Source organism: Nocardia pseudovaccinii, from assembly GCF_050942345.1.
GTDB classification, from domain to species: Bacteria; Actinomycetota; Actinomycetes; order Mycobacteriales; family Mycobacteriaceae; genus Nocardia; species Nocardia pseudovaccinii.
In genome coordinates this window covers 8248960-8304858 of the sequence record NZ_CP192074.1, presented here as the reverse complement: position 1 = coordinate 8304858, position 55899 = coordinate 8248960, and the positions used below count along the sequence as shown (strand labels likewise).

Annotated in this window: 57 protein-coding genes (2 of these 57 cut by a window edge); 28 read left to right on the top strand and 29 right to left on the bottom strand. The window is 65.0% G+C overall.

The window, feature by feature from the left end; all coding sequences use genetic code 11:
* The 5 genes from ACQPZ2_RS37655 to ACQPZ2_RS37635 all read left to right on the top strand — a co-directional run.
* On the top strand, positions 1 to 368 hold the final stretch of the coding sequence (locus tag ACQPZ2_RS37655; protein WP_433522759.1) for an IS1380 family transposase. It extends 1036 nt beyond the left edge of the window; 368 of the gene's 1404 nt are visible here — the last part of the coding sequence; its start codon lies beyond the left edge, outside the window; it ends in the stop codon at positions 366 to 368.
* 151 nt (positions 369 to 519) lie between these two features.
* Positions 520 to 1920, top strand: a complete 1401-nt coding sequence (locus ACQPZ2_RS37650; protein WP_433522758.1) for a wax ester/triacylglycerol synthase family O-acyltransferase — start codon at positions 520 to 522, stop codon at positions 1918 to 1920.
* A 5-nt stretch (positions 1921 to 1925) separates the two neighbouring features.
* Positions 1926 to 3392, top strand: a complete 1467-nt coding sequence (locus ACQPZ2_RS37645; protein WP_433522757.1) for a flavin-containing monooxygenase — start codon at positions 1926 to 1928, stop codon at positions 3390 to 3392.
* Between the two features lie 229 nt (positions 3393 to 3621).
* The gene (locus ACQPZ2_RS37640; RefSeq protein WP_433522756.1) at positions 3622 to 4821 is read left to right on the top strand and encodes an RNA-guided endonuclease InsQ/TnpB family protein; all 1200 of its coding nucleotides are present in this window, start codon (positions 3622 to 3624) and stop codon (positions 4819 to 4821) included.
* A 238-nt stretch (positions 4822 to 5059) separates the two neighbouring features.
* Complete coding sequence (locus tag ACQPZ2_RS37635) at positions 5060 to 7090, top strand: CocE/NonD family hydrolase (RefSeq protein WP_433522755.1); 2031 nt, start codon at positions 5060 to 5062, stop codon at positions 7088 to 7090.
* A 1-nt stretch (position 7091) separates the two neighbouring features.
* Here the strand turns inward: ACQPZ2_RS37635 and ACQPZ2_RS37630 are convergent, their stop codons facing one another.
* From ACQPZ2_RS37630 to ACQPZ2_RS37620, 3 genes are all read right to left on the bottom strand, one after another.
* The gene (locus ACQPZ2_RS37630; RefSeq protein WP_433522754.1) at positions 7092 to 7676 is read right to left on the bottom strand and encodes a TetR/AcrR family transcriptional regulator; all 585 of its coding nucleotides are present in this window, start codon (positions 7674 to 7676) and stop codon (positions 7092 to 7094) included.
* Positions 7677 to 7811: 135 nt separating this feature from the next.
* Positions 7812 to 9026 carry a L,D-transpeptidase gene (locus ACQPZ2_RS37625; RefSeq protein WP_433522753.1) on the bottom strand — a complete coding sequence of 405 codons (1215 nt, stop codon included), beginning with the start codon at positions 9024 to 9026 and terminating at the stop codon, positions 7812 to 7814.
* Between the two features lie 125 nt (positions 9027 to 9151).
* Positions 9152 to 10705 (bottom strand): LCP family protein, encoded by a 1554-nt coding sequence (locus ACQPZ2_RS37620; protein ID WP_433522752.1) that lies wholly within the window; start codon positions 10703 to 10705, stop codon positions 9152 to 9154.
* 230 nt (positions 10706 to 10935) lie between these two features.
* Here ACQPZ2_RS37620 and ACQPZ2_RS37615 point away from each other — a divergent pair, with 230 nt between their 5' ends.
* Both ACQPZ2_RS37615 and ACQPZ2_RS37610 read left to right on the top strand, forming a co-directional pair.
* Positions 10936 to 11589, top strand: a complete 654-nt coding sequence (locus tag ACQPZ2_RS37615; RefSeq protein ID WP_433522751.1) for an SDR family NAD(P)-dependent oxidoreductase — start codon at positions 10936 to 10938, stop codon at positions 11587 to 11589.
* 60 nt (positions 11590 to 11649) lie between these two features.
* Positions 11650 to 12777, top strand: a complete 1128-nt coding sequence (locus tag ACQPZ2_RS37610; protein ID WP_433522750.1) for a serine hydrolase domain-containing protein — start codon at positions 11650 to 11652, stop codon at positions 12775 to 12777.
* Positions 12778 to 12796: 19 nt separating this feature from the next.
* Here ACQPZ2_RS37610 and ACQPZ2_RS37605 read toward each other — a convergent pair whose 3' ends face one another.
* On the bottom strand, positions 12797 to 13570 hold the full coding sequence (locus ACQPZ2_RS37605) for a hypothetical protein (protein ID WP_433522749.1): 774 nt from the start codon (positions 13568 to 13570) through the stop codon (positions 12797 to 12799).
* A 180-nt stretch (positions 13571 to 13750) separates the two neighbouring features.
* Positions 13751 to 15208, bottom strand: coding sequence for an MFS transporter (locus ACQPZ2_RS37600; protein ID WP_433522748.1), 1458 nt, complete (start codon positions 15206 to 15208; stop codon positions 13751 to 13753).
* A 53-nt stretch (positions 15209 to 15261) separates the two neighbouring features.
* Between ACQPZ2_RS37600 and ACQPZ2_RS37595 the strand changes: the two genes are divergently transcribed.
* The 4 genes from ACQPZ2_RS37595 to ACQPZ2_RS37580 all read left to right on the top strand — a co-directional run bounded on the left by ACQPZ2_RS37595 (position 15262) and on the right by ACQPZ2_RS37580 (position 18739).
* Positions 15262 to 15963 (top strand): TetR/AcrR family transcriptional regulator C-terminal domain-containing protein, encoded by a 702-nt coding sequence (locus tag ACQPZ2_RS37595; protein WP_433522747.1) that lies wholly within the window; start codon positions 15262 to 15264, stop codon positions 15961 to 15963.
* Between the two features lie 82 nt (positions 15964 to 16045).
* Complete coding sequence (locus tag ACQPZ2_RS37590) at positions 16046 to 17146, top strand: LLM class flavin-dependent oxidoreductase (RefSeq protein WP_433522746.1); 1101 nt, start codon at positions 16046 to 16048, stop codon at positions 17144 to 17146.
* Between the two features lie 128 nt (positions 17147 to 17274).
* Positions 17275 to 17823: a YceI family protein gene (locus tag ACQPZ2_RS37585; protein ID WP_433522745.1), complete on the top strand. Its 549-nt coding sequence runs from the start codon at positions 17275 to 17277 to the stop codon at positions 17821 to 17823.
* Positions 17824 to 17887: 64 nt separating this feature from the next.
* Positions 17888 to 18739, top strand: coding sequence for an NAD-dependent protein deacetylase (locus ACQPZ2_RS37580; protein ID WP_433522744.1), 852 nt, complete (start codon positions 17888 to 17890; stop codon positions 18737 to 18739).
* Between the two features lie 5 nt (positions 18740 to 18744).
* Here ACQPZ2_RS37580 and ACQPZ2_RS37575 read toward each other — a convergent pair whose 3' ends face one another.
* Positions 18745 to 19056, bottom strand: a complete 312-nt coding sequence (locus ACQPZ2_RS37575) for a pyrimidine/purine nucleoside phosphorylase (protein ID WP_433522743.1) — start codon at positions 19054 to 19056, stop codon at positions 18745 to 18747.
* Between the two features lie 66 nt (positions 19057 to 19122).
* Here ACQPZ2_RS37575 and ACQPZ2_RS37570 point away from each other — a divergent pair, with 66 nt between their 5' ends.
* The 3 genes from ACQPZ2_RS37570 (at position 19123) to ACQPZ2_RS37560 (ending at position 21390) form a co-directional block, all read left to right on the top strand.
* The gene (locus ACQPZ2_RS37570) at positions 19123 to 19962 is read left to right on the top strand and encodes a DUF72 domain-containing protein (protein ID WP_433522742.1); all 840 of its coding nucleotides are present in this window, start codon (positions 19123 to 19125) and stop codon (positions 19960 to 19962) included.
* An 88-nt stretch (positions 19963 to 20050) separates the two neighbouring features.
* Entirely contained in the window at positions 20051 to 20893 is an 843-nt protein-coding gene (locus ACQPZ2_RS37565) for an alpha/beta fold hydrolase (protein ID WP_433522741.1), read from the top strand.
* A gap of 38 nt (positions 20894 to 20931) precedes the next feature.
* A complete protein-coding gene (locus ACQPZ2_RS37560; RefSeq protein ID WP_433522740.1) occupies positions 20932 to 21390 on the top strand; it encodes an SRPBCC family protein in 459 nt (152 codons plus the stop codon).
* 76 nt (positions 21391 to 21466) lie between these two features.
* Here ACQPZ2_RS37560 and ACQPZ2_RS37555 read toward each other — a convergent pair whose 3' ends face one another.
* The 5 genes from ACQPZ2_RS37555 to ACQPZ2_RS37535 form a co-directional block, all read right to left on the bottom strand.
* Entirely contained in the window at positions 21467 to 22093 is a 627-nt protein-coding gene (locus ACQPZ2_RS37555; RefSeq protein WP_433522739.1) for an MBL fold metallo-hydrolase, read from the bottom strand.
* Positions 22090 to 23175: an S-(hydroxymethyl)mycothiol dehydrogenase gene (locus ACQPZ2_RS37550; RefSeq protein ID WP_433522738.1), complete on the bottom strand. Its 1086-nt coding sequence runs from the start codon at positions 23173 to 23175 to the stop codon at positions 22090 to 22092. Before ACQPZ2_RS37550 ends, ACQPZ2_RS37555 begins: the two co-directional genes overlap by 4 nt.
* Before the next feature lie 131 nt (positions 23176 to 23306).
* Positions 23307 to 24332 (bottom strand): alpha/beta hydrolase, encoded by a 1026-nt coding sequence (locus ACQPZ2_RS37545; protein ID WP_433522737.1) that lies wholly within the window; start codon positions 24330 to 24332, stop codon positions 23307 to 23309.
* Between the two features lie 86 nt (positions 24333 to 24418).
* The gene (locus ACQPZ2_RS37540) at positions 24419 to 24850 is read right to left on the bottom strand and encodes an SRPBCC family protein (protein ID WP_433522736.1); all 432 of its coding nucleotides are present in this window, start codon (positions 24848 to 24850) and stop codon (positions 24419 to 24421) included.
* Positions 24851 to 24862: 12 nt separating this feature from the next.
* On the bottom strand, positions 24863 to 26248 hold the full coding sequence (locus ACQPZ2_RS37535; RefSeq protein ID WP_433522735.1) for a metallophosphoesterase family protein: 1386 nt from the start codon (positions 26246 to 26248) through the stop codon (positions 24863 to 24865).
* A gap of 153 nt (positions 26249 to 26401) precedes the next feature.
* On the opposite strand from ACQPZ2_RS37535, the gene ACQPZ2_RS37530 reads away from it, so the two are divergent.
* From ACQPZ2_RS37530 to ACQPZ2_RS37505, 6 genes are all read left to right on the top strand, one after another.
* The gene (locus tag ACQPZ2_RS37530; protein ID WP_433522734.1) at positions 26402 to 27700 is read left to right on the top strand and encodes an MFS transporter; all 1299 of its coding nucleotides are present in this window, start codon (positions 26402 to 26404) and stop codon (positions 27698 to 27700) included.
* A 71-nt stretch (positions 27701 to 27771) separates the two neighbouring features.
* Positions 27772 to 28173: a nuclear transport factor 2 family protein gene (locus tag ACQPZ2_RS37525; protein ID WP_433522733.1), complete on the top strand. Its 402-nt coding sequence runs from the start codon at positions 27772 to 27774 to the stop codon at positions 28171 to 28173.
* Between the two features lie 39 nt (positions 28174 to 28212).
* Positions 28213 to 29253, top strand: a complete 1041-nt coding sequence (add, locus tag ACQPZ2_RS37520; protein ID WP_433522732.1) for an adenosine deaminase — start codon at positions 28213 to 28215, stop codon at positions 29251 to 29253.
* Positions 29254 to 29587: 334 nt separating this feature from the next.
* Positions 29588 to 31177, top strand: coding sequence for a hypothetical protein (locus tag ACQPZ2_RS37515; RefSeq protein ID WP_433522731.1), 1590 nt, complete (start codon positions 29588 to 29590; stop codon positions 31175 to 31177).
* A 197-nt stretch (positions 31178 to 31374) separates the two neighbouring features.
* A complete protein-coding gene (locus ACQPZ2_RS37510) occupies positions 31375 to 32676 on the top strand; it encodes a glycosyltransferase 87 family protein (protein ID WP_433522730.1) in 1302 nt (433 codons plus the stop codon).
* A gap of 329 nt (positions 32677 to 33005) precedes the next feature.
* Positions 33006 to 33305 (top strand): hypothetical protein, encoded by a 300-nt coding sequence (locus tag ACQPZ2_RS37505; protein ID WP_063043051.1) that lies wholly within the window; start codon positions 33006 to 33008, stop codon positions 33303 to 33305.
* A gap of 15 nt (positions 33306 to 33320) precedes the next feature.
* Here ACQPZ2_RS37505 and ACQPZ2_RS37500 read toward each other — a convergent pair whose 3' ends face one another.
* Together ACQPZ2_RS37500 and ACQPZ2_RS37495 are read right to left on the bottom strand one after the other, a co-directional pair.
* Entirely contained in the window at positions 33321 to 35597 is a 2277-nt protein-coding gene (locus ACQPZ2_RS37500) for an Rv1355c family protein (RefSeq protein WP_433522729.1), read from the bottom strand.
* A 141-nt stretch (positions 35598 to 35738) separates the two neighbouring features.
* Positions 35739 to 37196, bottom strand: coding sequence for a purine-cytosine permease family protein (locus tag ACQPZ2_RS37495; protein WP_433522728.1), 1458 nt, complete (start codon positions 37194 to 37196; stop codon positions 35739 to 35741).
* A 114-nt stretch (positions 37197 to 37310) separates the two neighbouring features.
* On the opposite strand from ACQPZ2_RS37495, the gene hutC reads away from it, so the two are divergent.
* Entirely contained in the window at positions 37311 to 38066 is a 756-nt protein-coding gene (gene hutC, locus ACQPZ2_RS37490; RefSeq protein ID WP_433522727.1) for a histidine utilization repressor, read from the top strand.
* A gap of 212 nt (positions 38067 to 38278) precedes the next feature.
* Here hutC and ACQPZ2_RS37485 read toward each other — a convergent pair whose 3' ends face one another.
* The 7 genes from ACQPZ2_RS37485 to ACQPZ2_RS37455 form a co-directional block, all read right to left on the bottom strand.
* Positions 38279 to 38998 (bottom strand): Mut7-C RNAse domain-containing protein, encoded by a 720-nt coding sequence (locus ACQPZ2_RS37485; RefSeq protein WP_433522726.1) that lies wholly within the window; start codon positions 38996 to 38998, stop codon positions 38279 to 38281.
* A gap of 43 nt (positions 38999 to 39041) precedes the next feature.
* On the bottom strand, positions 39042 to 39650 hold the full coding sequence (locus ACQPZ2_RS37480) for a hypothetical protein (RefSeq protein WP_063043054.1): 609 nt from the start codon (positions 39648 to 39650) through the stop codon (positions 39042 to 39044).
* A gap of 3 nt (positions 39651 to 39653) precedes the next feature.
* Positions 39654 to 40157, bottom strand: a complete 504-nt coding sequence (locus ACQPZ2_RS37475; protein WP_063043055.1) for a F0F1 ATP synthase subunit B — start codon at positions 40155 to 40157, stop codon at positions 39654 to 39656.
* A gap of 6 nt (positions 40158 to 40163) precedes the next feature.
* Positions 40164 to 40421, bottom strand: a complete 258-nt coding sequence (locus ACQPZ2_RS37470; RefSeq protein ID WP_040687366.1) for a F0F1 ATP synthase subunit C — start codon at positions 40419 to 40421, stop codon at positions 40164 to 40166.
* Between the two features lie 81 nt (positions 40422 to 40502).
* Positions 40503 to 41174 carry a F0F1 ATP synthase subunit A gene (gene atpB / locus ACQPZ2_RS37465; protein ID WP_433527627.1) on the bottom strand — a complete coding sequence of 224 codons (672 nt, stop codon included), beginning with the start codon at positions 41172 to 41174 and terminating at the stop codon, positions 40503 to 40505.
* Positions 41175 to 41287: 113 nt separating this feature from the next.
* Complete coding sequence (locus ACQPZ2_RS37460; protein WP_433522725.1) at positions 41288 to 41692, bottom strand: hypothetical protein; 405 nt, start codon at positions 41690 to 41692, stop codon at positions 41288 to 41290.
* Between the two features lie 409 nt (positions 41693 to 42101).
* Positions 42102 to 43592, bottom strand: a complete 1491-nt coding sequence (locus tag ACQPZ2_RS37455; RefSeq protein WP_433522724.1) for an FAD-dependent monooxygenase — start codon at positions 43590 to 43592, stop codon at positions 42102 to 42104.
* 93 nt (positions 43593 to 43685) lie between these two features.
* Here ACQPZ2_RS37455 and ACQPZ2_RS37450 point away from each other — a divergent pair, with 93 nt between their 5' ends.
* The gene (locus tag ACQPZ2_RS37450; protein ID WP_433522723.1) at positions 43686 to 44327 is read left to right on the top strand and encodes a TetR/AcrR family transcriptional regulator C-terminal domain-containing protein; all 642 of its coding nucleotides are present in this window, start codon (positions 43686 to 43688) and stop codon (positions 44325 to 44327) included.
* A gap of 4 nt (positions 44328 to 44331) precedes the next feature.
* Here ACQPZ2_RS37450 and ACQPZ2_RS37445 read toward each other — a convergent pair whose 3' ends face one another.
* From ACQPZ2_RS37445 to ACQPZ2_RS37425, 5 genes are all read right to left on the bottom strand, one after another.
* Positions 44332 to 44784: a hypothetical protein gene (locus ACQPZ2_RS37445; protein WP_433522722.1), complete on the bottom strand. Its 453-nt coding sequence runs from the start codon at positions 44782 to 44784 to the stop codon at positions 44332 to 44334.
* A 12-nt stretch (positions 44785 to 44796) separates the two neighbouring features.
* Positions 44797 to 45519, bottom strand: coding sequence for a metallophosphoesterase family protein (locus ACQPZ2_RS37440; RefSeq protein WP_063043058.1), 723 nt, complete (start codon positions 45517 to 45519; stop codon positions 44797 to 44799).
* Positions 45520 to 45537: 18 nt separating this feature from the next.
* The gene (locus tag ACQPZ2_RS37435) at positions 45538 to 45789 is read right to left on the bottom strand and encodes a BON domain-containing protein (protein WP_063043059.1); all 252 of its coding nucleotides are present in this window, start codon (positions 45787 to 45789) and stop codon (positions 45538 to 45540) included.
* The gene (locus ACQPZ2_RS37430; RefSeq protein ID WP_433522721.1) at positions 45790 to 46353 is read right to left on the bottom strand and encodes a nucleotidyltransferase family protein; all 564 of its coding nucleotides are present in this window, start codon (positions 46351 to 46353) and stop codon (positions 45790 to 45792) included.
* A 65-nt stretch (positions 46354 to 46418) separates the two neighbouring features.
* A complete protein-coding gene (locus ACQPZ2_RS37425; protein WP_433522720.1) occupies positions 46419 to 46748 on the bottom strand; it encodes a plasmid stabilization protein in 330 nt (109 codons plus the stop codon).
* 95 nt (positions 46749 to 46843) lie between these two features.
* Between ACQPZ2_RS37425 and ACQPZ2_RS37420 the strand changes: the two genes are divergently transcribed.
* On the top strand, positions 46844 to 48100 hold the full coding sequence (locus ACQPZ2_RS37420) for a serine hydrolase domain-containing protein (RefSeq protein ID WP_433522719.1): 1257 nt from the start codon (positions 46844 to 46846) through the stop codon (positions 48098 to 48100).
* Between the two features lies 1 nt (position 48101).
* Here the strand turns inward: ACQPZ2_RS37420 and ACQPZ2_RS37415 are convergent, their stop codons facing one another.
* The gene (locus ACQPZ2_RS37415; RefSeq protein WP_433522718.1) at positions 48102 to 49139 is read right to left on the bottom strand and encodes a (Fe-S)-binding protein; all 1038 of its coding nucleotides are present in this window, start codon (positions 49137 to 49139) and stop codon (positions 48102 to 48104) included.
* Positions 49140 to 49266: 127 nt separating this feature from the next.
* Here ACQPZ2_RS37415 and ACQPZ2_RS37410 point away from each other — a divergent pair, with 127 nt between their 5' ends.
* The 4 genes from ACQPZ2_RS37410 (at position 49267) to ACQPZ2_RS37395 (ending at position 52754) form a co-directional block, all read left to right on the top strand.
* Entirely contained in the window at positions 49267 to 51063 is a 1797-nt protein-coding gene (locus ACQPZ2_RS37410; RefSeq protein WP_433522717.1) for a thiamine pyrophosphate-requiring protein, read from the top strand.
* Between the two features lie 147 nt (positions 51064 to 51210).
* On the top strand, positions 51211 to 51486 hold the full coding sequence (locus ACQPZ2_RS37405; RefSeq protein WP_433522716.1) for a DUF2277 domain-containing protein: 276 nt from the start codon (positions 51211 to 51213) through the stop codon (positions 51484 to 51486).
* Positions 51487 to 51558: 72 nt separating this feature from the next.
* The gene (locus ACQPZ2_RS37400; protein WP_433522715.1) at positions 51559 to 52164 is read left to right on the top strand and encodes a ClpP family protease; all 606 of its coding nucleotides are present in this window, start codon (positions 51559 to 51561) and stop codon (positions 52162 to 52164) included.
* Complete coding sequence (locus ACQPZ2_RS37395) at positions 52161 to 52754, top strand: ClpP family protease (protein WP_433522714.1); 594 nt, start codon at positions 52161 to 52163, stop codon at positions 52752 to 52754. The genes ACQPZ2_RS37400 and ACQPZ2_RS37395 overlap by 4 nt, the downstream gene beginning before the upstream one ends.
* Here the strand turns inward: ACQPZ2_RS37395 and ACQPZ2_RS37390 are convergent, their stop codons facing one another.
* Positions 52755 to 53117, bottom strand: coding sequence for a helix-turn-helix domain-containing protein (locus tag ACQPZ2_RS37390; RefSeq protein WP_433522713.1), 363 nt, complete (start codon positions 53115 to 53117; stop codon positions 52755 to 52757).
* Between the two features lie 112 nt (positions 53118 to 53229).
* Positions 53230 to 53472 (bottom strand): hypothetical protein, encoded by a 243-nt coding sequence (locus ACQPZ2_RS37385; RefSeq protein WP_063043078.1) that lies wholly within the window; start codon positions 53470 to 53472, stop codon positions 53230 to 53232.
* Positions 53473 to 53759: 287 nt separating this feature from the next.
* Between ACQPZ2_RS37385 and ACQPZ2_RS37380 the strand changes: the two genes are divergently transcribed.
* Positions 53760 to 54608: a 3-hydroxyacyl-CoA dehydrogenase gene (locus ACQPZ2_RS37380; protein ID WP_433522712.1), complete on the top strand. Its 849-nt coding sequence runs from the start codon at positions 53760 to 53762 to the stop codon at positions 54606 to 54608.
* 168 nt (positions 54609 to 54776) lie between these two features.
* Here the strand turns inward: ACQPZ2_RS37380 and ACQPZ2_RS37375 are convergent, their stop codons facing one another.
* Positions 54777 to 55899, bottom strand: partial view of an AI-2E family transporter gene (locus tag ACQPZ2_RS37375; RefSeq protein ID WP_063043080.1) — the 3' portion only. 20 nt of this gene lie beyond the right edge of the window; only the last 1123 of its 1143 coding nucleotides appear in the window; the start codon falls outside the window, past its right edge — the gene reads right to left on this strand; its stop codon occupies positions 54777 to 54779.

Genomic DNA, 55899 nt, shown 5'->3' with positions numbered 1-55899 from the left:
AGCCGGTTGCCGATGCCGACATCACCCACCGCAAACACGCCGTCATCGAGACCGTTTTCGCCGACCTCATCGACGGTCCCCTGGCCCATATGCCGTCCGGGAAATTCGGTGCCAACTCCGCCTGGGTGATCTGCGCTGGGATCGCCCATAACCTGCTGCGCGCTGCCGGAACCCTCGCCGGCGGCAACCACCGCCGCGCCCGCGCAGCTACCTTGCGCCGCAAAATCGTCAACATCCCCGCCCGACTGGCCCGCCCGCAACGTCGGCCGATTCTGCATCTGCCCACCCACTGGCCCTGGGTCGAGCCATGGCTCATGTTGTGGCACAACACGATCGGCTACACACCGCCACAACCCGTCACTACCTGACCACCCGGCCAGAACCGGCCCGAACCGAGATCCACGTGGAAATGCTGGGCAGACCAGCGGCTACCTCATACCCGAAACCCGCTGGTCTGCGCGCCTCCGGCGCGCAGACCAGCCCGAAACCCGAGTCCATGGATCGAGGCTAAGGATGTAGATGTCGTTGCATCGATTGACCGCGACCGACGGTGTCTGGCTGTCGCTCGAATCCCCCGATATGCCGATGCATATCGCCTTCCTGCTGGAATTCACCGCACCCGAGGGCGGGGCGTCCCAATTCCTGCGGCAGTGGCGCGCCGGACTGGACGCACCGGCGAGCCTGCCGCAACCGTGGAACTTCCGCCCGCTGAAGTTCCCGCCGCCCGGTGTTGCGGCCATGGTGCGTGAGGTCGACGATATCGACCTGAGCGAGCACATCCGGGAGTGGACGCTGCCGGAGCCGGGCAGCCAGGACCAGTTGACCGAACTCGTGTCGTCGATCCATCGGAAGCAGCTCGATATGAGCCGTCCGCCATGGGAATTGCACGTCATCGAAGGACTCGCGCAGGACCGTTTCGCGCTCCTGCTCAAGGTGCACCACAGCCTGCTCGACGGCGCATCGGCCATGCGGTTGTTCACCGATACGTTCACCGAGGATGCCGCCGCCCGCGATGTGCCGGACCTGTTCACCGTGCGCCCGGCCGCCGAATCGGCGGAAGCCGGTACGGCGAATCCGTTCCGTGCCCTGCTCACCGCATTGACCGGTGTGCTGGCCTTGTTGCGCGGTGTCGGATCCGCCGCCCGCGATGCCTTCCGGCGTGCACGCGGCGACAAGACGATGGCGCAGAAGGCATATCAGCAGCCGCAGACCATTCTCGACGGCACCATCACCGGCGCGCGCGATCTGTCCAGGCGTCGCTACGACCTCGCGCTGTTCAAGCGATTGGCGAAGGCGGGTGACTGCACGATCAACGACATCGTGCTGTACCTCGTCAGCACGGCGCTGCGCGGCTACCTGACCGATCACGCCACATTGCCCGAAGAGTCGTTGACCGCGGGCGTGCCCACCGATCTGCGTGAGGAGGACGACGCTCGCGCCGGCACCCGCGCTGGCATGATGTTCACCGCGCTGGCCACCGATATCGCCGATCCGCGCGACCGGTTGAGCGCGGTCAAGTACTACATCCGCGCCGCGAAGCAGCATATGGGTGAGATGGCCCCGAACGAGGTCATCGGCTACGGGCTCGCGGTCACCCTGCCGTGGATCCTCGGGCTCAGCTTCGGCTTCACCAACACCGCCTCCTCCCACCCGATGGGCATCTCCAATGTGCCGGGACCGCGAAACCCGCTGTACTGGAACGGTGCTCGGCTCGAGACGATCTATCCGATCTCGCTGCTCATGCATGGCAATTCGCTGAACTTCACCTGCATCGGCTACTCGGGCGGGCTGCACTTCGGCGTGCTCGGTGTCCAGGACAAGCTGCCGCCGATGTCGTATCTCACCGGGGCCATGGATGCCGCGCTCGATGAGCTCACCGAACTGCTCCTGCCGGACCACACACAACTAGCCGCTGGATGACATCCATGTCGAATTACGAAGTGGCGATTATCGGCTCGGGCTTCAGCGGGCTCGGCGTCGCGGTGAACCTGCGACGCCTCGGCAATGACAACTTCGTCATCCTGGAACGTGCCGACGCCATCGGCGGCACTTGGCGCGATAACGTCTATCCCGGCTGCGCGGTTGACGTGCCATCGGTGCTGTACTCGTATTCCTTTGCACCGAACGCGGATTGGACGCGCGTGTACGCGACCCAGCCCGAATTGCGTGCCTACACCGAGCAGGTCGTCGACACCTTCGATCTGCGGCGGCATGTGCGGCTGAACAGTGACGTGGCCGAGGCCGATTTCGACGACGAGGCCGAACAGTGGGTGCTGCGGCTGAGCGACGGCGGACTGGTCCGGGCCCGCGCCGTCGTCATGGGTTACTTCTCCCTGCACGCCGAGGCTGTTCCGGATATCCCCGGCCGCTCCGGTTTCGCTGGGCCGCAGATGCATTCGAGCAAGTGGGACCCGTCATTCGAACCGACGGGCAAGCGGGTCGCGGTGGTCGGGGCCGGGGCGAGCGCGGTGCAGATCGTGCCCGCGCTGGCGAAGTCGGCGGGTGAGCTCATCTCGTTCCAGCGCACTCCGGCCTGGGTGATTCCGCGTCTGGACCGGCCGATTCCGCCGACGGTGCGCAAGATACTGCGCACCGTGCCGCCGATTCGGTTGGCGGCACGCGGATTCGTCTTCCTGTTCCTGGAGGCCATGCACTTCGCCGAATTCCATCCGCGGTTGGTTTCGGTCTACGAGTGGGTCGTCCGCAAGGTGCTGGCCGAGCAGGTGCCCGATCCCGAGTTGCGGCGAAAACTCACGCCCGATTACGCATTCGGCTGCAAGCGACCGATGGTCTCCGACGAGTACTACAGCTCGTTCACCCGCCCGAATGTGCGGCTGAGCACCGAGAAGATCACCGAGATCACCGCGACCGGCCTGCGCACCGCCGACGGGGAGTTGCACGAGGTCGACGCGATCGTGTGGGCCACCGGATTCCGCGTCCAGGATTCCATCGCGCATTTCCCGGAGTTCCGCACCGCGACGACCTCTACGCGAAAGAAGTTCCAGCGCGATGGTTTTCGCGCGTATCGCGGCATCGCTTTCGCGGGGCTGCCGAATCTGTTCGCGGTCACCGGACCGAATACCGCACTGCCGCACACCTCGCAGTTCCTCGCCATCGAACCCACCACGAAGCTGATCGCCAAGACGATCGAGCACATGCGCGCCAAGGGGATTCGCCGCTACAGTCCGTCCGAGCGGGCCGAGCGCGAATGGGTCACGCGGGCACGGAAACTGCTCGGCACCCGGGTGTGGTCGACCGGCGGATGCACCAGCTACTTCGTGGATGGTAACGGTACCAACACCCTGACTTGGCCGGGCGGAACGTTTAGTATCCGGCTAGACCGGCGTCGAATCCGCCCGCAGGACTGGGACACTGGAGTGTTCATTACATAACTTAGATCCGAATTTTCCGGGGGTGCCGTCATGCACCGAACACGTTTCGGGCGGCCCGTGCCGGCATGCGGGCTAATGCCCCGACCTTCAGGCGGAGGTGAAGGCCCATGCCTGAGGCACATAAGGCTCGAGCGCGCCTTATGCCCGATTCGATGTTTCAACATCGAGAACGGCGCGTCACCGTCCGAGCCCGCCTGATGCTGGCCCGGCAAGTTGTAGTGTGTGATATGTGCAGTTGCGGTACACCTTTCGCGCCTACCCGACACCGAGACAGCAGCAAGCCCTGTCGCGGGCATTCGGGTGCGCGCGCGTGGTGTTCAATGACGCACTACGCGCGCGACAGGAGGCGCGAGCTGCCGGTGAGCCCTATCTGAGTGACGCAACTCTGTCGCGAGCTCTAACCGCTGCGAAGAAGACTCCGGGGCGGGCATGGCTGGGCGAAGTGTCGGCGGTTGTGTTGCAGCAGGCGCTGGCAGACGTGAACACCGCCTACCGCAACTTCTTCGCCTCGGTCAGCGGGAAACGCAAGGGGCGCAAGGTTTCCCCGCCCCGATACCGCTCCCGTAAAGATCATCGGCAGAGCATCCGATTCACGGCTAATGCCCGTTTCGTGGTCACTGAAGGCGGCAAGCTGCGGTTACCGAAGATCGGTGATGTCGCGGTGCAGTGGTCGCGGGAGCTGCCGTCGACCCCGTCGTCGGTCACGATCATCTGTGATGCCTCCGGGCGGTATTTTGCGTCGTTCGTCGTGCGGGCAGACAGCGAGCCGCTACCTGAAATCGATGCAGAGGTGGGTATTGATCTGGGGTTGACCACCTTCGCTGTCATGTCTGACGGCAAGGTGATCGAGTCCCCGAAGTTCTTCCGCCGTGCCGAACGCAGACTCCGTAAGGCCCAACAGGCCTTGTCGTGGAAGCGGAAAGGCAGCCAGAACAGAGCGAAGGCACGTCTGCGGGTAGCGCGGGCGCACGCGAAAGTCGCTGACACACGCCGGGATTGGGTGCACAAGCACTCCACGACGATCATCCGTGATAACCAAGCGGTGTATGTCGAGGACTTGTGCACTCAGGGTTTGGCGCGTACCCGGTTGGCGAAGTCGGTGCACGATGCGGGGTGGGGCATGTTCACCCGGTTCCTGGAGGAGAAAGCAGCTCGATACGGGCGGTACTTTGCCCGGGTCGGCCGGTATTTCCCGTCATCGCAGCTGTGCTCGATGTGCGGAGTGATCGACGGGCCGAAGCCGCTGTCGGTCCGAACCTGGATATGCCGATGCGGTGCCGTCCACGACCGGGACCGCAACGCCGCTGACAACATTCTCGCCGCCGGGCAGGCGGAGAGACTAAACGCCTGTGGAGTGCAGGTAAGACCGGAACCCGTTCCGGCACCGCACGATGAAGCAGGAACCCACCGACAGGCTGTAACGGTCTAGCAGGAATCGCCTCCGTACACGGAGACGAGGATGTCAACGCACCAATGTGTTCGTTTTTTGCTGTTGCACAGCCGTTTCGGGAGAATGCCTGGCAACTTAACTGCGGTCCACGGTCCGAGGTGTGCTGCACAGAGCGTTGTAGTGAGTCGTGGTTGCGCACCAACGGTGATGCACGTTACTGTACCCACTCGTTGATGGGAACGGGGTAGTTCCTCATTGCCGGGAGGGTTTGGCAAGCATGATCCGACGTCGACGTCCGATTAAGGCAGTGGCTGCTGCGATAGCCACCTTCGCCGTGTTTGCCGGAGTGGTGGTCGCCGCCGCACCGACCCAGGCCACGCTCGGTCTCGATGCGCAATTGACCGCGACTCATGCGGGGCCGCAACAGTATCCGAACGTCTACATCGACTGGGACATCCCGATCACCATGAGTGACGGCACGGTGCTGAAGGCGAATGTGTACCACCCGGCCGACGCCTCGGGCCAGCCGATCGTCGAGCCGACGCCGACCATCGTGAACCTCACGCCCTACACCAAGCTGGTGGCGAATATCGCCGACTCCGTGCTGGCCATCCCCGGCCTGGCCGAGCCGCTGATGCAGGCGCTGCACGGCTTCGATCTCTCGGCCTACGGCCTGAGCGGGATCAGCGATCTGGCACAAGCATTGGCGGGCGGCACCGCGCGCACCTTCGCGGTGGATCGCAAACTGGTGCAGAGCGGCTACACCCAGGTGGTCGTCGACGTGCGCGGCACCGGCTTCTCCGAGGGCACCTGGCAGGTGTTCGGCGATCGCGAGCAGCAGGACGGCGTCGAGGTCGTCGACTGGGCCGCGGCGCAGCCGTGGTCCAACGGCAAGATCGGCATGAGCGGCATCTCCTATTCGGCCATCAACCAGCTGCAGACCGCGGAGCGCAGACCCGCTGCGCTGCAGGCGATCTTCCCGATCGTGCCGGGTAGCGATCTGATCCGTGACGTGGCCGCACCCGGTGGCGCACTCGGCATCGGGTTCATCCCGGAATGGCTGCTCGCCGTCGACGGTACGAAGCTGATTCCCGATGTGGTGTCCATGCTGGCGGGCAAGTTCGACTGGACCTGGCTGGCGGATCGCGTCCGTGACCCGTTCACCTTCTTCAATATGATCATCATGGCGCTGGGCACCCAGAGCATGGATCAGATTCCGCCCGAAATGTATTCGGTGCTCGACGATCAAAGCCCGTTGCGCACGGCCTGGATCGGACATCCCGATCGCATCGATGTGCCCACCTTCGTCTACGGCGGCTGGCAGGACATCTTCGCCTACTCCTCGCCGCGGGTCTACAACGCGATCAATGTGCCCGACAGCCAGAAGAAGCTGGTGATGGACAACAACTATCACATCACCACCGGCTCGGGCATGGGTGACGCCGACGGACCGGCGGCCCTGGATGTATTGCAGCGCGCATGGTTCGACAAGTGGCTCAAGGGCATCGACAACGGCATCGATGACTACGACCAGGTCACCCTGTGGCAGCAGGGCGGCGGCTGGACCCACACCTCGGCCTTCCCGCGGCCCGATATGGATTACCGCCGTATGTATTTGAACGCGACGGCCTCGGGCACCGCGCCGGGCAGCGCCTACGACGGCAGCCTCACCGGGGAGCCGGGCGGACCCGCGCGGGTTTCGATCGCACCCGGCTTGACCACGCTCTGCTCACGCGACGGTGCGCAGGGGACGGCTGGCATCCTGCCGCTGCCGGATATCTGCACGAAGGATTCGCGGATCGCCGAGACCAATGGTCTGACCTTCACCAGCTCGCCGGTCGCCGTGCCGACGCAGATCTCCGGCCCGATCGCGATACACCTCGATACCGTCTTGGACGCCACCGACGGCTACTGGACCGTGACCCTGAACGACGTTGCGCCGGACGGACGTTCGACCCAGTGGACACACGGCCAGCGCACGGCATCCCTGCGCGCCGTCGACGAGAGCAAGGCCACCCGCTCGGCCAACGGCGACTACACCGACCCCTACCCCTATCTGACCCTGGACACCCGCGAACCGATCGTGCCCGGTCAGCCGACGGTCATCGATATCGGAATGTTCGCCACCGACGGCGTGCTGCAACCGGGGCACCGGCTGCGCGTCGACATCTTCGCCGGAAACTTCCCGAGCAGTCTTCCGTTGCGCCCCTTGCTCAATGAGAGTGGGTTGAAGCCGCAGCACATCGAGCTGGACCCGAATCAGCCGAGCTGGGTGAACATTCCGGTCGACGGCGAGCCGGGCTGGTGAATCAGGCCGGGCCGGAGCCGAGCAAGACCAGTGCGGCGCGAGTCAGTGTGGGCGCCAAGGCCGGTAGCTCCTGCGGCCCGGATTCGATCAGGGTGGCCCTGACTCGATCGTCGATGCCACCGAGCAGCACATCGATCAGCCCCGGATCGGGTTCGGCGCGAACTTCGCCCGCGCGCACACCGATTCGGGCCGCGGCCACCATCCGATAGCCGAACATACGGTGCGTGCGGGCCCGGCGGGCGATGAGTCCCGGTCCGGCGGCGAGGGTTTCGATATGCAGCGCGCGTGCGGCGCCCGGCTCGGCGGCCAGGAACTCCAGATACGTTTCCAGCGTCGTGCGCACCAGCTCGACGAAGGTGTCCGCACCCGATTCCGTGACCACCCGGTCGAGTTCACGGGTGATGACGTCGACCGCGAAATCGAAAGCGGCGGTAAAGCATTCCTCTTTGCTCTCGAACAACCCGTAGAACGTGCGCCGGGCCACCCGGGCCCGGCCGACGATATCGGTGATCGTGGTCGGGCCGTAACCGAGTTCGGCGACTGCCTCCAATGCGGCGATATATAGCCGCTCGCGCTGTGACGTCACGACTTCGTCCCGGGTCAAGCGATGCGGCCCCCGGGGCAATCGGTCCGGAGAAGCGCTGGTCAAGACGGTCATAATGCCGACGATTCTGCCACACCTGGAACTTTCGCCCGGAAATTCTGTCCGGGCGGCAAAGACTCAGTGCAGCGCGCTGCCCTGGACCCACTCGTCCCAGGGCACGCCCCAGTCACCGTTCTGCCAGACCTCGAGCGGTGCGCCGCCGGTATTGCGGACCTCGACCACATCGCCCGGAATCGCAAAATTGTAGAACCACTGGGCATTCGCGAGGCTCAGGTTCAGACAGCCGTGCGAGAGGTTCTGGCTGCCCTGCGCCCAGACCGTGGAATCGAGCTGGTGCAGATAGATGCCGTCGGTGCTGATGCGGGTGGCCCAGCCGATGGCCTCCTTGTAGCCGAGCCGGGAATTGACCGGCAGGCCGTAGGTGGAGGAGTCCATGATCACCGGATTGCCCTTGTCCATCACGGTGTAGATGCCCGGCTGGGTCCAGAAGGTCAGCGTCTTCCCCCCGATGACCTCGCTGCCGCCCCTTCCCATCGAGGTGGGCATGGTGCGGATCAGATTGCCGTTCTCGAAGACCTGCACCTGTTTGGTGTTGTCATCGGCGATGGAGACATGCGACGGGCCGATGGTGAAGGTGGTCTTGGTGTCCTCCTGGCCGTAGAGGCCGCCGCCGAGGTCCGCGCCGTAGATGTTGGCGGCGGCGGTCACCTTGGTGCCCGGTGCGAAGTACTGCTGCGGCCGCCAGTGCGCGTTGCGCTTGTCGAGCCAGTACCAGGAACCCTCGACCGGCGGGTTGGTCGTCACCGAGAGCCGCTTCTCCGCAACGGCCTTGTCCGGGACGTCCTCGTCGAAATGCGCGACCACGACGGTGCCGACACCGAAGGTGCCGCCGTCGGTCAGCGGTGTACCGCCGGTGGTGGTCATATAGACCTTGGTCTGGTTGTTCGGCGCCAGCGTGCTGAAGGTCGAGGTGGTCGGCCCGACGCGGCCGGTAATGGTGAGGCTTTCGGCGCTGACCGTGTAGGTGTGCCCATAGCCGAGTGGATCGACGGGCTTCCATGCGGTCTTGTCCGGGGTGTAGATGCCCTCGATGGAACGGCCCGCCTCATTGGTGAGCTTCACCGAGGTGAGCATGCCGTCGTTCGCGGTCACCACGACCGGCGCGAGCGGATCGACATTGTTGCCACCGCCGGGCGTTATGACGATCGGGGGCGGCGGCGGTCCGGCCTGAGTGGTCGGCGCTTCCGACTTCGATGAACATCCGGCGACGAGCAACATCATCACCAATGCAAAACCCGCAGCTGCTCTCCACCGGAAGCGGCGACTCGACATGACTCTCCTGTGTTTCGCCGTGCGTTCCCTGCGGCGCACCTACGACATACTGGCCCGTGCCGTAGTTTACCGGCCATTTCGGGCGAGGTTCGCCGCCGCGGGTGTGACCTGCGCGAACATCCGCATCAATTGACGCAGGGCACGCTGCTGCCGATTGTGGTCGCGACCGGCTTGCCCGCATCGGGTGCGGGTGTGGCGGAGGTGGTGGTCGCGGACGCGCTGGTGGTCGGCACGAGTTCGGTGGGCATGGTGAAATCGGTGCCGACGACCACGCTGATGTGGCCGGGTTCGACATTCGGCGATACGGTCGCGGTGAGGCCGAGGATGTCGCCGAGCTGCGCGGCATCGGTCTCGGCGCCGGTCCCGTAGGTGATGGTGGAGGTGGCGCGGGTGGTGCCGTTGTCCACCGTGCCCGCCGGATAGCCGCGCTTGGTGAGAGCGGTGGAGAGTTGAGCGGCCCGGCCGGTGTATCCGCTCGCATTGCGGACATCGACGATGCTGGTCGGGGTACGCGTCGAGGTGGTCGGCGTGGTTTCGATACCGAAGGCGGCGCGCACTTCCTTCTTGATGGCCGCCGGATCGACGATATTGACGTCCTGTCCGTCGATATTGTCGTAGCGCAGCACCGGCAGCGTCCGGAATTCGACCGAGATCGAGCCCGCCGAACCGAGGTCGCGGGCGAAGTCGAGCAGGTTCCAGCCGTCGGACAGCACGATATCGCGGTGCGCCACATCCATGAGACCGGAGAGTTTGCTGATGTTGGTCAGCGTGCCGGCGTCCTTCAGCGATTTGGCGACCGAGGTGAGGAAGGCCTGTTGGCGGTGGGTACGGTCGAGGTCGCCGTTCTCCAATCCGTGGCGTTGGCGCACGAAGGACAGCGCATTGGCGGCATCGAGATGCTGCGGCCCCGCGGGGAAGACGGCGCCGGAGTAGTAGCTGTCGTCGACCGCGTGGTTGAGGCAGACATCGACGCCGCCGAGCTTGTCGGCCAGATCGTAGAAGCCGACGAGCGAGATTTCGGCGAAGCGGTCGATGGGGACGCCGACCAGATTGCGCACCGTCTGCACGATCGATGCCCGCCCCGCCTCGCGGCCCGCGCGTTCCAGGGCCACCTTGTCCTTCATGCCCGAATTTTCCAGCTTGGTCTCGGTGGCGGCCTTCTTCAGCCCGTAGGCCTCCTTGATTTTGGCGTGGTCGTAGCCCGGAATGCCGGAGACCGCGACATAGTCGTCGCGCGGAATGGAGAAGGCGACGATCTTGTGCATATCCGCGGGAATATGCAGCAGGATCAGTGAATTCGCGTTGTAGCCGCCGTTGTCGCCGTCGCCGGCGTGCAACTGGTCCAGGATCGCCTTCGGCAAGTCGTTGCCGTCGAGGTCCTTGCGGGTATCCAGGCCGATCAGCAGGATATTCAGATCGCCGCCGAGTGAGCGTGGTGCATCCTTGCCGATCGCGTCGGTGTGGGTGAAGCCGCTATCGAATTCGTTCTTGGCCGACCAGGCGAATCCGGTGCCGGACACAACGGCGAGAGCGGCGATCGATGTCAGGACGCGCATTGCGATCTTTGCCGCTTTGCGGGCGCGATGCGGTTTCGGTTCCGCTCGTCGGTGCGCTGCTCGCCGGTGCCCGGTGCGGTGAGTCTCGGTGATTTTGGGAAGCTCGACGGTGTCGTCATCCATGGCGGCGGCCTAGTTCCCGGGTCATTCTTGCCGCCTCAGCTTTCGTCTCGGGTCACGACACCAGCGCATGTCCGGGTCATACCCGCTAACGACTTGTTGCACCCGTTAGTGACTGCTTGCAGGTCACTCGAAAGGGCCTGCTCAACCTTCCCAGTGTTACCGACAGCGTTCGGGGCAGGCAAGAACCGGACATTGTGACCTGCACAGATTGACGATCTAGTCTCGTATGCATGGCTGCTCCCGTGTTGCTCGTCCTCGGTGCCGGTCCCGGCGTCGGGCTGTCCGTCGGCCGTCTTTTCGCACGCGACCGGTATGTAGTGGTGCTGGCCTGTCGGCTCGGCGCGGAGGCCGAGCCGTTGGCGAAGGAATTGCTGGGCGAAGGTTTCGATGCCGAAGGTGTCGGTGTGGATCTGGCCGATCCCGACGATGTCACTCGAGTTGTGACCGAGGTGGGCGAGCGGCACGGGCGCATCGACGTGCTGCACTTCAACCCGAGCATCTTCCGGCAGGCGGATCCGCTGCGGTTGACGGTCGCGGAGTTGATCGAGGACTTCACGATCGGCGCCGCGGCGCTGCTGCCCGCAGTGCAGGCCGCGCGGCCGTTCTTCGCCCCCGGTGCGCGCGTGCTCGTCACGGGGAGCGCCGCGGCGGATAAGCCGTGGCATGAGGCGGCATCGCTCGGTGTGCAGAAGGCGGCGGTGCGGAATCTCGTCACCAGCCTGGACACCACCATGGCGCCCGACGGTTTCCGCGCCGTCGCGGTGCAGATCAATGGTGTGCTCGGTGAAGGTGCGTTTACCCGGGATCGGGTCGCCGCGGCATTGCACGCCGCCGCCGTCCGCCCCCTCGACGACTGGACACCGCATGTGTCCTATAACGGCTGATCCGACAAGACATTCCGACCAACGACGCGCGGCCGAGCGGGTCGCGACGAAGGAGGATGGATGCGGTGGTTCAATGTAGCGACGGTTTTGGTTGCCGCACTCATGATTTCGCTGCCGCATCTCGCGGCGTCCTCGGCCCAACCGGCCGCGGTGCACCCCCAGGTGCTGCAAGCCAGGTTGGATGACCTGGTCCGTTCGGCTTTCGTGCCAGGGGGGCAACTGGTCGTGACGGCCGACGGCGACGCGACTCAGATCAATAGCGGTGTCGGCGATCTCGCGACGGGCGCTCCGTTCCCGGATGACGCACAGATTCGGATCGCCAGCAATACCAAGACATTCGTGGCGACCGTGGTGCTGCAATTGGTGGGGGAGGGGCGAGTCGAGCTGGACGCTCCGATCGAGCGTTATCTGCCCGGTGTGGTGCGCGGCCCGGGCGGCGACGGGAATCTGATCACCGTCCGAAATCTGTTGCAGCACACCAGTGGTATTCCGGACTATCTCCTTCGATTGGACTGGGGGTCCGTCGAGGCATTGCAGCGGTACCAAACCGCGGATCAGCTGATCCGACTCGGTTTGGATATGCCCGCGCTGTTCGCGCCCGGTTCGCGTTTCAGCTACTCCAATACCAATTACCTGCTGGCCGGAAAGCTGATCGAGCAGGTCACGGGACGGCCGCTGGGCGTCGAGGTGACCTCCCGGATCCTGATCCCGCTGGATCTCCAAGACACCTATTGGCCCGCATTCCCGCAGGAGAACGTGATTCGCGGTCCGCACCCGCGCGCGTATCAGATCTTCAACGGCGCCCAGGTCGACATCACCGATATCGACCCGGGCTGGGGCCTGGCTGATGGCGCGCTCGTCTCCACCGATGCCGACCTGAACCGCTTCTTCACCGCCCTCCTCTCCGGAAAACTGCTTCGCCCAACCGAACTCGCCGAAATGCAGCACACCATCCACGGCGGTGACCCAGCCCTTCCCGAAGATGTCGGCCTCGGCCTGTTCCACCGCACCAATGCCTGCGGCATCGATATCTGGAGCCACGGCGGCGCCATGGACGGCTTCTTCGTCTTCGGCGGCTACACCCCCACCCGCGCGATAACCGTCAGCCTCAACCAAGTCCCGCCCTTGTTCGGCCTCGGCTACAAGGGCGCGATGGACAGCCTGGTAGACGGCGCCTTCTGCGGGTGAGGAAGTCGGTTCTGCGGAACTACTTCGGTGCGGGTTGGGGCGTCGTCTTGTCCGCGAACCGGGTGGTGCCGTCCGGAGCCATCATCGTGTTGACATAATCCACGCCGGAGGCGATCAGCACCGGTCCGCCTATGACGATCGTGCCGAGGATCCCGCCGAGGGCGGCGCCGGTGGTCAAGCCGAGGATGCAGCCCGCGGCAATGGTGGCGACACATCCGACGACCGCGCCGATGGCGGTGCCGACGAAGCCGCCGACCGCCGTGGCCAGACCGAACTGCGTGGCGAATTCATTGCGGGCGGCGTTGTTTTCGGTCATCGATGCGACCGGCTTGATGGCCAGTGGCTGCGAGATGTCGAGCCCGGCGGGCTTCTGCGCTGCCAGTTCCAGTACCGTGCCGTCCTTTTCGACCACCGGCGTGACCGGTATGTCGGTATCGGCGACCCGGAACCGTAGCGGCAGCGTCAGGACGACGTGACCATCGGTATCGGCCAGATCGACGACATCGACCACATCGGCGATATCGGCGGCCTTGCCGTCTTTATCGACCAGCGTGCCGTCCTTGTCGACCAGCCGCCCGTCGCCGCCGGCCGCGAGCTCGCTTTCGGCCGCCTTGGACAGGGTGAAGGTGCCGTTGCGCACGCTGGCCACCACTGTCTTGTCGACTAGTTTGACCGAGTACGTGATGTCCTGCCGCGGGGGCGCGGCGACCGGCTCGGCATGCGAAACTCCGGCGCCCAAGGTCACGGCACCGATGACAAGGATCGCCGCCGCAGTGCTATCGCAAAGCTTCATTCGGGTATTCCGTTCAGTCATCAGATTATTCGCTCTTCGCAACGCCCCGTGCAGGCTCGACTCTCCTGCTCGAGAAACTCCCCGTGCAATGTACTCGTATGCGCGGCAAGGAGGTCGAGGGGAGCCTAGCCGAGCCTGCGGCGCGAAGCGACCTTATTCGGAGCGAAAAATCGATGCCAGCTATGACACGGTTACTTCCTCCGGCGTGTCGACCTGCGGCGCGGGCCGTGTCCGCAGCAGTAGCAACCCGAGTAGTGCCGCGGCGATGCTGAAGCCCGCGCTGATCCAGGCGCCGGTCGACATGGCATCGGTGAACGCTTCCTTGGCCGGTTCGATATATCCGAGTTGGAATGCGGCGCCGATGGATTCACGTGCGGCGGCGGGTGCGTCATCGGGCATATGCGACGTGAACACACCGGCCAGTACGCTTCCCAGGATCGCGATGCTGATCGCCATGCCGACCTGCTGCAGCGTGTCGTTCATGGCCGAGCCGACGCCCGCATGCTCGAGCGGAATGGCGCTCATGATCGCGGCATACGCGGCCGGACCTGCCAGACCGCCGCCGATCCCCATGACCAGCATGCTGGCCAGCACCGCGAAGTATCCGGAACCGACGGCCAGGATCGCGAACGCCCCGCCCATGACGAGCAGACCGGCGACGATGAGCGTCTTATTGCTCAACTTCTTGCCCAGCGTCGCGCCGAGACCGTTGCACACCGCGGCGGCCACCGCATACGGCAGCAGCGCCAGTCCCGCCTTCATCGGCCCGTAGCCGAGCACGAATTGCAGGTACTGGGTGAGCATCAGCATGATCGCGCCCATACCGAACACCATCAGCAGCAGCGTGCAGCAGGTGCCGGTGAAATCGCGATTGCGGAACACCGCCAGCGGCAGCATCGGGTGCGCCGACCGGCTCTCCCAGACCACGAACGCCAACCCGGTGACCACGGCGAGTCCGATCATCGGAATGTTCCACTCGCGCTCGATGATCACGTAGACCGTCGAGGTGAGCGCGACGATGGACAGCAGCACGCCGATCAGGTCGACCGGCCGCTGCTCACCGGTGGATTCCGGCATCAGCACCAGCGCGGCGACAATCGCGAGCGCCGCGACCGGGATATTCAGCAGGAACACCGAACCCCACCAATAATGCTGCAGCAGAAAGCCGCCCAGAGTCGGCCCGAGCACGATGCCGACCATCGATACGGTGGACCAGGCCGCCATCGCCTTGCGCCGCTCGTCCTCGGCGAAGGTGGTCATCAGGATGGACAGGGTCGACGGCATGAGCAGCGATCCGCCGACGCCCATCAGGGCGCGCGCCCCGACCACCTGCCACGGCTCGGTCGCCAACACTGCCGCGAGCGACGCCGCGCCGAACAGTGCCAACCCGATCACCAGCATGCGCCGCCGGCCGAACCGATCGGACAGGCTGCCCGCGGTGAGCAACAGTCCAGCGAAGACGAGGACGTAGGCGTCGAGGATCCACTGGACATCAGACGGTGTCGCGTCGAGTTCCCGGATCAAAGACGGAATGGCGATATTGAGCACAGTGCCATCGATCATCAGCACCAGCAGAGATAGACAGAGGACCCCCAGAATCCACCAACGGCGAGGATCTCGTACAACGTTCGATTCCACTCGAACACCGTACGATAGAATCGCACAATGTGCGAGAGAATTATGCTGACCCCGTGACAAAGCAGCAGTTCTCCTCGGTGTGGACCCGTGAGCCGCGCCAGCCGAAGGCGGCCGGACTGCGCCGCGACCAGATCGTCGCCGCCGCAATCGAGGTATTGGACGCGGACGGACTCGGCGCGCTGAGCATGCGAAAGCTCGGCGCGAAGCTCGATGCGGGTGCGACCAGCCTCTACTGGCATGTCGCGAACAAGGATGAACTGCTCGAACTCGTGCTCGACGAGATCTGGGGTCTGATCCGAATTCCGGATCCGGACCAGGCCTCGTGGCGTGAGGTCGTCACGACCTACGCCTACAACTTCCGGCTCACCATGCTCGACCACACCTGGGTGACCGCCCTGATCGGCTCCCTGCCGAGCGTGGGCCCCAAGGCCTTCGAGCTCAGTGATCGACTGCGCCGCACCTTTATCGACGCCGGATTCACCGGCGTCGATATCTACCTCGCGAGTGGCACCGTGACGAGTTATGTACTCGGGCAGGTCATCCCGGAGATCACTGCAGCGAAGGCATTCGGCGACAAGGGTTTCGACAAGGAGATGGTGCTCGACGTCATGGATGAGCTCGCCTCCGACTATCCGGAGATGCTCGACGACTATCGGAAGATGCAACCCGCCGACTATCAGACCGCCCGCGCGATGGCCTTCGATTTCGGTCTGCTCTGCGTCATGGACGGTCTGGAGTCGCGGCTGCGCAAGTGACCCCTCGGGAATAGATGGCGATGCCGCCCTGTTGGTTGCCATATCCACCAAATAGGTGTCAGACTTTCCGAGAGGAGGCGTGGTGCAGTTCGGAATCTTCACGGTGGGCGATGTGACGGTCGACCCGACGACGGGTCGGGCCCCGACCGAGCATGAGCGCATCAAGGCGATGGTCGCGATCGCGCGCAAGGCCGAAGAGGTCGGCCTTGACGTATTCGCCACCGGCGAGCATCACAACCCGCCGTTCGTGCCGTCGTCGCCGACCACGATGCTCGGCTATATCGCGGCGCAGACCGAGCGGTTGCAACTGTCGACGGCGACGACGCTCATCACCACCAATGATCCGGTGAAGATCGCCGAGGACTTCGCCATGCTGCAGCATCTGGCCGACGGCCGCGTCGATCTGATGCTCGGCCGCGGCAATACCGGTCCGGTCTACCCGTGGTTCGGCAAGGACATTCGCGATGGCATTCCGCTGGCGATCGAGAACTACCATCTGCTGCATCGGCTTTGGCGCGAGGATGTAGTCGACTGGGAGGGCCGATTCCGTACTCCGTTGCAGGCGTTCACCGCAACGCCGCGACCGCTGGACGGCGTGCCGCCGTTCGTGTGGCACGGGTCGATCCGCAGTCCCGAAATCGCCGAGCAGGCCGCCTACTACGGCGACGGCTTCTTCGCGAACAATATCTTCTGGCCCAAGGAGCACTTCCAGCGCTTGATCGAGCTGTATCGGCGTCGCTTCGAGCATTACGGCCACGGCTCCGCCGACCAGGCCATTGTCGACCTCGGCGGACAAGTGTTCATGCGCAGGAGCTCTCAGGACGCGGTGCGTGAATTCCGGCCCTACTTCGACAACGCGCCGGTCTACGGCCACGGCCCGTCGCTCGAGGAGTTCACCGACCAGACGCCGCTGACCGTCGGCAGTCCACAGCAGGTGATCGAAAAGACCATGACGTTCCGGGAAAGCTTCGGCGACTATCAGCGACAGCTGTTCCTGATGGACCATGCGGGTCTACCGTTGAAAACGGTGCTGGAGCAACTCGATCTACTCGGCGCGGAGGTAGTTCCGGTGCTGCGCAAGGAGTTCGACGCACTGCGTCCGGCACATGTCCCGGATGCGCCGACTCATGCGTCATTGGTCGCGGCTCGTGCCCAGGGCAGCGCCGTGGAAGTCGCGCAGTGACCTGATCCGGAATTCGCCGACCCGACCTGATCCCTCGGTGCAACGGCGCACCGGTCCTGAAATGCCAGAACTGAATACTCGTTCGATGTACAAGTAATTGAAAAATCAACCATATGAGGAGACCGACAATGTCGACCACCACCGTCAAGGATCTGACCGCGGGCACCTGGGTCATCGATCCCGCCCACTCCACCCTCGGCTTCAGTGTGCGTCACCTGATGGTCAGCAAGGTCCGCGGCCGCTTCGCCGACTTCTCCGGCAAGCTGGTCATCAATGAGGACGGCACCGCCTCGGCCGAGGCGGAGATCCTGGTCGAGTCGGTGACCACCGACAACGAGCAGCGCGACGCGCACCTGCGCACCGCCGACTTCTTCCATGCCGCCGACTTCCCGGTGGCCACCTTCAAGTCGACCGGATTCCGCGTCGATGGCGAGGATTTCGTCGTCGACGGTGAGTTCACCATCCGCGGCACCACCCGCCCGGTCTCCCTCGATGTCGAATTCCTCGGCGTCAACCCCGGTATGGGCCATGGCCCGGTCGCCGGTTTCGAAGCCAAGACCGTCATCAACCGTCGCGACTTCGGCATCACCATCGATATGCCGCTGCCCGACGGCGGTGCGGTGATCGGCGACAAGATCACCCTCACGCTGGAGATCGAGCTCGGCCTGCAGGCCTGATCACGTAGTGCCTTCGCAGCCGCCCGGGGTCACCGACCGGGCGGCTGCGCTTACTCTGAATTCCATGTCCAGATTCGACGCATCCGCTGTCGAGCGGTTGTGCGGGCTGCTAGCGGCGCGGCGGGTCGCGGTGCTGACGGGGGCCGGGGTGTCGACCGACAGCGGGATTCCGGATTATCGGGGGCCAGGGTCGCCGGTGCGGACTCCGATGACGTATCAGCAGTTCGTGGGGGATGCGGCGTTTCGGCAGCGGTATTGGGCGCGCAACCATATCGGGTGGCGGGCCATGGACGGGTCGCGGCCGAATGCGGCGCATCGGGCGTTGGCGCGGTTGGAGCGCGCGGGCGTCGTCACCGGGTTGATTACGCAGAATGTCGATCTGCTGCATACGAAGGCGGGTCATCGGCGGGTTATCGATCTGCACGGGACCTATGCGCGGGTGCGGTGCCTCGGCTGTGCGGCGCTGATTTCGCGGATGACTTTGGCCGAGCGGTTGGAGGCGGCGAATCCGGGTTTCGCGGCGTCGGCGACGGCCACCGGGGTGGAGGTGGCCCCCGATGCCGATGCGGTGGTCGCCGATACCGCGAATTTCCGGATGGTGGACTGCGCGCGCTGCGGCGGCATGCTCAAGCCGGACATCGTGTACTTCGGGGAGAACGTCCCCAAGGAGCGCGTCGCCACCGCATTCGAAATGGTCGAGGCGGCGGACGCGCTGCTGGTGGCGGGATCGTCATTGACGGTGATGTCCGGGCTGCGGTTCGTGCGATATGCGGCGAAACAGGGCAAGCCGGTCGCCATCGTGAACCGCGGCCCGACCCGAGGTGATGAACTCGCCACACTCACCGTCGATGCCGGGTGCGCGGATGTGCTGACCGCGCTGGCGGATTCACTGGGTGCCGAGCGCGTCGGCGTCTGACCGGCTCAGCCGAAGTGGCAGACGTAGTGCAGCGTCGTGAGCGCCTCGATCTCGAATGAGCTGTTGCTCGGCACCGAGAACGATTCGCCACCGCGGTAGGTCACGGCTTCGGTCTCGCCGGCGAGGGTGACTTTGCACTCGCCCTGGATCAACTCCATGATCTCCGGCTCGACCGTATTGAACGTCAGGGTGGACGGCAGGATGACGCCCACCGACTTCGCGGTGCCATCGGCCAGCTCGATGCTGTGACTGATGCACTTGCCGTCGAAGTACACATTGGCCTTCTTGGCCACACCGACATTCTCGAACCGCGTCATGATCTCTTTCCCGAGGTGCTGGAGGTGGAGCCGTCAGCGTACGTGACGTGCGTTAGCGTCCCTGTCATGCGGCTTCACGTGGGATGTGCGATGTGGACGCACGCGGCATGGCAGGAATATCAACCGGTTCCGGCCGAGCGGTTGCGGCACTACGCCTCGTGGTGCACCGCGGTGGAAGGCAATACGACGTTCTATGCGACGCCGACGCGCAACACGGTGCGGTCATGGGCGAAGCAGACCGATCCCGACTTCCGCTTCGTCGTCAAACTGCCCAAGCCGATCACGCACGAGCGCAGGCTGCACGGTGCCGAAGCCGACCTGCGCACCTTCTTGGATGCGATGGAACCGCTCGGCCCGCGCATCCATGCGCTGTGGGTGCAGTTGCCGGGATCGTTCGGTCCGACTGATCTCGGGACGCTGGCCGGATTCCTGCGCACGCTGCCCGGCTCGTACCGATCCGCCGTCGAGGTCCGTCATCCCGCATTCTTCGAAAATGAAAGCGCCGCACGGCAATTGGAGCAGGTGCTCGGGCGCGTAGGCGCCGAATGGGTGCCCTTCGACACCACTTTGCTTTTCGAAGGACCCGCCGAGAGCGCCGCGGAGGCCGAGGCGCGGGCGAAGAAGCCGCGGGTGCCGCGCCGCACGCGAGCGCTCACCGAGTTCCCGATCGTCCGCTATCACGGCCGCGATTCGGCCGAGCGCACAGTTGCCGGCTGGCAGCCGTGGCTCGACATCGTCATCGCTTGGCTGCGCGAGGGCCGCTCACCAACGGTTTTCATCCATACTCCCGACAACGCCTCCTCCCTGCACCTCGCCCGCCGCTTCCACGACGAGGTCCGCGCCCGCCTGCCCGAACTCGAGCCGCAGCCCGAACCGATTCCGACCGAGCCGATGACTTTGTTCTGAATATCTCGAATAAGTAACGATTCCGAATGTCTGCTCGGATAGACTGGACGGTGTTGCCGCACTAGTGCCGAGCACGATGGAGGAACCGATGAGCCACGCCACCGCGCAGTCCACATCCTTCACCCTGCGCGGCGCGGCGGGCGCGCTGGCTGCCTGGGAATCCGTACCGCCGCATGACGTCGAGATGCGCGGCACGGTGCTGCTGGTCCCCGGCTTCACCGGCTCCAAAGAGGACTTCGAGGCCATGGTGCCCATTCTGTCGGCAGCCGGATTCCGTTGTGTCGCTTACGATCAGCGCGGGCAGTGGCAGTCGGACGGTCCCGATGAGGCATCGGGATACACGATGGCGGATTTCGCCGACGATCTGATCCTCGTCGCCGACCAGATCTCGGACGACACTCCGATTCACCTGGTGGGTCACTCATTCGGCGGCTACGTCGCGCGTGCCGCGCTTGCCGCCCATCCGGACCGCTTCCGCAGCCTCGGCCTGCTCGCCTCCGGCCCGTCCTCGACCTCCGATATCAACTTCGCGCCACCGCAATTGGTCGCCCAACTCATCGAAAGCGGTGGCCAGCGGGCACTGTGGGAGCAGATGAGTCAGGCCATGGCGGCCCTGGTTCCACCCGCGAAGCTCGAATTCCTGCGCGACCGCATCTTCACGACGAAGAAGGCGAATCTGATCGGCATCATGCGGGCCATGGAGGGTCCGACCGATTGCACCGCGGCCCTGCGCGCCACCGGTCTCCCGATCCTCATCGCCTACGGCAACTCCGGCGATCTCTGGCCGCCGAGCGTCCACGAACGCTATGCCGAGGAAATAGGCGCGCGCACCGCGGTTTACGACGGTGTGGGCCACCTACCGAACGAGGAGCGCCCCGCCCGCGTGTGCGCCGATCTGGTCGCCTTCTGGACCGGCATCGATCCGCACTGAGCGGACCTGTCTGAGAAGGTGCCTGCTAGCGTGCAGGTATGCACGATAGCGTGACGGTTCGAATGGCGGCACCCGCAGACAAGATCTGGGCCTTGGTCAGCGATATAACCAATACCGGGAAGTACTCGCCGGAGACCTTCGCCACCGAATGGCTCGGTGGTGCAACGGCTCCCGCAGTGGGCGTCAAATTCCGCGGCCACGTCAACCGTAATGGCTGGGGGCTGAAGTATTGGACGGTCTGCCGGATCGTCGCGTGCGAGCCCGGACGTGAGTTCGCATTCACCGTGCTCGGACCGCGCGGGATGGCGATCAATACCTGGCGCTACCGTTTCGAACCGGTCGAGGGCGGTACCGACGTAACCGAATCGTTCCAGCTCAACGAAAACAACCTCCCCCTGCGCCTCTACTGGCTCGTAGCCGGCCGCGCCCGCACCAAAACCAACCGCGACGGCATGCGCCAAACCCTCGAGCGCATCAAAGCCGACGCCGAACAGTAATCAAGATCAGGTGGAATCCATGGCGGCATCGGCCCGAGAAGCCGCCGCCACCAGTTCCACCTGATCTTGATTCTCGTTAGTGGCCGCGGGCGACCCAGTCGGATAGGGCGGGTTTTTCGGTGCCGATGGTGGTGGTTTTGCCGTGGCCGGTGTGGACCGTGGTTTCGTCGGGGAGGGTCAGCAGGCGGTGGCGGATGGAATCGATGATGGTGCCGAAGTCGGAGAACGAGCGGCCGGTGGCGCCGGGGCCGCCGTTGAACAGGGTGTCGCCCGTGAACAGGGCGGTGGCCTCGGGCAGGTGCAGGGAGACCGAGCCGGGGGAGTGGCCCGGGGTGTGCAGGACTTCGATATCGGTGCCCGCCACGGTGATTCGCTGGGTATCGGCCAGTGATTCGTAGTCGACGTCGGGGTGGGTCATGCGCCAGAGCGGATCGTCGCCCGGATGCAGCAGGATCGGGGCGTCGAGGCGTTTCGCGAGTTCCGGTGCGACGGTGACGTGGTCGTTGTGACCGTGGGTGCAGACGACCGCGCGGACATTGCGGTTGCCGGCGGCCGCGATGATCGCGTCCGCGTCATGCGCCGCGTCGACGATCACCACCTCGGCATCGTCGCCGATCAACCACACATTGTTGTCGACATCCCAGGTGCCGCCGTCGAGTGAGAAGGTGCCGGAGGTGACGACCCGATCGATGCGCAGGCTCACCAGACCACCACCGAACGCAGCACTTCACCGGCATGCATTGCGGAGAAGGCCTTTTCGACCTGGTCCAGGGCGATGCGCTCGGTGACGAAGCGCTCCAACGGAAGTCGGCCCTGCAGATACAGATCGACGAGCATCGGGAAATCGCGTTCTGGCAGGCTGTCGCCGTACCAGGAGGATTTCAGTGCGCCGCCGTGGGAGAACAGGTCGATCAGCGGCATATCGATGGTCATATCCGGCGTCGGGACGCCGACCAGCACGACGGTGCCCGCCAAGTCGCGTCCGTAGAAGGCCTGCTTCCAGGTTTCCGGGCGCCCGACCGCGTCGATGACCACATCCGCGCCGAAACCGTCGGTGTACTCCTGGATCTGCTCGACGACATCGGTTTTTGTCGCATCGATCGTGTGAGTTGCACCGAATTCCGTTGCCCAGCTGAGCTTCTGGGGGTCGCGGTCGATCGCGATAATGGTCCGCGCACCGGCCAGTCGCGCACCCGCGATGGCGGCATCGCCGACACCGCCGCAGCCGATGACCGCGACCGTATCGCCACGCGACACATTGCCGGTATTCATCGCCGCGCCGAGACCCGCCATGACGCCGCAGCCGAGCAGTCCGGCGACGGCCGGGTCGGCATTCGGGTCGACCTTGGTGCACTGACCTTCGTGCACCAGCGTCTTGTCCGCGAATGCGCCGATGCCGAGGGCGGGGCTGAGTTCGGTGCCGTCGGTGAGCGTCATCTTCGTGCTGGCATTGTGGCTGGCGAAGCAGTACCACGGGCGGCCGCGCTTACACGCGCGACATTCACCGCAGACCGCGCGCCAGTTCAGGATGACGAAATCGCCCGCGACGACATGGGTGACCGCATCCCCGACGGTCTCCACGATGCCCGCGGCCTCGTGCCCGAGCAGGAACGGGAATTCGTCGTTGATCCCGCCCTCGCGGTAGTGCAGATCGGTATGGCACACCCCGCAGGACTGGATGCGCACCACCACATCGTGCGGCCCGGGATCCGGGATCACGATATCGACGAGTTCGACCGGTGCGCCCTTGCTACGGGCAACCACGCCACGCACGGTTTCGGACACGATTCCTCCTAGATGTCGCCGAGTGCTCGAGACACATGCCGTTCCACTCGTACCAAAGCCTAGGAGAGTGACCGTGGACTATTTCGACTTCGGGGAATACTCGCGTCTGGTGAAGGCGAGGTCGGCGGGGCTCAGGCGCCCAGTCCGTTGGCGAGAACCGGCCAGGATTCCTTCAGTGCGCGCTCCCAGTAACCCCACGAGTGGGTACCGGTGGGTTCGAGGTCGTAGGTGGCCGGAATGCCGAGCTGATTCAGCCGGGCTCGCATGTTGCGGGTGCACCAGGCGGTCGATGCTTCGATCGCGCCGCCCATCGTCACCTGCAGGGGCAAGCCACCCTCTGCCCAAGTCTGGGTATGCGGATCGGTGGGATTGTCGTACGGCCCGGGTAGTCCGCTCCCCGCCGACAGGTACAAATTCAAGCCGCGCAAGCCTTCGGCGTTGACATACGGATCATGCGCCGCCCACATCGGATCCTGCGGCGGCCCATACATATTCACCGGATCGCCGCCGCCCTTGCGCACTGACAGCCCGACGAACGCCTGCCCGACCGGATCACTGATCTGCGCGCAACCACTGAACGCGCCGACGGACCGGTACAACCCCGGACTCGAAATCGCCAGCGAAAGCACCGACGTACCGGAGGTGGAGATCCCGGCAATCGCATTGCGCCCATTGGTGCCCAACGCGGCATCGATCAGCGGCGGCAATTCCCGTGTCAGATACGTCTGCCACTTGTTGACCCCCAACGCCGGATCCGCCGCCCGCCAATCGGCGTAATAGCTGTACGCCCCACCGAGTGGCTGCACCACATTGACGTTCTTATCCCCGAAAAACCCCATGACATCGGTCTTCGACCCCCAGGTCGCCCCATCGACCCCACCATCCACCCCGGCCAACAGGTACAACGTCGGCCGCGGCACTCCGGTATCCGCGGGCCGCTGCACCTCCACCGATAACTCCCGCGCCATCGCACCCGAGTACACCGTCAACGTGAGATGCCGATCATCCCGAACCCGAATCCCGGAAATCCGTGATCCATCCGCGGTCACCACCGAGCCCGGTTCGTCCGGCGCCGCGTACGAACGAGGTCCGGCCACAACGGATCCGAGCACGACGGCGGCGACAACCGATGCCAATCGAAGACCACCAACGCTCATCAGCTACCAACCTCTCCCGGCTCGGCTTCCCGAAGTTTCCCGCCTGTCTGCGACAGTAGCCGGGTCGCCGGTAGGGCGGTGCCGCGTCAGCCGGTGAGTTCGCGCTCGGCCGTCCGCAGCACCGTGCGGAAACCGAAGGCGACTGCGGGTGCGAATGCCCTGGTCAATGCGTCACTCAACACAGTAGTCCGGACCTCGAAGGTCGAGACCCAGGTGACTTCGGTACCGTCCGCGGTCTCCCGCAGCCGCATGCTCCCGCTCTCGTGCCGCAGTGGCGGAATCGAGGACCGGATCAGATAGTCCATTCGCACCGGGCGCTCGTACCCGACGATCTCTTCCGTGAGCTTCAATGCGGCCGTGGTGACTTCGCGAATGGTGCCGACGCCGTCGGTGCCGACCCGCGTGACCTCGGCCCGGAGCACGCCCGACACCTGACGGTAGTTCGCCGCATCGGTGATCCAATCGAAAACCCGCTCGATCGGCGCCGCGATGGTGCGCCGCACGGTCACTGTCCGCATGACCGACTGTAACTACAACCCGGAGAAATCGCGCTGGACAACGTGGTTGCGGTCGGCGCAGCTGCCGAGGGCGTGATCTGGATGCATGCCGAGGTATTGGCGGCGGGTGCGGGTGCTCCAGCAGCGGGCCGACTCGGTGCGGGTTTTGTAGAAGTTGACCGTGTAGCCGCCCTCGTAGACGCGCAGCAGGCTGTAGCCGCCCGGATATTCCTTGGTGGCGGCGACTTCCAGGAACTCCACGTCGACACCGGAGTCAGGGCGGTTGCGCCGGTTGCGGTGGGTGTGGCCGCAGTGGTGCAGGAATACGCCGGGAGCGTCGCGATAGAGCGTGCCGAGCGCGGCGGCATTCGTGCGATCGAGAACGAACCCCGGGCCACCCGGATTGCTCACCGCCGCATGGGAAGTCACCGGATGGTGCCCGAAAACAAGGGTGGGCTGATCCGGATCAGCCGCCAGGAGTTCGCGCAGATGCGCTATTTGCGGTGCGACGATTGTGCCACCGGATCCACGCAGCCGGGTGGTGTCGAGGCCGATCATGCGCAGCTCACCGACGCGATATTCGACCAGGCGCTGACGTGCGTGAAATACCGTGCCCCAGTGGTCGATACGGTTTTCGTCGGGCTTGTCGTGGTTACCGCGGCAGACGAAGTAGTCGCGGCCGAGCACGCCCCACTCGTCCAGCCGCGCCCGCACGCCGAGGCTCTGTTCGAGGGTACCGGTATCGGTGAGGTCACCCGCGACGATCAGTTGATCGGCCGCGCGGTCCGGTCGGCGCAGATCGTCGAGCAACGCGGTCAGCATGAACTCCGGATAGTGCTCGGTCTCGTGGCGCAGGCCGGTGGGAAGCCCGGCCACGATCAGGCCGCTGCTGTGCTCGCCGAAGTGCACGTCATTGGCGAGTGCGATGGTGTGCAGCAGTCGTCCCGGCGGCGGCTCGGCGGTGGTGAATGTGCCGGTGGATTCCGGTGTTCCGGAGCGGCGGGTCACCAGGGTGCGGGCAGGGACGGCGCGGTGGCCGTCCGAGTAGGCCTCGAATCGGTGGGTGCGGCCGGGTTCGAGGCCGTCGAGTTCCGCATAGTGGTAGGCGGTCGGCCGGGAGTCCAGGTAGCGCGGTCGCGCCGCCGAGCGGCCGTCGACCGGTGCGATACGGACCTCGGTATCGGCCGGGACCGGGCGGGTGCGGCCATAGCGGTCGCGGGTGCACGTGGTCCAGGTCAGGATGACCGAACGGTCGGTCACCGTGACGACCTCGAGGTCCGTGGCCAGCATCGAATCCCGTTGCACGCGAACGGAATGGGTGGATCCGGGGCGGGCGTAGAGTGGGGTGCGCACGGTCACAGCGGCCGCGCCCGCGGCCACATTCGCCAGCCATAGGGTTCGAAGTCGCGGCTCGAGCATGGGAATCTCCGTTCGCTTCTGGCTCGAACAGTACGGTTGCCGGTTGAACGCTCGGGTCCCCGCACATGACGTGTCGGCTGTCCGGTGTCGAACATTGGTATCGCCGGGTCTGGGAATTTGACTGCGGGACGGATGCGGGTCGAGAGTTCGCGAATGGACGGAACGCCCGAGGTGTCCCGCGCGACGTTGCGCAAGGTCACGATTCGACTGGTGCCCTATCTCGGGCTGCTGTATTTCATCAACTACCTGGACCGGGTCAATATCGGATTCGCCGGGCCCAGCGGTATGAAAACGGAGCTGGGGCTGACCGAGACGGCCTTCGGTTTCGCCTCCGGCATCTTCTTCATCGGCTATCTCGTACTCGAGGTGCCGAGCAATCTGGCGCTGCACCGGTTCGGTGCGCGCCGCTGGATAGCCAGAATCATGGTGAGTTGGGGTGTGGTCGCCACCGCCATGGCATTCGTGCCCAATGAAACCTGGCTCTATATCTTGCGATTCACCCTCGGCGTGGTGGAGGCCGGTTTCTTTCCCGGCATCCTGCTGTATCTCACCTACTGGTTTCCGCAGACCCAGCGCGCGAAGATCGTCGCGCTGTTCATGACGGCGGTGCCGATTTCGACCGCCTTGGGCTCGACGGTATCGAGCCTGATCATCCAGTACGGCGACGGTGTCTTCGGCCTCAGCGGTTGGCGATTCATGTTCCTGGTCGAGGGCGTGCCCGCGATCGCCCTCGCGGTGGTCACCTGGTTCTTCCTCACCGACCGGCCCACGCAGGCCAGGTGGCTGACCGAGACCGAAAGGGACTGGCTCACCTCGGAACTCGAGAAAGAGCAGGCCGCCCGGGTCGAACACTGGACGGTGCGCAAGGCGCTCACCCATCCACGCGTGCTCGGCCTCGCCTTCATCTACGGCGGCATCGTCTACGGCCTGTATGCGCTCGGATTCTTCCTGCCCACGATCATCAACGGCTTCCAGCAGCAGTACGGCACCCACTATTCGGTAGTGCAGCGCGGACTCATCAATGCGGTGCCCTATGTGATCGGCGCCGTCGTGATGGTGCTGTGGAGCAGGCACGGTGACCGAACCGGTGAGCGGGCGTGGCATGTCGCGCTGCCCGCGCTGGTTGGCGGACTCGCGATTCCGGTGGCGCTGTATCTGGGCAACCCCTTCGCCGCCATGGTCGCGGTCACCGTCTGTGCCGTCGGAGTACTCGCCGCGCTGCCCACCTTCTGGGCGCTGCCGAGCACCTTCCTGTCCGGTGCGGCCGCGGCGGGCGGAATCGCCCTGATCAACTCCATCGGCAATGTCAGCGGGTTCGTCGCGCCGTATCTCACCGGCGCACTGAAGGACCTCACCGGCACCCAGCGAGCCGGACTGTGGGTCGTCGGCCTGGCGATGATCGGCTCGGCCGCGGGCGTTCTCGCACTGCGATCCCGAATCCGCACCACTTAGTGAGTGGCTGTGCCGGGTATCACCGGACGCTCCCGCTGGTTGATGTAGAACGATCCCTCTAATATGAGGATATGAGTAACCGAGACGTAGTCGAAAAGTTCTACAAAGCAACGCAGTCCGGGGACGCGGCGGCCATCCTCGCTGCGCTGCATCCACGCTTCCAGGGCTGGGTGGCTCCCGGCATGCCCAGTGTGACGGTCACGCAGGCGCAGAGCCCGGAGGCGGCGCTCGCGGGTATCTGGCAGCCGGTGTTCCGCGAATACGAGATCGCGCCCTTCGCCGAGCAATGGTTCGACGCCTATCCGGACACCGTCATCGTCACCGGCCATTACCGCGGCACCGCGCGTGCCACCGGCAAGCATGTGGCCGCCGAATTCGCTCACATCTGGCATATCGCCGACGAAAAGCTGTTCGCCCTGCACCAATACACCGACACCTGGCACTGGCACGAGGCACTGTCGGACGCCGCCTGAACCCACCCGAGGGCGGCCGTCCAGGGGGATGATGGCTGCATGTCAACGGATCTCGCCGCATTCGTTCGCGGCCTGCCCAAGGCCGAATTGCATCTGCATCTGGAGGGGACGCTGGAGCCGGATTTGAAGTTCCGGCTGGCGCAACGCAATGGGATCGAACTGACCGAGCGGACGGTCGAGGAGGTGAAGCAGACCTATAAGTTCCACGATCTGACCTCGTTCCTGCAGGTGTACTACCCGGCCATGCGGGTGCTGCAGCAGTCGCAGGACTTCGACGATCTGGCCTTCGCCTATCTGACAAGGGCGCACGCCGACGGCATCCGACATGTCGAGATGTTCTTCGACCCGCAGGCGCATACCGGGCGCGGTGTCGAATTCGGCACCGTGATCGGCGGGTATCGCTCGGCGATCGTGCGGGCCCGCCGGGAGTTCGGCATCTCCGCCGAGCTGATCATGTGCTTCCTGCGTGACTATTCGGCCGAGTTCGCGATGGCGACGCTGCTCGAGGCGCTGCCGTACAAGGATTGGATCATCGGCGTCGGACTGGATTCGGACGAACGAGGCAATCCGCCAAGTAAATTCGCGGCCGTCTTCGAGCGGGCCCGCCGCGAGGGCTTCCTGCTCACCATGCACTGCGATATCGATCAGGACGGCTCGATCGAACACATCAGGCAGGCGCTGGAGGATATCGGCGTCGACCGCATCGACCACGGCACCAATATCGTCGAGGACGAGCGCCTGGTCGAACTCGCCGAGACCAAGGGCATCGGATTCACCTGCTGTCCGGTCTCGAATTCCTTTGTGACCGAACAGATGAAGTCGACCGAGATCGTGACGCTGCTCGATCGCGGCCTCGCGGTCACCGTCAACAGTGACGATCCGGCCTACTTCGGCGCCTATGCGGCCGACAACTATCTGTCTCTCGCCGCCAACGCGAACCTCGATCTCGACCGTATCGTCGAACTCGCCAAGAACTCGTTCCGCGCCTCCTGGCTGACGCCGGGCCGCTTGGACGGCTTCCTGCGCGAGATCGATGACTATGTCGCGGCGCACCGGCCCAGCGGATCCGAAATCGCCTGACCTATCGACCAGTTGGCGGCGACACGCCCGAATGTGTCGACACCCCTTTAATGAACCGACTGGTTGGCTGTTTGCTGGTCGCAAGCAGTCGCACCGCAGCGAATCCGGGCCGGTGAACCGGATGTTCATTGCGCGGCGGGCGGCGTTCACGAGTGCCGAATCGTCGTTAAATCGAAACTTCGCATGCGTGTGTCGCGCGCGGCACGCCGCAAGACGACCCACCGGCGGCAAATTGACAGTTTCGCTGGCAACGGTGAATCGACTATGAATGTCTGGTGCCGTTCCCACGCGTGATCACTTGTCTGCCGTCGAATCTCTCCCGCTGGGAGTCGAATTGACCATCGAGCATCATCCCATCGAGGACGAGGTCGGACAGCTCGCGAGGAGGGTCGAGCGGGCCAGGGGCCGACTGGCCTACCAGTTCGATCCCGCGCTGACCGAGGCGCTCTCCGAGGACGAACTGATCGCCGAGCGTGAGCTCGCGGAGAAGATTCGCGGCGAGGATCGCGCACAGCGATGGAAACAGGTTCAGGCCGCGGCCTCCGCGGCCGACCGCGCCCGGCAGACCACTGAAGCAATCGAGAAGGCCGACATCAGAGATCTATTGGTAGCCCGCAAGGCAATTGCGGCACAGCGGCGGGAATCCAGCCCGCACGCCAAATTGGCGTCGCTGTACCGGCACCGGGGATGGTCACTGCGCGCACTGGCCGGCGTGGTGGCGGCGGGCATGCTGTGGTCCGCCGTCAATGTGCAGCACAACATCGCGCCCGGCGGGCCTTCCGATCCGCTGTACTGGTTCAGCTACCTCATCGAGGCGATGATCAGCGTCTGCTTGATCATCATCATGGTCGGCACCAACAAGGTCGCCGAATGGGGCGTGATCGACAACCGCCGACAGGTCGCCGCGGCCGAAATCGCCCTGCTGTCACTGACTGTCACCCTCAACACCTACCCCTATCTGCGTGACGGGGAGTGGTACGAGACCGGTGTGCACGCGGTCGCGCCGGTGATGATCGGTGTCGCCCTGCTCATTCACGACGCGGCCAGCGCGCGTTACGGCCTGGCCATCTACCGGGCCACCGAGCAGGTCCGCGAGCTGCCCGATCCGGCCGAACAACTCAAGCAGACGATGCCATCGATCGCGTCCTACCGCGCGAACACCCAGGCGGCCCTGGTGGCGCCGGGGGCGGAGCGGGAGTCCGCGGAGCATGCGGCACTGACGGGTGCCGAAGGTGCGGAACAGGACGCCGAGCTGGCAGTCGACGAGATCGTGGAGGCCGAAGCGGTCGAGGTCGAGGAGTCGCCGGAAGGGGAAAGCCCTGCCGCGCAGGAGGGTTCGGAAGCACCCGAGAAGCGTCGCGCGCCGACCAACGGCCAGGCGCCGGACAATGCGGAGCCCCAGGCGGCGGAGCAGCGGCCCGCTCCCGCGAAGGCCGCGAACCGCCCCGCGGTCGTCAAGGAGCCGACCGCGCCGGTGGCCGCGAAGCCGGTGGTCGCGAAGAACAACCCCTTCGCACCGGCCACACCCGAGCCGGTCGCTACGGCCGAGACCCAGCCCGTCGCGAAGGTAGAGACCCCGCCGCCCCCGGCCAAGGCGCCCGCGCGGAAGGCCGCCCCGGTGAGCCAGGAGAAGCCCGCCGCGGAGAACAAGCCGTCGGTCGTGTCGGCACTGCGCAGGGGCAACGGTTCGGCCGCGGCGACGGCGCGCAAGCCCAGTTCACTCGAGGGCAGGAAGGACAGCAGGACGACCGAGAACGCGCGCGGCAAGGGCAGCGCACCCGCCGAGCCGGATTCGCACCTCCAGGTGGTTCGCACGCCCGATATCCACGACACCGGGCAGTTCCGCATCGCCGAGATGCTCGAACAAGAACTTGCCGAACTCCAGGCGGAGCGCAGGCGGGCCAGGGCCAGCAGGCAACGGTGATCCCGCGGCTTGCTTGCCCCGGCGCTTCGGGGCATGATGCAGGCGCGGGTCATTAGGTACGTTAAAAACTGGTTATCGCCGTAGTGCAGCAGGTGCGGGACGAAGGGATGGATCGGTCGACGTGATGAGGTCTTATCACCCAACAGGATCCTGTACTTCGAATCCTGCGACGGTGTTGCCTCGGTCATAGCGGATCGGTGCGAGACACCCGGAAGCTGGAGTTTCCGCGTACGGGACCAGCGATATACCTGCTCGCCGGGAGCGCCCTGCTGTCGGTGATCCTGCTCTTCACCACCATCGATCCCTTCCTGGACAAGGGCGGGTTTCTGGTCGGTGGCCTCGACGTGCACATCTATCGGGACGGTGCGTGGCGCATCGTGCACGATATGCCGTTGTACACCGAGCCGACCATGCGCGGGCTGCTCTACACCTACACGCCGTTCTCCACCATCGCGTTCGTGCCGATCTACCTGGTGCCGTGGGGGTACGTGACGAACACCTGGTTGGCGGTCAACCTCTCCGTGCTCATCGCCTGTGTGCTGCTCAGCTGGCGGCTGCTGGGCTATCGGATCACGACTCGGCTGGTGGTGGTCAGCGTGCTGATCGCGGCCAGCTGCGTATTCATCGAGCCGGTGCGCCAAACGCTCTACTTCGGGCAGATCAACCTGGTGCTGATGCTGCTGGTGCTGTTGGACGCGCTGCGCGGGGACCGAAGCAAACTGCGTGGCGTCGGCGTCGGACTCGCGGCGGGCATCAAACTCACCCCGATCTACTTCGTCGCCTATTTCGTGGCCCTGCGGCAGTGGCGCGCGGCGGTTACCGCATTCGCCACCTTCGTGGCATCGGTCGCCTTCGCCTGGGTCGCCCTGCCCGCCGATTCCCGGCAGTACTGGACCTCGACGTTCTTTCAATCCAACCGGATCGCGCCGGACAACCATCCGTCCAACCAGTCCATTCGCGGTGTCATCGCGCATCTGCTCGACGGGCCCGCACCGGTGTGGTTGTGGTTGCTCATCGCGGGCTCGGTCACGATCGCCAGCATGATGGTCACGACGGCGCTGTATCAGCGAGGTGAGCGGCTGCTGTCGATCACTCTGGCCGGTCTCACCGCCTGCGCGGTGTCGCCGTTCTCCTGGGGACACCACTGGGTGTGGTTCGTGCCGCTGTTCGTCTTCCTCGTGCACAAGGGGCTGGACAACTGGCGCTGGTGGGTTGGGGCGGCGCTGCTGTTCACGGTGACCGCCTCGTGGACCTATCACTGGAGCAAGACCTGGGTGTCGATCGGAGTGTTCCTGCTGCCGCCGTGGTGGCCGATCACCAAGGTCTTGATCAACGGCTACGTCATCGAATTCCTGATCGTTCTGATCGCGGCCTGGATACACCTGCGCCGGGACGGCCGGTCCGCCCTGAGCGAGCGTTCGGCCGAGCGTTCGATCCGATTCCCGCTCCCGCGGCGCCGCGATCCGGAGTCTCCTTCGTGCCCAACCCCTTCCCCATGACCGATCCCGGAATCCGGTAGGGCAGGCCAGGTTCCGGCCGAGGGGTTGCTGTGGCCCAGATCATGCGGGCGCTCAACGCGGCGGCATGGGCGGCAGCGGCGCCGTACCGGCAATTGGCCTAGGGCCTTTGCGATCTCTTTACCTGCGGATTCCCTTCGGTTTCCACCCGAAATCGATCTCTTGCCGGGTAGGTCGGCCGGGGTTACGGTTGCTTCCTGCGTCGCGAAGCAATCGGTCACCGCCAGGTTGCTGGACCTCCCGCTCGCCGGGAGGTATTACTTCGGTGTCGCACGAATATTTCGCTCGACAGGGCCGGAGGTTTTCCCGCTATGACGAAGAAGAAGGCTCAGCCCAACCCGATGTTCGCGGTGACCATGGTCAATGCCATCCATCAGGATGTCGATGGCTACGGGGACAGATGGGTAGCCACCGTCGATCACGGGAATATGCGCGCCGACTGGATCGCGGCCGCCGTTGCCAAGGACGCGCGTACGGTCCGGATCTGGTGCGACGACTGCGGGAACAGCGTCCATCTGTGTGCGGAGATCCGGGACTACCTGCCCTCGGATGTGCGCAAGGCACTGGCCGACGCCTGGGAGCACTACCACCCGACGCACCACGCCTCGTAGTCGGCGGTTCGCGAGTCAGACGAGATCGAGGACCTGAACCAACGGGCGGCGCAGCGAACGCGCCGTCGGAGGTCCCGCGTACGCGAGTCGGAACAGCAGCACCTCGGCATGGTCCGCATCGGTCTCGAACACCCGTCGATAGCGCTCGCGCAGCTCGCGGAGTTCGGCCTGCTCGCGTTTACAGAGGCCGTGGCCACCGCCGCGTTCGAGGCGGGCGAAAAGGTAGGGCAGTGCGGTCATCGGTTGCAGTGCAATGCCTTTCGCCGTCGCGGTGAGCCACATCCGCTGCATGGTGCGCCCGCCGCGCAGATAGCTTTCGCGTGACACACCCGGCATCGTCAGCAGCCCGACCGCGGCGGCGCCTGCCACCGCGCGCCGCGAAAGGTCTTCCAGCGCACGGCCGCCGCCGATCTCGGCCAGACATTCCGCGACCCGCCACTGGCTGAGCAGTCGCAGCGCTCCGCGTTCGGCCGCGGTGAGTTCGGCGGTGGCGATATCGAGACCGTAGGGTTCGGCTCGCACTTCCTCGGGTGTCCACCGGTAGCCGCTCATCGCTTCGCGGTGCATCGCCCGGTTCAGCAGACCGATGCGATCGCTCGCGCCGATCAGCGCGCCGAGCTCCGCCAATTCCGTTCTCTCGCAGGACAGCTGCAATCGTCCGCCGAATTCGCCACAGGCGGTAACCAGCGATTGCGCCGTCTCCGCATCGAGCGGTCGCCGCAACTCGCGCCGCCGGTTGGTGACCCGGGTCGGGATATGCGCGACGAGCGGTGACGCCGCCGATTCCGGTGCGCCGGACAGTTCGACCGTGGCGACGAGGTCGGCTCTGGGCCACGTCCGGATCTGCGTGCGCAATCCGAGTTGCCCGGCCGCGAGCTCGATATTCTCCAGCAGCGCTCCGAACGCGACCCACGTTGCGCCGTGCGCGAAGTCGAGGCTGGGCAGGTCGCGTCTCGGGTCGTGACGGCACTCCAGGACCGCCTTATCGCGCCGCCAGGTCAGCGCCCACGGCTGCGCATTGTGTGCGGAGGGTGCCAGTGTGCCCATGGCCGCGATCCACCGCACGGCATCGTCGGATGCCGTTGCGCGCTCCGATGGTTGCGGTGGCAGCGGCGGATCCCTTCGGGCCTCGTCGGCGATCGCGAATAATGCTGCGGGCGCGGCAGGTTCGCGATAGATGCAGTGCTTCGCGTCGATCAACTCGCCGGGATCGACGTAGTAGCGCCCGGATCCGACCGGTTCGCCGAGCAGCAGTCGCCGCGCCGCATCCGCGACGATCGCGCCGCCGAGCGCCACACCGGAGGCGAGCTGAGGCCAGCTGCCGATCGTCCGTCCGACCTCGGGCAGCGAGGCCGCCGCGCGAGTGCTGAGCCGGGCCGCGTCGAGGATTTCGAGGACGTACGGGATCTTCTCCGGTGTCGTGGCATCGCGCAGATCCGCGGCCCGTACCGAACCGAGCAGACCGTGGAAGATCGGCCGATCCGGTTCGATATCGAAGCGCTCGATATCGAGGAGGCCGCGATCGCTGGTCTGCATGAGCACCGGAATGCCGTGGACGCGTGCCCGCTCTCGGAGCAGCACCTTGGTGTGCAGATCGTCGCACCCCTCGACCAGCAGATCGAGACCACCGCCGCCGAGCAGGAAGTCGTCGACGGCCTCTGGTCGAATCCCCTTCGGGCACCGCTCGATTCGAAGATATGGATCGATCTCGAACATCTGTCGCGCCGCGATGACCGACTTCTCGATGCCGAGGTCAGCGACGCGGGCGCGGATGCGATTCAGATTCGACAGGCCGAGCCGGTCGAGGTCCGCGATCTTGAACGAACCGCCGATTCCTTCGAGTGCGAGGGTGAGCGCGGCCGCACTGCCGACCGAGAGCCCGACCACGCCGATCCGCATCCGCGCCAGCCGCTGCTGTTCGTCCCGGGTGATCCGGTAGCGGTTGCGGTCCGTGCGGACTTCCCGAAATTCTGTCTCGGGCAACACATGTACGAGATCGGCCGACCACGGGTACCACACCCACCTGCCGTATTCGGCGGGATCCGTGCCGTGCAGCTGCCCTATGCGTTCGTCCAACTCGGTATGGGGACAAGCGGGTTCGCGTGCGAGCACGAGTTGTCGCAATTGCGCGGGAAGCGTGTCGTGTACCCGCACGTCCGTTGTCGCCAGTAGTTCGGATAATGCCGACCGGTCCCTATCGATGGCCAGATCGAAATGAATTGGCCGCCATTCGGGAAGGTCATCGTTCTTGTCGGCGCGCTCCCGTAGATCCCGGCCCAAATCGATGCGCAAAACCCCTCCCGGCGTGTGCGTGCGGATCGCTCTACCAAGGTCTACACCCGACCAGCCGGTAACTAGTTATGATTGAGCAAGCCGGTGGAGATCGTCGAAATCGACCCGCGCGTCAGTGGGTTCGCGGCAGGGCGGCGCGTGCTATTCGGCTGGAACGTGGGTCGCCGCGACCGCGTCCGCGGGGTAGATCATCCGGTCCGGCGGGTTGCTCGTGCGATGTGCCAGCGGATAGTAGATGGCCGCTGTGAAGACGATGCCGACGATCCAGGAGATATCCGCGCCGCCGAGCAGATCGGTGATCGGGCCGGTGTAGAGCTTCTGTGCGAGGAACGGGATCTGGGCGAGAATGCCGAGGGTATAGCAGGCCAGCGCGGCGAAGTTCCAGCGTCCGTAGCGGCCGTCCGGATCGTAGAGCGCCGGGATATCGATGCGCTCGCGCGAGATCAGGTAGTAGTCGATCAGGTTGATCGCACTCCACGGGGTGAAGACCATGAGCAGGACGAGTACGAAATTCTTGAAGTTGTCGAGGAAGTCGGCGCTGGCACCGATGGCGATCAGCATCGACACCACGGTGAAGCCGACGATATAGGCCGCCCGCGCGGCTTGGGTGGTGTGCGACCGACCGTTGAATGCGGTCACCGAGGTCAGGATGGACATGAACCCGCCGTAGGCATTGAGACAGTTCACCGTCAGCTTGCCGACCACGATGACCAGGTAGATCAGCAGCGCGATCGCGGACGGTCCGGCGAGGTCGCCGATGAAGCCGACTTGATTGCCCAGGAACGCTTTTCCGGCGACCGCGGCCACCAGCGCGCCGAGCGTCATCGCCCACTGCGAGCCGAGCACGCTGCCCGCGAAGGTGGACCAGAAGGTGGTCCGGGCACTGGTCGTGCGGGGCAGATAGCGCGAATAGTCCGCGACGTACGGTCCGAAGGTCAGCTGCCATCCCGCACCGAGGGAGATCGCGAGGACGAAGGTCGCGATGTCGAAGGATTCGGTACCGACGTAGGCGCTGACGTCATATTCGGCGAACAGCCGGATGGTCAGGTACGTGAAACCGATGATGCCGACCACGGTCGCGATTCGCCCGATCACGTGGATCAGCCGATAGCCGGTCACCGCGACCACTGCCGTGAGCGCACCGAAGACGAGTATGCCGACGGTCGAATTGTCCACGTGCAGGATCTTGTTCACCGCCTGACCGGCCAATACCGTACCGGTCGCGGCGAAACCGAGATACATCACGATCACCAGTAACAGCGGCACTACCGCACCGAGGACGCCGAATTGCGCTCTGCTGGAGATCATTTGCGGCAATCCGAGCCGCGGACCCTGCGCCGAATGCAGTGCCATCACGATGCCGCCGAGAATATTGCCGAGCAGCAATCCGATAATCGCCCACAGCGCGTCGGCGCCGAATACCACCGCCAACGCACCGTCGACGATCGCGGTGATCTGCATATTCGCCCCGAACCAGAGGGTGAATTGATTGCGCGGCGTGCCGTGGCGTTCGGCATCGGGAATTACTTCGATGGTGCGGCGCTCGATCGGCAGTCCGGCGTCGATTTCGTCGTGGTGCGGCATGGATCCGCCTTCCATCAGGAGAAGGGGAGCAGCTGGGACAGCCTGCCCAGATGCATAGTCCTGTATATACAAGTGACTGTCAACCGGAACGGCTAGGGTTGCGGCCAGGCGACGTGAGAGGTGGTAGCGATGGCCCGCCCGGTGGGCGATGCAGACCTGGCGGTCTTGTTCGCGGCGTCCGGACCCGATGCGGCACCGGCGTACGAGCGGATCAAGACCCTTATCCGCACGCAGATCGGTGCCGGACGCTGGGTCGCGGGGGATCAGCTGCCCTCGGAGCATCAGCTGGTCGACGCGCTCGGAATCTCCCGCATGACGGTCAACCGGGCACTGCGTGAGCTGGCCGCGGCCGGGGTGGTCGTTCGGATGATGGGGGTCGGCACCTTCGTCGCACCCGCGAAGGTGGCCTCGCCGCTGTTCGAGGTGCGCAATATCGCCGATGAGATCCAGCAGCGCGGTCACCTGCACCGCACCGAGGTCATCTTTCTGCGCAGCGAACCTCTCGACACCGCCAACCCACTGCTCGACGATTGGCCGAGCGATTCGGTATTCCATTCGCTGCTGGTGCATTTCGACGACGAGGTGCCGATCCAGGTGGAGGACCGCTACGTCAACCCCGCGGCCGCACCCGGCTATCTCGACCAGAATTTCGCCGGGATCACCCCGAACCGGTACCTCAGCGAGGTGGCCCCGCTGGTGCGCGGTGAGCACGTCGTCGAGGCGGTACAGGGCAGCCAGGAGGACTGCAGGCTACTGCGTATCCGCCGCACCGAACCGTGCCTCCAGATCCGCCGTCGCACTTGGTCCGCGAGTGCCTTGGTGAGCGTGGCGCGCCTGGTCCACCCCGGCTCCCGCAGTCGCCTCGAAGGTGCGTTCGGCGCCTGATCCGGCTGGGCGGGAACATCTCGCGCGCATCGATCCGCGCGCCACACCCATTTTCGCCACGATTTCGTGCGTGTTGCTGCGGATCGTGTGTGTTGCTGCGGATCGTGTGTGTTGCCGTGGATCGTGTGTGTTGCCGTGGATCGTGTGTGTTGCCGTGGATCGTGCGTTGCCGCGAAACATGCGCGTTGCGCAGAAGGTGCGCGGCGTCGCGGTCAGGTGCCGAATTGCATGGCGTGGGTGACGATCGCGTCGAGACGCGCGTGATGTGCACCCTTCCAATAGGTTCGGCCGCAGTCGACGCACTGTGCGAACGCGTCGTAGGTGCGCTCGGTCTCGTCCGGGAGCTGGCCGCGCAGGGTCTGCTTATCGGTTATCCGCAGCGGGCCGTTGCAGGCGGTGCAGCGGGTCCATGGCGCAAGGTGCGGTGCGAAACGCGATAGCACGTCGTCGAGTTGCTCGACGGGACGGTGACTGTAAATGTATGCGCCAGCAAATATTTCGCGTCGACGCAGCAGTCCGCGATCGCGGGAGAGCAGGATGCGATGTTCGGTTGCCGAGCGCGTGGCGAGTGCGGCGTCGCCGATATCCGGATTTTCGTAGGCGGTGTCGACGCCGAGCAGGCGCAGCCGCCGCGCCAGGGTGCCGAGGTGGATATCCAGCAGGAAACGCATCGGTTCGTCGAATCGCTGCGGGCGCGCCACGGCGCGCACCGACACCGACTCGCCGTCGATGGGCAGATACGACGGGTCCACGGACCGACCATCGACCAGCAGTTCGCCCACCTCGGTGAGCGGCACGCCGAGCGATTCCACGATATGTCCGAGCGTCGACACGGTGTCGATCCGCACGGGGGAGCTACCGTCCCGCTGTGCGGCCGCGACGAACAGCCGCAATTCGGGCGCGAAATCAATCGTGATCTGCGCGGTGCTCACGCGGCCAGCATGCCAGGGCATGCGGTCCGGCGACCACCCGGTTTTACAAAGTCCAGGGCTCGGCGCGGCGGCGGACCGGTGGCTCGGCGTTGGCCATCGCCTCGAGGTCCTCGAGGAATTTGTCGATACTGTCGGCCGCCACGTGTGTGGAGCCGATCTCGTAGCGGACCTTTTCCTCGGTGCTGTCCATGACCGTGGTGATGAGCTCGTCCTTCAGATCGCGGATGAGCTGGGTGCGCATCTGGGCGATCTGGTCGCGGCCCTGGCTGCGGACCCGGGCGACCTCGGCGTCGGCGAATTCGCGCATCTTGGCGATGATGCGTTCGGCGTCGGCGCGCGCGTCCTCGCGGATGTGCTCGAGTTCGGCCTGGGCGTCGGTCACCGCGTTGTCGTAGGCGCGTTTGGCCTCGACGAGGCGGTCGGCCGCCTGCTGGTTCTCCTCGAGCTGTTTCTGAATATTGTTCTGCGCCTTGGCCATCAGCCGCTTGACCGGCGGCGCCACCCATTTGACGATGACGAAGATGATGACCGCGAAACCGAAGAGCTGGCTGAAGAAGATCGGCCAGTCGAAGGTGATGTGGAAAATGCCCGAGTCCTCGGACCCGGCTGCGCGGATAGCCCCTTCGGCAAGGATGCCGCTGTTGAGGTTCATTGGCTACGCTCGTTCTGATTTGTGGCCGGCGCTGGTGCCGGCGTGCCGATCCTTGATGCCGAGCACTCGATCGGCCAATGTCTCGGCGAGCGGTTCGACAGCCTCACGCAGCTCCGCGGCCACTTGGTCCGCCTGGGCCCGCAGTTCCGTCGCGGATTCCGCGACGATCCTGTCGGCCTCGTCCTGCGCTTCACTTCGCAACTGCTCGAGGATAATTCGGCCCTCGTGCCTCGCCTGGTTCCTGATCTCGACCGCTTCACTGCGCGCCTGCGCGACGGCGGCCTGGTATTTCGCTTCGGCGTCGGCGAACAAGGACTTGGCTTCCTTGTTGTCGACCGCGGTTTCGGCGACTCTCGCCTCGCGTTCCGCCAATACCTTGCGTATCGGCGGAACGACGAAGAACCACATGACCCCGAGCACGATCAGGAAGATCAAAAGCTCGGCGAAGAATGTGCCGTTGGGGATCAGGAAGTTCCCCTCGGCAACAACATCCGTTCGCGGAGTCATACTGAATTACTTACCTGGAGTAGCGAATACGAAAAGCGCCATGAACGCTAGATTGATGAAGTACGCCGCCTCGACCAGACCGACGGTCAGGAAGAAGTTACCGCGGAGGCGACCCTCGGCTTCCGGCTGACGGGCAACGCCGTTGATCAACGCGGCGCCGGCGAGTCCGTCACCGATACCCGCGCCGATGGCGCCACCGCCCATAATGATGCCGCCGCCGATGAGCGCGCCCTGGACGATGGCCGCCGTTGTTGCGTCTGCCATTTTTCACTTCCTGTTCTTTACTGAGATCGATCGGCGGCGCCGATCCGTAGTTGTTTCGAGCGACACGAAGCGTCGCAGGGGCTAATGCTCGTCCTCCAGCGACATCGACTGGCTGAAGTAGAGGACGGTCAACAGCGAGAAGATGAATGCCTGGATGGCTCCGACGAAGAGATCGAAGAGTTTCCAGATGGCATTCGGCCCCCAGCTGATCCAGAACGGGAACAATGCGATCACCGAGACCATCACGCCGCCCGCGAACATGTTGCCGAACAATCGCAGCGACAGCGAGAGCGGTTTGGCGACTTCCTCGATGACATTGATGAAAACCATCGGGCCCCATCCGGTGTGGCCCTTCAGCAACTGCTTGGCATGGCCACCGGGGCCGCGCCGATAAATACCCGCACCCTGATACATGATGAAGACGAACAGGGCCAGCGCGTAGACGAAATTGACGTCCGACGCGGGCGGTGCGATCAATTCGCCGTGTCCGTACTGCACCGGCAGCACGGACAACCAGTTCGACAACAGGATGTAGATGAACAGCGTGACGGCCAGTGGCAGCGCGAACGGCGCGACCTTCATGCCGATCGCGCTTTCCACCTGGTTGCGCATCTGGACCGTGACGGTCTCGAAGAACAGTTGCACGCCGTTGGGTACGCCCGAAGTCAGCTTCGCCCGCAGGTAGAACGCCAGACCAAGCACGATCGCCGCCGCGAGAGCGGTCGAAATGATCGTGTCGACATTGAAGTCCATACCCCACAGATGCGCGACCGCATGTTCGCCGACCTTGATTTTCGGCTCTTCGGCGGGCGCTTCCTCCGCGAGCACCGGAAGCGCCGACTGGGCGATGAAGGCGAGTTGATTCGTCATGATTGCTGGCGAAGCTCCTTCACTTCAGGCAAGACGGTGACCAACACCAGAATCACTTGAAAGGCGGCCAGGCCGAAGAAGATTCCGATGCCGTGCGGCCTTGCCAGGAAACCCACTGCGAGCGAACCGCCGGTTATTGCGATCAGTCGAGTCGCCGAGGAGAGGTACAACCCCTGCTTCCTCGGTTTCTCGGCGTCGGCGACGCGGTTGACCGTCAATCGGGTCAGTTGGGCATTCACCCAACCGAGTCCGAGTCCGATGCAGATGAACATGCCTAGCAGCAGCCCGTCTAGTGGACCGGCCGCAGCAAGAGTCAACACGCCGACGCCTATTGCGAAGACGGTCGCACGGCGCATTCGGAGTGCATTGACATCCACCTCGACACCGTCCTCGGTCATCATCCCACCTCGTAGTGGGGTCTTGATTGATCGATAGCATACACATTAGGAACCCTTTTGCGAGGCAATGTTTTTGATCTTTCTCGGGCGGGTTTTCGTACGATGTCCATCGGGGGACAGTGTCATGCCGAAGACAACTTGATCAACCGAAGATCTTGGTTCGCGCCGGGTAAATCGGACAAAACGGTCACCGTATCGCTGGCCGCTATTGCTCGGCTTATTCGAGTTCGGCGCCTAATTTCGGTCATGTATTTGTAAAGAGATTCTAAAGCAATCGCCGGTAGGTCGAGCTGGAGTCGGCTGGCGGCAGCCGATCGGGCGATCGCCGTGGTATCCGGATACCGCATCCGGGCGGAAACTCTGGATAGCTGGCGCGCTGCCGTTCGGTCCGAACTGTACGGGGTGGCATGGTTCAGGTGAAGTCGAGGTCGGCGGCGCCGACCCAGGTGGTGAGTGCTTCGGTCAAGCCTGCGGTCATGGGTTCCTCGGTTGCCCATGCAACGTAACCGTCGGGGCGCAGCAGGACGGCGGCGGGGGCCGGGATCTCGCCGAGACCGGGGATGGACCAGTGCCCGGCGCGGCTGGCGGCGCTGATGATCTCGACCCGGTCGCGCCATTCCGGGACTGCGGGCACGTCGTTTCCATTGAGTACCAGCAGGACCGGGCGGCCCGCGCGCAGCAGTGCGTGGACGCGGGTTTCGCTGTCGGCGGTGCTGATATCGGCATCCGGGACGCGACGGCCGATGAGCGGGTGCTCGCCCTTGATGTCGTAGCGGATATCGAGTGCGGTGATCATCAGGCCGAGGCGGTGGCGCACCTGGTCCATATCGATCAGGTCGCTCATGATGTCGCGCAGTGCGTCGGCGTGTGGGCCGGGGCGTCCGAGCGCGGTCTGGGCGCGGGTGTTGTGCAGGACGCGCGCGGCGATGGGGTGGCGCTCGGACTCGTAGGTGTCGAGGAGTTCATCGGATGCGTTGCCGCGCAAGGTGGCGGCGAGCTTCCAGCCGAGATTCATCGCGTCCTGCAAACCCAGGTTCTGGCCCTGACCGCCCGCCGGGTAGTGGATGTGCGCGGCATCCCCGGCCAGGAAGACGCGGCCCACGCGGTAGCGGTCGGCTTGGCGGGCGGCATCGCTGTAGTGCGAGATCCAGCGCGGGCTGTGCATCCCGAAGTCGGTGCCCGCGAGTTCGGTGAAGTTGGCGCGGAAGTCCTCGAAACTCAGTTCGGCGCCGCGCTCCAGGACGAGGTCGTGGCGCTGCACGAGCAGTCGGTACCAGCCGGGCTCGAATTGGACCACAGAGAAGTCGCCCGCACCGGCGCGGTGCGCGAAGACGGTCTGTGCGGGCGGATCGGCCAGTTCGACATCGGCGAGCATGCCCGTCGCGGTCGCATCGGTGCCGACGTAGTCGATGCCCGCCAGTTTGCGTACCGCGCTGCGGCCGCCATCGCAGCCGACCAGGTAGGCCGCGCGAATCCGGCGTGGATTCGGGCCGCCGATTTCCACCTCGACACCCACCGCGTCCTGATGGAAACCGACAACGGGTGAACCCCACTGCACGACCGCGCCGAGTTCGGTTGCGCGTCGGTCGAGTTCGCGCTCGATCACCGACTGCAGGACGGCGAGGGTGTAGGGGTAGCGGGTATTGAAGTCGCTGAAGTCCAGGCGCAGGCCGCCGAAGTGCCCGGCCTGCATGACGCGGCCGAGCGGGAACAGGTCGTCGAGCAGGCCGCGCTGATCGAGCATTTCCATGGTGCGGGCGTGGATCCCACCCGCCCGCGATTCGCCGGTGCGCGCCGGAAGTCCATCGACGAGCTCGACATCCACGCCGGCCAAGCGCAGTTCGTAGGCCAGCATCAGCCCGGTCGGTCCGGCGCCGGCGATCACCACATCGGTCGTTTCCATGTCGGTCTCCTTAACGTTGTTAAGCGATTTAACGTTGTTAAGGAGACCAGAACATTGTTAAGGTGTCAAGGGGTCGGACAGCAGGAGGTGACAGTGAAGATCGATGCGACGGTGATCGCCGAGGCAGCGTTGGGTTTGCTCGACGAGGTCGGTCTCGACGGACTGACCATGCGGAAGGTGGCCGGGGCCCTGGATGTGCAGGCACCCGCCCTGTACTGGCATGTCAAGAACAAGCGCGAACTACTCGATGCGATGGCACGGCGGGTATTCGTCTCCGCTGTCGACGGGATCGAGGCGCCGCGGCAAGGAGAGGACTGGCAGGACTGGGTGGTGGCGGTGGCCGGACGGTTGCGCCGGTCGATGCTGCGCTATCGGGACGGGGCGAAGGTGCTGGCCGGAACTTATGTCAGCGATGAAGCCATGTGGCGCACCACGGAACTGACCCTGCGCACGCTCGAGGACGCGGGTTTCTCGGTGGACCATGCCGAGCGGGTGTTTCCGATCCTGCTGCACTACACGATCGGGTTCGTCATAGAGGAACAGGCGCAATCCGGCGCGGAGTACTCCGACGGCAATCCCTACGATCCCGCGCGGATGGCGCACACAGTCGATGCCGAGCGTTATCCGCGGACCGCCCGGATGGTGACCGAGCTGTTCGACGCCGATACCGATGTCGAATTCGAACGCGGCCTGCGGGTCATCCTGGCCGGAATCCTCGCCACTCGATCTTCGTGAGCGCTCAGCGGCCGAAGCCCACCAGACCGTCGGCGAGCGTGCTGACATTCAGCGCGTCGAGCACCTGTTGCCGGATGTCCGGGCATTGGGTGGTGGTGATGCGATCGACGATGGCCCGGTCCTTCACAACGGTGTCGTTGAGGCCGCCGTTGCGGGCCGCCCAATCGTGCACCGTGCCGTTGAAGCCGAGCTTGCCGAGCTGCGCGCCCTCGGTGCGCCAACGGTCGACCTCGGGTTCGAGCATGTCGCACAGCTGTTTTGCCGCCGTCGGGGTGATCTCGTCCGGATCGGGCACCTGTGCGGAGCTGCCCGGGGACGAGAAGGTGATGGTGATGTCGGGATGGGAGGTCGGCGTGGCGAGCACCGGGTCGAGGGGGCCGTTGCCGCCGCAGCCGGCGAGCAGGGCAACCGCCACGGTCGCCGCGGCCAGCGTGGCGATGGATCCGATCGAGGGCATCGGTACTCCTTATTATTCTTTTGTTTCCGGTGACAGCTCGTAGACGACGTAGGCGGTGCGCACCACCGGTAGAGCAACATTGCGTACTCGGATGCCGCCGGGGGTGGTGCCGCGTTCGGTGCCTGCGTGCGCGTGCCCGTGGATCGCGAGGTCGGCGCGCTGGTCATCGATGGTTTCGCCGAGTAGATAGGAACCGAGGAACGGGTAGATCTCGCGTGGCTCGCCGTGCAGGGTGTCGCTGATCGGGGAGTAGTGGGTCAGCGCGATCGTGATATCGGTGTGCAGGCCCGCCAGCGCGTCGCGCAGCATCTCCGCGAGGTCGACGGTGTGCGAGGCGAATTCGCGCATCACGCGTTCGCCGAAGACGCTCGCGCATTTGCCCGCGAAACCACCGCCGAAGCCCTTCGTCCCCGCGATGCCGAGGGTATGGCCATCGACCGCGAATTCTGTTGCGGTGCCTTCCAAGACGGTGATGCCGTGATCGGTGAGCTCGGCCGTGATCTCGTGCTGCGCGTCGCTGTGGTGGTCGTGATTGCCGAGCACCGCGACGACCGGAACGCCGAGATCGGCGAATTCCGCGGCGACGACGCGGCCTTCCTCGACCGTGCCGTGCCGGGTGAGATCACCGGCCAGCAGCAGCACATCGGCGCGGTCGTGCAGTTCCGCGAGCGCCGGGCGGAGTTCGCCGCCCGACTCGGCGCCGAGATGGATGTCACCGATTGCCGCGATCCGCATGCCACACTCCTTCCGGTCTCAGTCCGCCAGCGCCTCGGCGGCTCCCGGTGCGCAGGGCGGCGTGACGTGCACGTCGTTGTGGATGTGGGCGCGCGGAAGTTGTTCGCGCACGACCTTTTCCATCTGCAGCTTGCGTTCGATACTGCTCACCTCGCCGCCGAGGACGACGACATCGCCGCGGATCGTCACCTGCACCCCGAGCTCGGCGGTGCGCGGATCCTCGGCCAGCGCCCGGCGCAGGTGCGCGACCAGATATTGGGGTCGATCCATTCACACCACCCGCTTCGGTTCGATTACTCCGAGATCGTCCAGCAATCCGAGGAAGGCTCGGGCGTAGGGGGAAATGTCGGTTTCCTTGCGCACCCGCTCCCAATCCACTTGTTCGCGCAGATCGCGTGCGATCGTCAGCAGTGGGCTCAGGTCCAGTCGGTGCGCATCGAAGACCAGCAATTTGTCGATCATCAGGTCGGTCGCGCTGATCACCGGCGCCATCGTCGGGCCGACCCGCATCATGTCGGCGCGATCGAGCAATTCATCGGTGACGGCACGGTTGTTCGGCCGGTAGATCAGGTCGATGAGGACGCCGCTGTCATAGACCTTGGTCAGCCAGTCCTCGGGTGGATCGGCGACCCGCAATCCGCCGCGGGCCAGCGCACTGCGGGCCTGCGACAGGTCGGCGGGTTTGATGAAGATGTCGACGTCGTGCTCCGAGGCGGGCCCGCCGCGCGCGTACACCGCGCAACCACCCGCGACCGCGAAGCGGATACCGGCATCCGCCAGCGTGTTCACCGCCCGGGTGAGCGCGTGCAGCAGTTGGTCGATCGTCGGGACCATATGTGCGCCATACCCGCGGTTCGGTCGGCTAATCGCCCGCGGCGCCCGGCACGGCCATATCCGGCTCAGTCCTTGCCGAGCGCCCGCGCGAGTTGGCGCTTGTTCATCTTCGAGCGGCCCTTGATATTGCGTTGCCGGGCCTCGTTGTACAGCTGGTCACGGGTCGGGCCCTTCGGACCACTGCGGCCCGAGCGCTGCCCACCGCGCTGCTGCGGCGACTTGTCCTTTATCGAGGAGCGGCTCGCGGTCTTGGACTGCCCGGCTTGGGCGCGATTCTTATTGACTGTCCGCGCGGCGATTTCCTTCGCCCGCTTCCGGCTCGCGCCCCGGTCTTCTGCCGAGTCTCTGATGTGCTCGTACTGCCGTTCCTGTTTATTGCTCCATTCCTTTGGCATGTCACACCTCCTGGCCGCCGAGTACCCCGGCTCGTTTCGTGAAACCAGGGCGTGGGCTCGATAGGGGGAACGATCAGCGTCGATATGCTGGCCAGGTGAAGGTGGTTCCTGGCACGTTGGTGACCGTCGCCGATGATCTGGACGCGGTGACGACGGTCGGGCACGAGGACGATCCGGCCGATGCCGGGTTGACGAACGACGACGTCGCGGCGCTGTGGGCGTCGGTGCAGGCGTGGTACCGGATGGGGACGACGCCCGCGATTCAGACCTGTCTGCGGCGCAACGGGAAAATCGTGCTGAACCGAGCGATCGGGCACGGCTGGGGTAATGCGCCGAAAGACGGTCCGGATGCGGAGCAGGTGCTCGCGACGCCGGAGACACTGTTCTGCGGGTTCTCCACGGCCAAGGGTGTGGCCGCGACGCTGATGTTCATGCTGATCGAACAGGGTGCGTTCGCGCTGAATGATCCAGTGTGCGAATACATTCCGGAGTTCGCGGCGCACGGCAAGGATGCGATCACCATCGGCGATGTGCTGTCGCATTCGGCCGGAGTGCCGTTCATCACGCCGCCGTACAAGGGCGTCGAGCTGGTACTCGACGAGGAGTTGGCCGTACAGGGTTTGGCCGATCTGGTGCCGAGTTGGCCGCGGGGTCGGTTCCGGGTCTATCACGCACTGACCAGCGGTTTGATCCAACGGCTGCTGGTGCAGCGGGCCACCGGGAAGCGGATGCGCGAACATCTCGCCGAACAGGTGCTCGAACCGTTGGGCTTCCGCTGGAACAACTTCGGGGTCCGCCCCGAGGATGTCGACAAGGTCGTGCCCAGTGTGAAGACCGGCCCGCCACCGTCGCGCATGTCGATGCTTCTGGCGCGCAAGGCCCTCGGCGGCCGGATGGACGGTGCGACCGCCAGATCCGCGAATCGGGATTTCCTGACCGCCGAACTGCCGTCGGGCAATATCGTCACCACGGCCTACGAGCTGTCCCGTTTCTACGAAATCCTCACTCGCGGTGGCGAACTCGATGGCGTCCGGATCATCGAGCCCGGCACGCTCCGCGAAGCGATCCGCCCTGCGCGCCGCATACCCGGCCTGGCCGGACGAGTCAGCAGCGCGGGCTTCGAGCTCGGCGCTCGCCGCTCGAAGTTCGGGCGCAACACTCAGTCGCACTTCGGCCGCAGCGGCCTGACGACCCAGTACGGCTGGGCCGATCCCACCCGCGGACTCTCCGGCGCGATCCTCACCAGCGGCAAGGCCACCACCGACACCCAGCGCCCCTGGGCTCTGGTAGCCCAGATCTCGAACACCATCGGCCAACTCGCGCCCGCCGATCGGCTGTTCGGCACCGACTGATTCAGTTGTCGCGGATCGCCTCGGCGAGGATTTGTGCCGCGTGCCGAGGCCGGGCTTGCGGATCCAGGTGCTCGATTTGGGTTCGGCAGCTGAAACCGTCTGCCAGGACCAGGGTTCCGGGCTCGCGCTTGCGGATGGTCGGCATGAGTTTGTCTTCGGCGCAGGCTACCGAGACGTCGTAGTGGCCGCGTTCGAAGCCGAAGTTGCCTGCCAGGCCGCAGCATCCGGTATCCAGCACTTCGACGTCGAGTCCGGTTGCGGTCAAGAGCCTTTGGTCGGCCTCGTAGTGCAGGATCGCGTGCTGATGGCAGTGTGGTTGGACCATGGCGTGCACGTCGACGCGCGGGGATTCCCAGTCGTCGGCCTGTTCGGTGCGGATTTCGCCGAGGGTGCGGACCTGATTCGCCAGGCGGTGGGCGTCTTCGTCGCCGGGGAGCAGTTCGGTGAGATCGGAGCGGAAGACGGCGGCGCAGCTCGGTTCGAGCACGACGATCGGAGTGCTCGAGCGCAATTGGGGTTCGAGCTGACGCAAAGTGCGGCGCAATACTCGTTTCGCGGTGGGGAGTTGGCCGATGGAAATCCAAGTCAATCCGCAACAGACTGTGCGCCTTGGTATTTCGGTCTCGAATCCGGCGGCCTCCAGCACGGTCACCGCGGCTTCGGCTATTTCGGGGGCGAAGTTACTGGTGAAGGTGTCGGGCCACAGCAGCACTCGGCCGCGGTGGCCGCGCTCGTCCGCTGCGCGGCGGGCGAACTTCTCGGTGAAGCGTTCGCGGGCGAAGCGCGGCAGTTCGCGGCGCGGGTCCACACCGCCGAGCCGTTTGAGCAGCCCACCCGTGCCCCGGCTCTGTGCGAGTGCATTGGCCGGTGCGGATACGGCGGTGGCGAGGCGCGCCCACAGCGGGATCCAGCCCATCGAATAGTGCGCCATCGGCCGGACGCGGTGTTCGTAGTGGTGGGAGAGGAATTCGGCCTTGTAGGTGGCGGCCACGTTTCCGGTGAGTTCGGCCGCGAGTCGCGCCAGCGGGAGATCAATCATTCGTCCACCCCCTCCTGTCTCGGCACAGTGCGGCTACCCACTCCGGTGCGCGGCACACCCGCTGATTGCCTGCCCATTCGCTGGGTATGACCGGTCTGACCAACCCGGATACCAACAGGAGATCCTCATGAAGCAACAGGTTGGTGACTACGTCCTGCAACGACTACGGGAGTGGGGCGTTGACCAAGTCTTCGGATACCCCGGCGACGGCATCAACGGTCTGGTCGCCGCTTTCGGTCGCGCGCATAACAAACCACAGTTCGTGCAGGCCAGGCACGAGGAAATGGCGGCCTTCCAAGCCACCGGATTCGCCAAGTTCAGTGGGAAGGTCGGCGTCTGCACGGCCACCTCGGGACCGGGTGCGATCCATCTGCTGAATGGTCTCTACGACGCCAAACTGGACCATGTCCCGGTCGTGGCGATCGTCGGTCAGACCGCGCGCAGCGCCATGGGCGGCAGCTATCAGCAGGAAGTCGACCTGCAGAGTCTGTTCAAGGATGTTGCCAGCGATTATCTGGTCGAGGTCAATGTCTCGAGCCAATTGCCCAACGCGCTGGACCGGGCGTTCCGAACGGCGATGACCCGGCATGCGCCCACCGCGGTGATCATTCCCGCCGACTTGCAGGAAGAGCCCTACGAGCCGCCCGAACACGAGTTCAAGCAGGTGCCGTCCAGCCCACCGCATGCGGTGACTGCGACGGTGATCGCGCCGTACACCGAGATCGAACAAGCCGCCGAGATCATCGATGCCGGATCCAAGGTCGCGGTGCTCGTCGGTCAGGGCGCACGCTCGGCCGCCCGCGAGGTGGTCGAACTCGCCGAACTCACCGGTGCTGGTGTGGCGAAGGCGCTGCTCGGCAAGGATGTGCTGCCGGATGATCTGCCGTTCGTCACCGGGCCGATCGGGTTGCTCGGCAGCAGGCCGAGTTATGAAATGATGCGCGACTGCGACACTTTGGTCATCATCGGGTCGAATTTCCCTTATACCCAGTTCATGCCGGAGTTCGGTCAGGCGCGTGCCGTGCAGATCGATATCGACGGCACCATGATCGGCATGCGCTATCCGACCGAGGTGAATCTCGTCGGTGACGCGAAAGCCACACTGGCCGAACTCATTCCGCTATTGCGCCGCAAGCAGGATCGATCCTGGCGGGAGAAGATCGAGCAGAATGTGGTCCGCTGGTGGGACACGGTCGAGCGGCAGGCGATGTTGCAGGCCAAGCCGGTCAACCCGATGCGCGTGGTTTGGGAGCTGTCGAAACAGCTTCCCGATAATGCGATCGTCACCGCGGACTCCGGCTCGTCCACCAACTGGTATGCCCGCTGCCTGCGATTCCGCATCGGTACGCGCGGCTCGCTCTCGGGCACCCTGGCGACCATGGGACCCGGCGTGCCCTATGCCATCGGCGCCAAGTTCGCGCATCCGGAACGACCGGCGATCGCATTGGTCGGTGACGGTGCCATGCAGATGAACGGAATGGCCGAACTGCTCACCATCGCACGCTATTACCGGCTGTGGAGTGATCCCCGGCTGATCGTGTGCGTCTTCCACAACAATGATCTGAACCAGGTCACCTGGGAGCTGCGTTCCATGGGCGGCGCACCGAAATTCGAAGAGTCGCAGATACTTCCGGAAACCTCCTACGCCGATCTCGCGCGCTGTATGGGGCTGCCTTCGGTCGCGATCGACGATCCGGACCAGCTCGCCGACGCATGGAGCCTGGCGCTGAGCGCGGATCGTCCGGTGCTGATCGATGTGCGCTGCGATCCCGAAGTACCGCCGATTCCGCCGCATGCGACCTATGAGCAGATGAAAGACACGGCGGAGGCGGTTATGCGCGGCGATCCGGATGGCTGGCATCTGATGTGGCAGGGCGTCAAGACCAAGGCGCAGGAATTCGTCCCGCATCGGAGTTCGTCATGACCTTGCCATCGACCGAGGATGTCGTCGATCGGTTGACGGCCGGTCGCTGTCCTATGGTGCGGCTCGAATCGACCTCGCCTGTCGAAGCGACCTGCGCGCGGAATCCTCGCCCCTTAAACCCAGGCCAACCCGAGCTAGCCTCGAGTCATGTGCCGAAATATCACTGCCCTGCGTGGGCTGGAGCCCGCCGCCACCCCGGAAGAGGTGCATGCCGCGGCATTGCAGTACGTCCGCAAGGTCGGCGGGCTGTCCAGCATTTCCGCAGCTACGCGCCCTGCGGTCGATGCCGCCGTCGCCGATATCGCGGCCGCGACCATGCGGCTGCTCGAACAATTGCCCGAGCGGAAGGTTCCGCCCAAGAACGTGCCGCCGCTGCGGCGGCCCGAGGTGCAGGCGCGCATCGACGCGCATTCGCACGATTGACGCTGCTCTGAGCAGATCTGCTGTGGGCAGCGTGGCGAGATTTTTGCGGTAGGCGCGCGGCACGGTGGAGTCATGGCTCACGATGACAAGACACCGTTGTTCAGTTGGCGCGCCAGGGAGCAGCTGCTCAGCAGGCGGATTCTGGTGCTGGACGGACCGCTCGACGACGATAACGGGACGCTGCTCATGACGCAGCTGCTCACCTTGGCCGCCGAGGACGCCGAAGCGGGGATCTCATTGTGGATCCATTCCCCGGGTGGTTCGGTTCCGGCGATGCTCGCCATTCGCGATGTGATGCGGCTGGTGCCCTGCGAGGTCTCCACCCTGGCGCTCGGATTGGCTTGCAGCGCAGGACAATTCCTTTTATCCGCTGGTACGCCGGGTCGGCGGTTCGCCCTGCCGCACGCCAGGGTGCTGATGCATCAGGGCTCGGCCGGAATCGGCGGCAGTGCCGTCGACGTCGAGGTGCAGGCCGATGACCTGCGCTACACCGTGGAGACGGTGCTCGGCATTATCGCGGGGGATACCGGCCAGCCGTACGACCGCATCTACGAGGATTCGCTGCACGACCGCTGGTTCAGCGCGGCGCAGGCCAAGGAGTACGGCTTCATCGACCACATTGTCGGCTCGTTCGGGGAAATCGTGCCCCAGCGCCAGCGGATCGGAATTTCGGCATGACCTACACCATTCCCAATGTGATCGCCCAGCATCCGCGCGGCGGTGAGCGGATCACCGATATCTACTCGCATCTGCTCGCCGAGCGGATCGTCTACCTCGGCACCCCGATCGATTCCGGCGTCGCCAACGCGCTCATCGCCCAGCTGTTGCACCTGGAGTCGGAGAGTCCGGAGCAGGAGATCAATCTGTACATCAACTGCGAGGGCGGCGATCTGTCCGCGATGCTCGCGGTGTACGACACCATGCAATTCATCAAGGCTCCGGTGGCGACCACCTGCGTCGGCCAGGCCATCGCGGTCGGCGCGGTACTGCTGGCCGGTGGCGAACCCGGTCGCCGCTCCTTGCTGCCACACGCCCGGATCGTCCTGCATCAGCCCGCCGCCCGCGGTCAGGGCGCGATTCCCGATCTGATCCTGCAAGCCGACGAGCTGGTGCGGATGCGCGCGGAAATCGAGTCGATCCTGTCGCGGCACACCGGGCAACCAGCTGAGCGACTGCGTCACGACACCGACCGTGACCGCGTCTTCACCGCACAGGCGGCCGTCGACTACGGCCTGGTCGACCACGTGCTGGGTGCCCGCGCCGACTGATCAGGCGGCGAGTGCCATGAGGGTGGGTCCAGCACTCGCCCGCGGCGCGGCCTGCCGGGCGAAGGTGAGCCGACGATGAGTGCGCAATTCGTCGGCCACCTGCTCGGTGAGACCGAACAGGGTGGTGCCGAGCGCACCGGCCAGCGCCGCGATCATCTCGCTCGACGGCTCCTTGCGGCCCCGCTCGACCTCGGACAGGTACTGCGGCGAAATACCCGCGCGACCGGCGGTTTCGACGAGGGTCTCGCGTTGCTCCTGCCGCAGCGTGCGCAGCCGTTCGCCGAGCACCTCGCGCCACAGCGGTTCCGCGGTGTGCCGAGGTCGGTCGTCGCGTCCACCTCGGATCGAGTGCAGCTCGGTCATAGGGAGAGCGTACGACCGCGCCTGCCGATCCGGCCGGGCATTACGCTGTGGGCGGACAAACATGCGAAGGCCCCATGTCAACGGACACAGGGCCTTTCGCGTCGAGTCGGGATCAGGGCAGCGGAATCCACTGGCCGAAGAACCAGAAGCCGTGGCCCTGCGGCTGCTGATCATGCCGCTGCTGGTCCTGGCGCTGATCCCCGCGCTGCTGATCGTGGCCCTGCTGTTGCTGCTCGATACCCGGACGCTGATCCTGCCCCGGATCGGCGCTCGCAACACCCGCACCAACGCCGAGCAGACCGACCAGCACACCGCCCGCGATCGCACCCTTCGCCAGCTTCGACTTGATCTTCATCCACGTTCCTCCTGTTGTCGGGTCTCCATCCGAGACCGCCGACCCGTCCGATCCGGACCGACAAGACAATCTTGGAAGCGCAAGATTTGTGCACCCTAGCCTGTGGCTGTGAGTTAGCTGGGATCCATTCGCGAAGGTCGGATCCGGCGGCCGCCGCCTCGCCGGACAACTCCTCGTCGCCGTACATATTGCGAGATCGGTTGCCAGACTTCGGATCTGGGTGCCGATGGTCGGGGTGACACCCGCTCGATGACCAGTGTGGCCCGGTCGGCGTTTAATCTGAGCAGATGACCATCCGCAAGGTGACCGTCCTCGGAACCGGGGTATTGGGATCGCAGATCGCATTCCAGACCGCATTCCACGGATTCGATGTCACCGCCTACGACATCAGCGACGAGGCCATCGCCGGTGCTCGCGACCGTTTCGCCAAGCTCGCGGCGACATATCGCATCGAAGTGCCGGGCGGCGATAGCAAGGCCGAGCAGACCGAGGCGAGCATCGTGCTGACCACCGATCTCGCCGCGGCCGTGCAGGATGCCGACCTCGTGATCGAAGCGGTGCCGGAGGTGCTCACCGTCAAGGAGCAGACCTACCGGCAGCTGGGCGAACTCGCGCCCGCGAAGACGATCTTCGCGACCAACTCGTCCACCCTGCTGCCCAGCGATATCAAGGACTACACCGGCCGCCCCGGCAAATTCCTCGCGCTGCACTTCGCGAATCTGGTGTGGCGGTACAACACCGCCGAGGTGATGGGCACGCCCGAGACCGATCCGCAGGTCTTTCGGGCGGTCGTCGAGTTCGCCGCCGCGATCGGCATGGAGCCGATCGAATTGCACAAGGAGAAGGCGGGTTACGTCCTCAATTCGCTGCTCGTGCCGCTGCTCAATGCGGCCATGGCCCTCGGCGCGGGCGGATTCGCCGAACCGGAGGCGGTCGACAAGACCTGGCGGATCGGCACCGGCGCACCGGTCGGGCCATTCCAAATGCTCGACGTCATCGGCCTGACCACCCCCTACAACATCCTGGTCAACAGTGCGGAGGGGCAGGAACTCGCGGCCTGGCTCAAGACCAACTACATCGATAAGGGCAAGCTCGGCATCGCCACCGGAGAGGGTTTCTACAAGTACTCCGAATAGCTCACGGCACGACCACCGGATGCATTTCGAGGTCGATGCCGAGGCGCGTGAGCATTTCACGGAATTCGCTCGCCGGGTAGCGCTCGTTCTCGGGCACCAGACCGAGAACGGCGCCGCTCCCGGGTTCGGGCAGCGGGCGGATCCGGTCGACCGCCCGCTCTGCGACAGCTATTCCGGCGCGGGCTCGGGTTCGGGGGATTCGTCGGGGGGTGCGGTGACGACATCGATCTGTTCGCCGAGGTAGCGGACTACCACGGCGAGGACGGCCGCTACCGGTACCGCGAGGAAGGCGCCGACGATGCCGTAGAGGGAGCCGCCCGCGGTGATCGAGACCAGGACCACAACGGCATGCAGTTTCATGCTGCGCGCCTGCAGGACCGGTTGCAGTACATTGCCTTCCAACTGCTGGACCGCGATGATGATGCCGAGCACGATCAGCGCGGTGGTGACGCCATTGCCCACCAGTGCCACGAGCACCGCCAGCGCCCCGGCGACGAATGCGCCGACCATCGGCACGAAACCGCCCATGAAGGTGATCACCGCGAGCACGAATGCCAGTGGGACGTGCAGGATCACCAGTCCGGCGCCGATGAACACCGCGTCGATCAGACTCACCAGCGCCTGGACGCGGATGAATCCGCCGAGGGTGGACCAGATGCGATTGAGCACCTCCTCGAGGTGCCTGCCACCGCGACTGCCGAGTACGGCATGCAGCCACGGCAGCAGCCGTGGACCGTCCTTGACGAAGAAGAACGCCAGTACCAGTACCAGCAACAGCGTTACCAGCGTGGAGGTCGCGGTGGTCACGCCCGTGAAGACGCCGGAGGCGATCTGTTCCGAACTGGACTTCAACCGCTGTGTGATCGCGTCCACCGCCGCTTGCAGCTGCTCGTCGCGTATGCGCAGCGGCGGACCATGCAGCCAATCACGCACCTTGTTGACGCCCTCGGTGGATTTGTCGGCCAGCTCCGGGGCCTGGTCCACGACCGACGGGACGATCAGTGCGATGACACCGGCGAGGACTCCGATGAATCCGAGCAGGGTGACCGTTGCCGCGGCGCCGGGCCGAAAGCCGTGCGCCGTGAGCCAGCGGGTCGGCGGCCACAATATTGTCGCGACGATCAGTGCCAGCGCGATCGGCAGCAGTACCACCCAGAGCGCGGCGACGACGGTGCCGAGCACCCACGCCCCCGCAGCGATCGCCACGATGCACAGCGACCATTTGGCCAGCCAGATCAGTCCGGCGCCGATTGCGTCACCGCGATCGCGGGTCGGTGGGCGGATCTTCTCG

What these genes read in the sequence shown, in the direction of transcription:
- ACQPZ2_RS37440 (WP_063043058.1), bottom strand. Translation starts at nt 45,519, where the DNA reads ATGCGGATCGCGGCAATCGGTGACATCCATCTCGGCGCCGAGTCGGGC.
- ACQPZ2_RS37415 (WP_433522718.1), bottom strand. Translation starts at nt 49,139, where the DNA reads ATGATTGATCTCCCGCTGGCGCGACTCGCGGCCGAACTCACCGGAAAC.
- ACQPZ2_RS37460 (WP_433522725.1), bottom strand. Translation starts at nt 41,692, where the DNA reads ATGATGACCGAGGACGGTGTCGAGGTGGATGTCAATGCACTCCGAATG.
- ACQPZ2_RS37570 (WP_433522742.1), top strand. Translation starts at nt 19,123, where the DNA reads ATGCGGCTTCACGTGGGATGTGCGATGTGGACGCACGCGGCATGGCAG.
- ACQPZ2_RS37385 (WP_063043078.1), bottom strand. Translation starts at nt 53,472, where the DNA reads ATGAAGATCAAGTCGAAGCTGGCGAAGGGTGCGATCGCGGGCGGTGTG.
- hutC (WP_433522727.1), top strand. Translation starts at nt 37,311, where the DNA reads ATGGCCCGCCCGGTGGGCGATGCAGACCTGGCGGTCTTGTTCGCGGCG.
- add (WP_433522732.1), top strand. Translation starts at nt 28,213, where the DNA reads ATGTCAACGGATCTCGCCGCATTCGTTCGCGGCCTGCCCAAGGCCGAA.
- atpB (WP_433527627.1), bottom strand. Translation starts at nt 41,174, where the DNA reads ATGGACTTCAATGTCGACACGATCATTTCGACCGCTCTCGCGGCGGCG.
- ACQPZ2_RS37535 (WP_433522735.1), bottom strand. Translation starts at nt 26,248, where the DNA reads ATGCTCGAGCCGCGACTTCGAACCCTATGGCTGGCGAATGTGGCCGCG.
- ACQPZ2_RS37475 (WP_063043055.1), bottom strand. Translation starts at nt 40,157, where the DNA reads ATGACTCCGCGAACGGATGTTGTTGCCGAGGGGAACTTCCTGATCCCC.
- ACQPZ2_RS37435 (WP_063043059.1), bottom strand. Translation starts at nt 45,789, where the DNA reads ATGGATCGACCCCAATATCTGGTCGCGCACCTGCGCCGGGCGCTGGCC.
- ACQPZ2_RS37540 (WP_433522736.1), bottom strand. Translation starts at nt 24,850, where the DNA reads ATGCGGACAGTGACCGTGCGGCGCACCATCGCGGCGCCGATCGAGCGG.
- ACQPZ2_RS37545 (WP_433522737.1), bottom strand. Translation starts at nt 24,332, where the DNA reads ATGAGCGTTGGTGGTCTTCGATTGGCATCGGTTGTCGCCGCCGTCGTG.
- ACQPZ2_RS37405 (WP_433522716.1), top strand. Translation starts at nt 51,211, where the DNA reads ATGTGCCGAAATATCACTGCCCTGCGTGGGCTGGAGCCCGCCGCCACC.
- ACQPZ2_RS37425 (WP_433522720.1), bottom strand. Translation starts at nt 46,748, where the DNA reads ATGCCAAAGGAATGGAGCAATAAACAGGAACGGCAGTACGAGCACATC.
- ACQPZ2_RS37400 (WP_433522715.1), top strand. Translation starts at nt 51,559, where the DNA reads ATGGCTCACGATGACAAGACACCGTTGTTCAGTTGGCGCGCCAGGGAG.
- ACQPZ2_RS37580 (WP_433522744.1), top strand. Translation starts at nt 17,888, where the DNA reads ATGTCCAGATTCGACGCATCCGCTGTCGAGCGGTTGTGCGGGCTGCTA.
- ACQPZ2_RS37525 (WP_433522733.1), top strand. Translation starts at nt 27,772, where the DNA reads ATGAGTAACCGAGACGTAGTCGAAAAGTTCTACAAAGCAACGCAGTCC.
- ACQPZ2_RS37565 (WP_433522741.1), top strand. Translation starts at nt 20,051, where the DNA reads ATGAGCCACGCCACCGCGCAGTCCACATCCTTCACCCTGCGCGGCGCG.
- ACQPZ2_RS37605 (WP_433522749.1), bottom strand. Translation starts at nt 13,570, where the DNA reads ATGAAGCTTTGCGATAGCACTGCGGCGGCGATCCTTGTCATCGGTGCC.
- ACQPZ2_RS37495 (WP_433522728.1), bottom strand. Translation starts at nt 37,196, where the DNA reads ATGGAAGGCGGATCCATGCCGCACCACGACGAAATCGACGCCGGACTG.
- ACQPZ2_RS37575 (WP_433522743.1), bottom strand. Translation starts at nt 19,056, where the DNA reads ATGACGCGGTTCGAGAATGTCGGTGTGGCCAAGAAGGCCAATGTGTAC.
- ACQPZ2_RS37505 (WP_063043051.1), top strand. Translation starts at nt 33,006, where the DNA reads ATGACGAAGAAGAAGGCTCAGCCCAACCCGATGTTCGCGGTGACCATG.
- ACQPZ2_RS37445 (WP_433522722.1), bottom strand. Translation starts at nt 44,784, where the DNA reads ATGCCCTCGATCGGATCCATCGCCACGCTGGCCGCGGCGACCGTGGCG.
- ACQPZ2_RS37620 (WP_433522752.1), bottom strand. Translation starts at nt 10,705, where the DNA reads ATGGATGACGACACCGTCGAGCTTCCCAAAATCACCGAGACTCACCGC.
- ACQPZ2_RS37625 (WP_433522753.1), bottom strand. Translation starts at nt 9,026, where the DNA reads ATGTCGAGTCGCCGCTTCCGGTGGAGAGCAGCTGCGGGTTTTGCATTG.
- ACQPZ2_RS37530 (WP_433522734.1), top strand. Translation starts at nt 26,402, where the DNA reads ATGGACGGAACGCCCGAGGTGTCCCGCGCGACGTTGCGCAAGGTCACG.
- ACQPZ2_RS37430 (WP_433522721.1), bottom strand. Translation starts at nt 46,353, where the DNA reads ATGGTCCCGACGATCGACCAACTGCTGCACGCGCTCACCCGGGCGGTG.
- ACQPZ2_RS37560 (WP_433522740.1), top strand. Translation starts at nt 20,932, where the DNA reads ATGCACGATAGCGTGACGGTTCGAATGGCGGCACCCGCAGACAAGATC.
- ACQPZ2_RS37395 (WP_433522714.1), top strand. Translation starts at nt 52,161, where the DNA reads ATGACCTACACCATTCCCAATGTGATCGCCCAGCATCCGCGCGGCGGT.
- ACQPZ2_RS37390 (WP_433522713.1), bottom strand. Translation starts at nt 53,117, where the DNA reads ATGACCGAGCTGCACTCGATCCGAGGTGGACGCGACGACCGACCTCGG.
- ACQPZ2_RS37635 (WP_433522755.1), top strand. Translation starts at nt 5,060, where the DNA reads ATGATCCGACGTCGACGTCCGATTAAGGCAGTGGCTGCTGCGATAGCC.
- ACQPZ2_RS37615 (WP_433522751.1), top strand. Translation starts at nt 10,936, where the DNA reads ATGGCTGCTCCCGTGTTGCTCGTCCTCGGTGCCGGTCCCGGCGTCGGG.
- ACQPZ2_RS37585 (WP_433522745.1), top strand. Translation starts at nt 17,275, where the DNA reads ATGTCGACCACCACCGTCAAGGATCTGACCGCGGGCACCTGGGTCATC.
- ACQPZ2_RS37455 (WP_433522724.1), bottom strand. Translation starts at nt 43,592, where the DNA reads ATGGAAACGACCGATGTGGTGATCGCCGGCGCCGGACCGACCGGGCTG.
- ACQPZ2_RS37610 (WP_433522750.1), top strand. Translation starts at nt 11,650, where the DNA reads ATGCGGTGGTTCAATGTAGCGACGGTTTTGGTTGCCGCACTCATGATT.
- ACQPZ2_RS37470 (WP_040687366.1), bottom strand. Translation starts at nt 40,421, where the DNA reads ATGGCAGACGCAACAACGGCGGCCATCGTCCAGGGCGCGCTCATCGGC.
- ACQPZ2_RS37410 (WP_433522717.1), top strand. Translation starts at nt 49,267, where the DNA reads ATGAAGCAACAGGTTGGTGACTACGTCCTGCAACGACTACGGGAGTGG.
- ACQPZ2_RS37480 (WP_063043054.1), bottom strand. Translation starts at nt 39,650, where the DNA reads ATGAACCTCAACAGCGGCATCCTTGCCGAAGGGGCTATCCGCGCAGCC.
- ACQPZ2_RS37650 (WP_433522758.1), top strand. Translation starts at nt 520, where the DNA reads ATGTCGTTGCATCGATTGACCGCGACCGACGGTGTCTGGCTGTCGCTC.
- ACQPZ2_RS37380 (WP_433522712.1), top strand. Translation starts at nt 53,760, where the DNA reads ATGACCATCCGCAAGGTGACCGTCCTCGGAACCGGGGTATTGGGATCG.
- ACQPZ2_RS37645 (WP_433522757.1), top strand. Translation starts at nt 1,926, where the DNA reads ATGTCGAATTACGAAGTGGCGATTATCGGCTCGGGCTTCAGCGGGCTC.